This is a genomic window from Mucilaginibacter lacusdianchii (assembly GCF_009770985.1).
Lineage (GTDB): Bacteria > Bacteroidota > Bacteroidia > Sphingobacteriales > Sphingobacteriaceae > Mucilaginibacter > Mucilaginibacter lacusdianchii.
In genome coordinates this window covers 979,719-1,037,389 of sequence record NZ_WSRW01000001.1, presented here as the reverse complement: position 1 = coordinate 1,037,389, position 57,671 = coordinate 979,719, and the positions used below count along the sequence as shown (strand labels likewise).

Sequence of the window (57,671 nt, the reverse complement as noted above, 5' to 3'; positions counted from 1 at the left end):
GTAACTAAAACTGTTAATTTGAGCAGTACCATTCAGGGTGCCATCAGGCTTTATTTCGGCGTTTACAAATACCGCTTGTCTAACAGGTTTCGGGTTGTCCAAAAACACCATAGCATGCTGTTTGCTTTCCTTATCTACCCAAAATCCGTGTGAGTATAAAAGATTTTCGGGCGTTTCGCGGTACGAATTGTATTTATCGCTGGCATCCAATACATAATTTTGGGTGCTATCTATAGGTATGAATACTACCGCCCGGTTAAACTGTGTTAAGTTGGTATAGGCCGGATTTATCCTTCCGTTTGACCGGGTGCTTACTACCATTGGATAAGCCTTAACGCCAGATTGTGCCAGCAAGCGGTATAAAATCAGGTTTATTTCGGTTGAATTACCAATCTTTTTATCCCAAGCCTTGGCTGTTCCATCCATGGTATACCACCGGTCGGTACCATCCCATTTCATAGCATTTTTTACTTCCGAAAAAATGTAGCCAATTTTTGCATCGTCAGATTTTAACGATTTTGCTTTGCTGATAATTGCCTCCTCGTTAACAAGCTTACGTTTAAACTGCAAACCAAAATCTTCGTCTTCCAGTAAGTTAGTAGTTACCTTGTCCCAGCTTTCAGAATATTGCTGCGTAAATCCAAACGTGGGCTTGATGGATTCCAGCTGCATATGAATGCTTTGTACGTTATCCCAAAACGATCTCATGTAAGGTTCGCTATTCAACGACGAAACATTGGCCATGGCAAATGTTTTATGATCTTCGCTAAATGAAGAACCTTGAATGGCACGGTTTTCTGAACTGGTGGTGTTTTTTTGGAAAGCCTGATACACCCGTGGTTGCAGGCGATAATAAAAGAATTCGGGTATTGAGGTATTAAACTCGCTGTAGCGTACAGGTATTTCACTCTGAAAATACCAATCAGGAATGCCATAGGTGGCTTGATTTACCTTTCGGTAAGAAAATTCAATGACTGATCCGGGTTTAACGTTAGGAAATGAGAATACCATTGCCATTTTGGATTTGTCCACATTCTCGGTAAAGATCTGTTTTCTGTCCACTTTAGTAATTTCAACCTTTCCGTCATTAAGGTTAATAGTTTCAGCCTGTAGGCCGTTAACGTACTCAGCCCGGTTACCGCCATAATAGGGGATGCGTATATCCGCCTGTTTTTTACCGCTTTCATTAAAAATTTTGATACGCTTGTGTACTTCTATAGTAACATTAAACTTATCGTCAAAGTACACATCGCCTTTTTCAAAAAGTACCATGGCATTGGCATCTTTTTCAAAAGCACATTCTTTAAGTTCCAGGTCGGCTTTGTCGATTTTTCCGAAGGCTTGAACGGCTTTTGGTGCCGGTGCCGGAGTTTGTGCTATAGTAGCACTAATAGTAGTAAACAGCAGTACCAGTATAGTACAAGTTCTGATCATGTGAATAAGGTTTTGTTAATAGTATCCGAAAATAGCAACAAGGAAGTTATAAATGAAATTTGCAATAACTTTTTAATGGTATTAATCGGCTGGAATATAAAAGTTTAACCTATAGGAAAGTGGTTATTTGTTTATGGTTATTGAAGGCTATTGAACGGTATTGTGGCCAGATAAAAACAATAGTATTTTTTGATTGCTATTTACTAATGTATTTAGCAAATTTGCTATATGGCATTTGAGGCGAATCAGGATTATTACAGAGGACGGGGAGCGCAGGTAAATACGCACAATAAATTTCTGAAAAACAGATATGTAGCGCAACACATTGAAGCGCTGGACGAGCCTATGCTGCAAAATGGCAAAACCCAGATATTTGAAGAAACGCCCCGGCAAATTGTCAGTAAAAGCAATAGTCCGGATTTAAGCCACATGCATTCCATTAACCCATATCAGGGATGCGAGCATGGTTGTATTTATTGTTACGCACGTAATAGCCACGAGTATTACGGCTTTAGTGCCGGGCTTGATTTTGAGCGTAAAATCATTGTAAAGCGTAACGCGCCCGAGTTACTGGAAGAATATTTTAATAAACGCAAGTATAAGCCGTTGCCTATTGTATTGTCTGGCAACACTGATTGCTACCAACCCATCGAGCGCGAACTGGAAATTACACGACGCATGCTTAAGCTGTTTTTGCAGTACCGGCATCCGGTAAGCATCATCACCAAGAATAACCTGGTGCTGCGTGATATGGATATTCTGGAAGAACTGGCCAAGCTGAACCTGATACACGTCAACATATCTATCACATCATTAGACGAACAATTAAGGCAAAAGCTAGAACCGCGTACGGTAACGTCTATTGGCAGGTTAAATGTAATTGAAAAGCTATCGGCCAAAGGTGTTCCTGTACGGGTGATGACAGCGCCTATCATTCCAGGGTTGAACAGTAATGAGGTGCCTGCTATTATCAAGGCAGCCGCCAACCGAGGAGCGGTAGACGCCGGTTTCACCATTGTACGCCTTAATGGTAGCATCGGCGAAATATTTACCGACTGGATACACAAAACTTTTCCGGACAGGGCCGAAAAAGTACTGAACCTGATACGCGAATGCCATGGCGGTAACCTGAATGACAGTGAATTTGGTCGGCGAATGGGTGGTGAGGGCGAAGTATCTGAATCAATACAGCAATTGTACCGCGTAGCCTGCAACAAATTTTTAGCCGGCCGGGTAATGCCCGATTATGATTTATCGCTGTTTACACCTAAAGCGGGTAAGCAAACTGCCTTGTTTTAGTTAATTGTAACTGTTGTTTATATTGGTTTAACTGTTTAAATTTAAATTACTTAACCTAAATAAATATGACCTTTACAAATGCAATCAACTGGTTTGAAATTCCAACCACTGACATTAACCGTGCACAAAAATTTTATGAGGCTATTTTTGATATGAAAATGACGCCGGTAGAGATGGGTGACTTTAAAATGCGTGTGTTTCCGCTTACCGACCCCATGACTGGTGTTGGCGGTGCGTTGGCCCAGCAGCCCGACTTTGTCCCCTCTGCCAATGGCGGTACATTGTTGTATTTAAATGGAAATCCTGATGTGCAGCAGATTTTAGACAAAGTTGAAGCCGCTGGTGGCAAAATTGCTTTACCTAAAACCGAAATCTCGCCCGATTATGGTTACATGGGTGCGTTCATAGATACCGAAGGTAACCGCGTAGGGGTGCATTCCTTTCCCGAAAAATATTTGTAGTACAGCTTACCATACTTAATAACATACGAAAGCCACAACATGCCTGATCTGTATCTTAACACATCGGCATGTTGTGGCTTTTTTATTAGCTCTGTAAAAGGTTTTTACTCTTCTTTTCTTAAAGCCGCTTTAATTTTCTCAGCCGTAGCTTCCATCTGCTCTGCTGGAAAACTAAGTTTAGGACGGGAAAAGTTCAAATCGTCTACCGCGTTCATCGGGATAAGATGAATGTGAGCATGAGGCACTTCCAGTCCAATTACGGCTACGCCTACTTTTTTACAAGGGATGGCTTCTTTTATGGCTGTGGCCACAATTTTTGCAAACAGCTGTAAGCCGGTATAAAGCTCGTCATCTAAATCAAAAATATAATCTACCTCATTTTTAGGTATAACCAGTACGTGGCCCTCTGCCAACGGACTGATATCTAAGAATGCCAGATAATCAATACTCTCGGCTACTTTGTAAGCGGATATTTCGCCTGATATGATTTTTGAAAATATAGTTGCCATAGGGTAAGAAGTGGTTGATTGATGAGTGGTTGAATAGTTAATTAGTTGAACAGTGAGTAATTTAAAATGTTCTTAAAACTCTAATACTCACCATTCAACAACTTAATTATTTATTTACCGGGAAATCTCTAAAATCTCAAATTCTATTTTACCGGCAGGTACTGTAATTTCGGCTTTTTCGCCTACTTTTTTGCCTAGTAAACCTTTAGCTATAGGTGAGCTTACCGATATCTTGCCCGATTTTAAATCGGCTTCACTTTCTGACACCAGCTGGTAAGTCATGGTGGTACCGTTTTTTACGTTTTTGATTTTTACCTTCGATAATGCCAGTACTTTAGACGTGTCAATTTTTGATTCGTCTAGTAAACGGGCGTTAGCCAGTGTTTCTTCCAGTTTGGCAATCTTAGTTTCGTGATGACCCTGCGCTTCTTTAGCCGCATCATATTCGGCATTTTCAGATAAGTCGCCTTTATCGCGTGCTTCGGCAATAGCTTTGGCTATGTTAGCACGTCCGGTGGTTTTTAACTGTTGTAATTCTTCTTTAAGTTTTTCTAAACCGTCTTTGGTATAGTATGAAACCTCTGCCATATAAGCACAATTTTAAATAGATATTTTTAACTAAGGGCTATCAAAAAAAACCGCCCTTTCCATTTTGGTTAGAAAGGACGCGATAGCTACTAAAAACAAACAAGACTATGTGAGCACGCGCCGCATAGTCTTGTTATGGATATAGAACGAAGATAAGGAGATTAAATTTTATAATCCAAATTTTTTATTTTCTCGGCCATTACCTCACTTATCTTCCGGTACGATTCAAAAGTCCACCCGGCCACATGTGGTGTAAGCAGTATCTTGCCCGATTGACGTAATTCGTCAAACCACGGCTGCTCGCCCAAAGCCGGGAACTTTTCGGTTTCCAATACGTCTAAACCAGCGCCCAGTATTTTGCCTTGTTTAATAGCGTTGAGCACTGCCTGAGTTTGCACTATTTTACCACGGGCAGTATTCAATAAAAAGATAGGCTTTTTGAAGTGGAACAGATATTCGTCATTGACTAAGTCTTTCGTTTCTGTTGTTAGCGGAATGTGCAGGCTTAACACATCACTGTGTTTTACAATTTCTTCCATACTAACCTCACGGGCATATTCGTCTCTAAAGCCGGTTTTATATTTGTCGTACGCTATAACGTTCACCTCAAAACCTTTCAGTTTCTTGGCAAAGCTTTGGCCCATGTTGCCGTAGCCAATAATACCCACGGTGCGGCCCTTTAACTCGTAGCCACGGTTAACTTCGCGCTGCCATAAATTATTGCGTACTTCTGCATCTGCCCGGTTAAAGTTGTTCATGAGCGATAGCAGCATGCCTATAGCATGTTCGCCTACGGCATCACGGTTACCTTCTGGTGCATTAAGTAGGGTGATGCCTTTTTGCTGCGCATATGCTTCGTCAATATTATCCATGCCCGCACCGGCTCGGGCAATAAAGCGCAGGTTGCTAGCGGTATCTAATACGGCTTTATCTACCTGGAATTTAGAGCGGATGACCAAGCCTTCATAATTAGGCAAGATGGTTAATGCCTCTTCCAGCTTGATGGTAGGGCGGTAGTCGCAGGTGTAACCTAATGCTTCGGTTTGTTCGATGAAGATGGGGTGAAGATCGTCGACGATAAGAAGTTTGCTGTTATCCAAGATTAAATAGTTTTATTCCAATTGTCATTGCGAGGAACGAAGCAATCTCTCAGCTGTGCATAGCAACTGATTATCCTATGCAGGTATTGCTTCGTTCCTCGTAATGACGAGAGATTAATATAATTGACGTTTGTTATTAAATATACAGAATAACTTTTTACCTATTTCCCGTAATCTTATTCGTCAACTCCACAAAATCAGCAACCGTCAATCGCTCGGCACGTAAATCCAGCATAGGCTCGTTGGCCATCGCTTCTTTGTTAATTAAAGCCGACAGGGCATTGCGCAAGGTTTTGCGTCGTTGATTAAAGCCGGCTTTTACCACTTGCCAAAATAGCTTTTCATCGCAAGGCAGTTCCTTTACCTCGTTACGGGTAAGGCGTATCACTGCCGATAGTACTTTAGGTGGTGGGTTAAATACGCCGGCTTTTACGGTAAACAGGTATTCCACTTTGTAATAAGCCTGCAAAAACACGCTCAGTATACCATATTCTTTGCTGCCGGCTTTAGCGTTGCAGCGCTCGGCAACTTCCTTCTGAAACATACCTACCGACTCTACTACCTGCTGGCGGTTGTCCAGTATCTTGAAAAGTATTTGCGATGATATATTGTACGGAAAGTTACCAATCACGGCCATCGGACCATCAAAAGTTTTAGCAAAATCGAGTTCCAAAAAGTCGGCGTTCATTAAGCGATTTCCCAATTGCGGGTATTTTTTCTGTAAAAACAAGTACGACTCGGTATCAATATCAATCAGGTAAGTTTGGTAGTCGGTTTTCTGTAACAAAAAGTCGGACAAAATACCCATGCCCGGACCAACCTCCAACACCTGTGTGTACTGATGCTGCGCCGGACGCAGGCTTTCTACAATTTTAGAAGCAATGTTTTTATCGGTTAAAAAATGCTGACCGAGGTGCTTCTTTGCTCTTACCAATGACATTATTTATGCAAATATTTAGCAAATTACGTCATATTTGCGCTGGGTTAGTAAACATTACTGCCAAAAAAACTTTTTATTTGCATGAATTGAACCAATCCAAAAGTTAGTTTACCATAGGTAAACATTGGCAAATGGGATGGTGTAAGCATAAAGAAAAATGAGCGAGAAGCTAAAAATAGGTATCAGCGTTGGCGATGTAAATGGTATTGGCTTAGAAGTAATTATCAAAACACTGGCCGATAGCCGCATTTTTGATTACTGCACGCCTATTGTGTACGGGCATACCAAAGTGGCGTCGTTTCACCGTCGTACCGTACATGTGCACGATCTGAATTTTAACGTAATCACCAGTCCGGCACAGGCTCACCATAAGCGGGCCAATATCATTAACTGCTGGGAAGAAGACGTTAAAATCGAGATGGGCGTATCTAACGAAATTGGTGGCAAATATGCATTCGTGTCATTAGAGCGTGCCACCAATGATTTGCTGGCCGGCGAAATTGATGCGCTGGTAACTGCACCTATTAATAAAGATAACATCCAGAACGAAAACTTTAATTTTCCGGGCCATACCGAGTATTTGCAGCAGCGCGACGGGGCATCTGAGGTACTGATGTTTTTGGTAAGCGATACTTTGCGCGTAGGCGTAGTAACCGGTCATATTCCAATTGCACGGGTAGCCGAAAGTATTTCTGTTGAAAAGATATTGGCTAAACTAAGGCTGATGGATGCCAGTTTGCGTAACGATTTTTGGATACGTAAACCTAAAATTGCTGTGCTTGGGCTTAACCCGCACGCCGGCGATAACGGTTTAATTGGCTCTGAAGAAAAGGACGTCATCATTCCGGCTATTGAAGAGGCGCGTGCGAATGATATACTGGCTTTAGGGCCATATGCGGCCGATGGCTTTTTTGCCAATGGCGCTTATCAGCAGTTTGATGCCGTGCTGGCTATGTATCATGATCAGGGCTTAATCCCGTTTAAGCAAATTTCGTTCGAGTCGGGCGTAAATTATACTGCCGGATTAAGCTTTGTGCGTACTTCGCCCGATCATGGAACGGCCTATGATATTGCCGGTAAAAATAAAGCATCCGAAACCTCTTTCCGCGAAGCGTTGTTTGAGGCTATACATATTGTGAAGCACCGCCGGGAAACAGCAGTGCTGAACGAAAATCCGCTGGCGTTTGCCAAATTAAGCCGCGACAGGGATTAAATATAACATATCCGTTACCCAAGTGGTAACAATGTTTCCGTTTTGCAGCCGTTACCAATTAAGTAATAGTTGCAGAAATTAGTACTTCTACCGAAATATAATGAGTAATCCATTCAACCGGGTACGATCTATTGATGCGTTCCGCGCGGTTACTATGTTCCTGATGATTTTTGTAAATGATCTGGACGGTATCCCCGGCGTACCAACCTGGCTCAAACATGCCGGCGAAAATGCCGACGCACTGGGTCTGGCTGATGTAATATTCCCGGCTTTTTTATTTATAGTAGGGCTTTCTATTCCCTTTGCGTTTCATAACAGGCAAAAAAAAGGCGGCAAAGTACCATACCGTATTGCCAGCCGTTCGCTGGCACTTATTCTTATCGGTTTTTTCCATGCCAATATGGAAACTTACGATGACATTAACACCGTTTTACCCCAGCCCGTTTGGGAAAGTTTAGTCACCATCGCTTTTTTCTTTATCTTTCTGGATTACCGCGATGTAAAATCTTTTAAACGGATACTATTGCGAGGATTCGGTGCTATCTTGTTAGTGAGCATGTCTTTGCTTTACAGAAGCAGTGATCCGGCGCATTCGTCATGGCTGCATTTTAGCTGGTGGGGGATATTAGGTCTAATAGGATGGTCGTACTTGATGTGTGCGCTTATTTACTATTACAGCAAAGGTATTTTATGGATACAGGCCGCTGCCTGGGTAATATTTGTACTTATCAATCTCGACTTCCATTTTGGCTGGCTTAGCTTTTTGAATAGCTGGCAAAGCTATATATGGCTGGCCGGCAACGGCGCTATGCAGGCTTTTACCATGGCAGGCGTTATGGTATCAGTAATGTACATGCGCTTGGTTGAAAATAAAGAGCTGAAACTGCTTTGGCCGGGCATGTTTTTGCTGGCCGTTATCTTGTTTAACCTTGGTTTTATTGTTCGTTACGTAAGCGGCGGCATTTCTAAGGCGCATGATACACCTTCGTGGGTGTTGTTATGTACGGGCATCAGCTTACTGGTATATGCCATATTTTTGTTTGTGGTAGATGTGAAAGGCAAATACAACTGGTTTAAAATCATAGAACCGGCCGGTACCAATACCTTTACCTGTTACCTTATACCGTTTATATTTTATCCCATATATCAGATGACGGATTTGGGTTATCCCGAATATCTGAGCCAGGGCATAGGTGGCCTAATCAAGTGCATTATCTTTTCATTAGGCATGATATGGTTGGCCCGGCTGCTCGAAAAAATCAATATCCGGTTAAAAATATAGCTTACAGAAGTGCAATTTTCTTATTTGAAAAAACACTTTAGCATTACATAATAAATTCCTACATTTGCGGGCTAATTATCGCTCATTGAAATCGTTAAGAACATATTCGATACCTTATACAGGGCTGAAGCTGGGAAAGCACCAGTTTGAGTATGTCGTAGACAGTGCATTTTTCAGCGAGTTTGAATATTCGCTGGTGAAGAAAGCGAATTTACAATGTCAGGTGGAGTTGGATAAGCAGGAAACCATGCTGATCTTAAACTTTCACATCAGCGGTACGGTTGATTTAACTTGCGACCGTTGTTTGGCAGAGTATCCGCAGCAGTTAGACATACGTGAACAGCAAATTGCCAAGTTCAGTGATGAAGAGGTAAGCGAAGACGAAGAAATTATAACCCTCAACAAAAATGATAACGAAATCAGTGTTGCTGGGTTGATATATGAATATGTAACCGTTGCCGTGCCGTTTATTGCAACCTGCGGCAGCGAGGGGAATACCCCATATTGTGATAAAGATATGCTTGACCGTTTAAACAAACTGTCGGGTGGTGATGAACAAGAAAAGAGTACAGACCCGCGTTGGGATGCGCTCAAAAAATTTAAATGATATAATAATAAGAAGTTATGCCAAATCCAAAACGTAAGTTCTCTAAATCAAGAACTGCAAAACGCAGAACGCACTATAAGGCTGAAGCCCCATCATTAACCACTTGCCCTACTACTGGTGCAGTGCATTTGCCACACCGTGCTTATACTGTTGATGGTAACCTGTACTACAACGGTAAAATGTTAATCGAGAACACTGCTACAGCCTAAGCCTAATTTTCTGCAATGAAGATTGGCTTGGATATTATGGGCGGTGATTATGCTCCCAAAGCAGCCGTTTTAGGAGCAATCGAAGCTTATAAGGCTTTACCCGAAGAGCAAAAGCTGGTGCTTATCGGCGATAAGGAGATAGCTGTAAGTATTCTTCAGGAAAATAATGTCAGCCCCGATTATTTCGAGTTTGTGCATACAACCGAAGTAATTGGTATGGCCGAGCATCCTACTAAAGCCATTGCGCAAAAGCCGGGCTCTAGCATAGGTGTGGGCTTTAAGCTGCTTAAAGAAGGGTACATTCAGGCATTTTCATCGGCTGGTAACACAGGCGCTATGCTGGTGGGTTCCATGTTCAGCGTAAAAACTATTCCGGGCGTTATACGCCCTGCTATGACAGCAATTGTACCCAAACTGAAAGGCGGTTTGGGTATTTTGTTGGATGTAGGTGCCAATGCCGATTGCAAGCCTGATGTGCTTTTGCAATTTGGTATTCTGGGCAGTTTATTCGGGCAGCATATTTATAATATGCAAAACCCGCGTGTAGGCCTGATGAATATTGGCGAAGAGGAGGAAAAAGGTAATATGCTGAGTTTGGCCACCTACCCTTTAATGAAAGATACGGCATTATTTAACTTTGTTGGCAACGTGGAAGGGCGCGACTTATTTGGCGAAAGTGCTGATATATTTGTATGCGATGGTTTTACGGGTAACATTGTGCTAAAGCTGGCCGAATCTTTTTATATGATTACCCGCAAAAAGGGGTTGAAAGATGAATTTTTTGACCGCTTTAATTATGAACCGCATGGTGGCAGTCCCATTCTGGGTGTAAACGCGCCGGTGGTGGTGGGGCACGGCATCTCCAGTCCCGAAGCCATTAAAAATATGGTACTTTTATCCCGCAATATGGTTGAAAGTGACCTGGTCAATAAAATCAAACAAGCTTTCGTATAAATAATTTGACAATGCATAAAATACATGCTGCAATTACCGCTGTACATGGCTATGTGCCCGATTACGTGCTCACTAACCATGAGCTGGAATCGCTGGTGGATACGAACGACGAGTGGATTACTAGCCGCACCGGTATAAAGGAGCGCCGTATACTAAAAGGCGAAGGCTTGGCTACGTCAGATTTGGCTGTGCCTGCTGTAAATACTTTGCTGCAAAAGCGGGGTATCGGCGCCGAAGAAATTGACTTAATTATTTTCTGTACCACCACGCCCGATATGCCTTTCCCGGCAACAGCTAATATTTTAGCTGATAAAATTGGCGCTAAAAACGCGTGGGGGTATGATTTGCAGGCAGCTTGCTCGGGCTTTGTTTTTGGCTTGGCAACAGGCGCATCATTTATTGAAAGCGGCAGATACAAAAAAGTGCTGGTAGTTGGTGGCGATAAAATGTCATCTATTATTGACTATCATGATCGTGCTACTTGTATAATTTTTGGTGACGGCTGCGGTGCTGCTTTGCTTGAACCAACTGCCGAAGAAGGTTACGGCATCATTGATTCTGTGCTTAAAAGTGATGGTTCAGGTCGGGAGTTTTTGCACATGAAAGCCGGTGGTTCATTAAGACCGGCAACACACGAGTCTGTTTCTGCACGTGAGCATTTTGCTTACCAAGAAGGCAAAACCGTGTTTAAGTTTGCCGTAACCAATATGGCCGATGTTGCTGCCGAAATTATGGAGCGCAACAGCCTGGTTGCCGATGACATTGCTTGGTTGGTGCCTCATCAAGCCAACAAACGCATTATTGATGCCACGGCCAGCCGTATGGGTATCAGTGATGATAAAGTTGTCATTAACATTGAGCGCTATGGTAATACTACCAACGGTACTATACCGCTATGCCTGTGGGAGTGGGAAAGTAAATTCAAAAAAGGAGACAATATTGTTTTAGCCGCTTTTGGCGGTGGCTTTACCTGGGGCTCGATGTATATCAAGTGGGCTTACTAATTTGGCAACATTTATTGTTTAATTGTTATAACTTAGTTCTTTAAAACACATTTATCCAACCAATATCACCTAATATGGATATCAAACAAATTCAGGATTTGATTCGCTTCGTTTCTAAATCAGGTGTAAACGAAGTTTCGATTGAACAGAACGATTTTAAAATTACCATAAAAACCAATCAGGCGCCAACTTACGTTAACGCTACTATTCCGGGTCAGCAAGTTGCTGCTCCTATAGCTGCCGCGCCTGCTCCTGTGGTTGCGGTTGAACATACAGCGGCTCCTACCGAAGCTCCTGCTGCGGCTGATGTTTCTAAATATGTAACTATCAAATCGCCGATGATTGGTACTTTCTATCGTTCATCATCTCCTGACAAACCTTCATTTGCAAATGTTGGTGACGAAATTAAAGCAGGCAGTGTACTGTGTATCATCGAAGCGATGAAACTGTTTAACGAAATCGAGTCTGAAGTATCTGGCCGTATCGTTAAAGTTCTGGTAGAGAATTCTTCTCCGGTTGAGTACGACCAGCCCCTGTTTTTAGTTGAACCTATGTAATTGTTAAGTTGATTGGTTGTTGGTTGATTAGTGAGTAGTTATTTGCTTAATCATCCACTTAACTTAATCAACTACTTAACTAACACAAAAACATGTTTAAAAAAATACTCATAGCTAACCGTGGTGAAATTGCCCTGCGGATTATCCGCACTTGTAAGGAGATGGGCATCAAAACCGTAGCTGTATATTCAACTGCCGACCGTGATAGTTTGCATGTGCGCTTTGCCGACGAAGCCGTATGTATTGGTCCGCCGGCCAGCCGCGACTCTTATTTAAATATACCGAACATCATATCAGCCGCCGAAGTAACCAATGCCGATGCAATCCATCCTGGCTACGGTTTCTTGTCTGAAAATGCCAAGTTTTCGGCTATTTGTGCCGAATATGGTATTAAGTTTATTGGTGCAACATCCGATCAGATCAACGCCATGGGTGATAAAGCTTCGGCCAAAGCAACCATGAAAAAAGCAGGCGTGCCTACTATTCCGGGTTCTGAAGGTTTGCTTACCGACGTGAAAGAAGGTATACAGGTGGCCGGTAAAATTGGCTATCCTATTATCTTAAAAGCTACTGCCGGTGGTGGTGGCCGTGGTATGCGTATTGTTTGGAACGATTTGGAATTTGAACCAGCCTGGGATTCGGCCCGTGCTGAAGCCGGTGCTGCCTTCGGTAACGATGGTATTTACCTGGAAAAATATGTGGAAGATCCACGCCACATCGAAATTCAGGTAGTGGGCGACCAGTATGGCAAAGTTTGCCATTTGAGCGAGCGCGATTGCTCTATCCAGCGTCGTCACCAAAAACTGGTTGAAGAATCGCCATCACCTTTTATTACCGAAAAATTACGTCGTAAAATGGGCGAGGCTGCCATTAAAGGTGCCAAAGCCGTAAATTACGAAGGTGCCGGTACTATTGAGTTTTTGGTAGACAAGCACCAGAACTTCTACTTTATGGAGATGAATACCCGTATCCAGGTAGAACATCCGGTAACCGAAGAAGTAATCAACGTAGATTTAATTAAAGAACAGATTAAAGTGGCTGCCGGTACACCTATATCAGGCAAAAACTACGAGCCTACTATGTGTGCTATTGAGTGCCGTATCAACGCTGAAGATCCGTTTAACAACTTCCGCCCGTCACCAGGCAAAATTACCAACTTCCACTCACCGGGTGGTCATGGGGTAAGGGTTGATACGCACGTATACAGCGGCTATGTTATTCCGCCAAACTACGATTCGATGATTGCTAAGCTAATTTGCGTGGCACAAACCCGCGAAGAAGCTTTGAATACTATGGAGCGTGCCTTAAGTGAATTTGTGATTGAAGGTATTAAAACCACCATTCCGTTCCACCTGCAGCTATTAAAAGATCCTAACTTTAGGGCTGGTAACTTTACCACCAAGTTTATGGAAAGCTTTGAAATTGTAGCGTAAGCGTAAAAAATTACAATCAGTATAAAATTAAAACCAAATACCATTCGTATGTTATACAGAATGGTATTTTTGTTTGCAATACATGAGCGAGAATAAAATAGTAAAAGCTATAAAAGAAAAGAGTAAAGACCTCGAAGTAGAGATGTCTTTTTTTGACCATATAGAGGTTTTAAGATGGCATTTGATACGATCGTCTATCGCCATTATCATATTTTCATGCGTGGCCTATTATTACTATGATTATATTTTCGATCATGTAATTATGGGGCCAACCCACACCAGTTTTTGGACTTACAGCACTATGTGCAAGTTGGGTGAGTATTTTCACCGTTCGGGTTGGTGTATAGACAGTTTGAATGTTAAGCTCATGAACAATGAGTTGGCTGGTCAGTTTACCTTGCAGCTTAATTCATCACTGCTATTGGGCCTTACATTAGGCATTCCTTATTTGCTATTTGAACTATGGCGTTTTATTAAACCTGCACTGCACGAGAACGAAAGGAAAGCAGCAAGCGGTTTTGTTGTATACGCCAGTGGATTATTCATTTTAGGTGTTTTGTTTGGCTATTTCATTATTACGCCGTTATCCATGCGTTTTTTAGTTGGCTTTCAGGTAAGTGCATCTATAGAAAACTTATATACTGTTGATAATTACCTGGCATCTGTAGCTACGTTAACATTGGCTACCGGTATTGTATTTCAGTTGCCTATAATAATTTACATTCTGGCCAGCTTAGGGATTCTAACAGCGTCGTTTATGCGTAATACGCGGCGCTATGCCATTGTAGCTATACTGGTTATTGCAGCTGTGGTTACTCCTACACCAGATGCTATTACTATGTCGGTAGTGGCCATTCCGCTTTTTGTATTATATGAAGTTGGTATTATGGTTGCTGCCCGCATTGACAAAAGAAAGCTTAAAAAGCATGACGAGCTAATGCGAACTAAATCTTAATTTTTAAACTATTTATCCATGATCAACACAGAAATTAAAATCGCTATTGGTTCAGACCATGCCGGTTTCAGTTATAAACAAGCCTTGTTAGAATGGTTGCCTAATGCTACCATTAAAGATTTCGGTACCTATTCAACCGACTCTACTGATTATCCTGACTTTGCCCATCCTGTAGCATCAGCTGTTGAAAGTGGCGAGTTTGATTTTGGCATTTTGGTTTGTGGTAGCGCTAATGGTGTAGCCATTACGGCCAACAAGCATCAAGGTATTCGTGCCGCTATTTGCTGGCAGCAGGAACTGGCCAGTTTAGCTCGCCAGCATAACAACGCTAACATCGTTTGTATTCCCGAACGGTTTATTTCGCTGGATGAAGCTAAAGCTATTGTAGAAACTTTTCTGACAACAGATTTTGAAGGTGGCCGCCACGCCAATCGTGTAAACAAAATGTCTTGCTGATAACCTGGCAAAGCGCACATATTTGTTACTTATAGATTTGCAGCTTATTGCGTAAGTTGCCCCTGATTAGATAATTGCTAAGCAATAGAATGAAAAAAATGTTTTTTTGCAGTGCTGCCCTTGTAGCAGCACTGGGGGCCTGTGCCCAAAAAAATGCTACCGCCGTTAAGTACGCGCAGTACATTAGTGTTCAAGATGCCAAAAAGCAACTTACCATTATTGCCTCCGATGCTATGGAAGGCCGCGAAACTGGTAAACCCGGCGCAGACAGAGCTGCCAAATACCTGGCTGGTGAATACAAAAAGTTAGGTTTATTGCCCGCTAACAAAGGTTCTTTCTTTTTAGATGTGCCATTAACTGTTACAGCTTTCAACTTTAAATCGTTAGCCATTAACGGCAAAGCATTAACTTACGGAACCGATTACTCTACTGCAGGTGGTGCCGGAACGCAAAACATCAAAACCAATGAAGTTGTATTTGTGGGTTACGGAACCGAAGAAGAGGTAGCTGCTGCTGATTTAACCGGTAAAACCGTATTGATTATTGGTGAGACAAAACCAGGTACTGCCACTGATGCTAATCAGCAACGCAGGGGTGTGAATACTATAGCTGTGCGTCGTAAAAATCCGGCGTTGATTTTAGTGGTAGCTCCGGTAAGACCGGGCATGGCCGGCAAAACCAGCGAACGTACTAGTTTAAGAAAAGATGCCACACAAGGTGGAAGCAACGCCCAAGGTGCTGCTAATGCAGCGGGCAGAGCTATAGCCATTACCATTAGCCCTGCTACTGCCAATGATTTGGTTAAAGCATCCGGTAAAACTTATGATGATTTAAAAGCGGCTGCTACACAAGCAACCGTTGCCGCGCAAACCTTTAAAGCAGATGTATCAGCCGATTATGAAACGGTTGTTAACGATGCCAAAGCGGTTGATATTGTAGCTTACATGCCGGGTTCGGATCCCAAGTTGAAAGATGAAGTGGTAGTATTCTCGGCCCATTATGACCATATTGGTATGCTGCCCGAAGGTACACCAGGCGACCGTATCAACAACGGTGCTGATGATGACGGCTCTGGTACTACCGGTATACTGGAAATTGCCCGCGCATTCAGCGCTGCCAAAAAAGCAGGTAAAGGCCCGCGTCGCACGCTGTTGTTTTTGGGTAACGTAGGCGAAGAAAAAGGCTTGCTGGGTTCTGAGTACTACTCTGAGCATCCGGTATTCCCGCTCGAAAAAACAGTTGCCGATTTAAATATTGACATGATTGGTCGTCGTGACCCTGCGCACGAAGGTAAGCCTGATTACTGTTACTTGATTGGTTCAGACAAATTGAGCACCACGTTGCACAAAATCAGCGAAAATGCCAATAGCACTTATACCAAACTGGCCATAGATTATAAATACAATGATCCTAAAGATCCGGAGCGTATTTATTATCGTTCAGATCATTACAATTTTGCTAAGCACAATATTCCAATTGTATTTTACTTCGACGGCGTGCACGCCGATTATCACCGTGTAAGTGATGAAGTTGATAAAATTGATTTTCCGTTATTAGTAAAACGCGCTCAACTAACATTCTATACCGGTTGGGAATTAGCTAACCGCGTTGAGCGCCCATCTGTGGATGTAAGCAACGATATGCCTAATAGCCGTTAGTGGTCAAATAAAACCTATTTAAAAGCGTTATCCTAAATCAGGATAGCGCTTTTTTTGTTAAGAGAGCTCCTGTTGGTTTGAATTTGGTAACGAACTGTTAACACTGAACCGTCAACTAAAGAAAAAACATTAATTTCGCCTTTATGGGAAGCACTGCCGAGAAGTTTATTGCAGATTCAGAAGAGAAAGCGTTTGACCAGGACCATCGCCGTATTATTAATTTTAATATGGGACGATATCATGCGTCGGCTGCTAAGGGGATTGATCGGCTAACTAACCTGGAAACTGCCAAACGCAAAGCTCATGTGATTAAGTGGCGCGTGATGGAAAATCTGGATAAGTTTTTACCTGAGTTTGAAGCTAACTTTCAGCGCCGTGGTGGCAAGGTGATATGGGCGAATGATGTAGAAGAAGCGCAGCAGGAAATTTTAAGTATCATTCATCGTGCCGGTGCAAGGCGTGTAGTGAAATCTAAAACAATGGCTACCGAAGAAATTCATTTAAATGAGTTTTTGGAGCAAAACAATATTGAATCATTAGAAACCGATTTAGGCGAATATATTGTACAGCTGCTGGGGCAAAAGCCGTATCATATTGTTACGCCGGCTATGCACCTCTCTAAAGAGGACATTGCCAGGCTGTTTAACCAAAAATTCGGCACGCCTATAGACGCTACACCAGAACAGCTTACTCAAAAAGCCCGTGAATTGTTGCGTGATAAGTATCTGCAAGCTGATGTAGGTATTACCGGTGCCAACTTTTTAATTGCTGATACCGGCAGTATAGCCATGAGTGAAAACGAAGGCAATGCGCGCTTGTGTACCACGTTCCCTAAAATACATATTGCCATAGTAGGCATCGAAAAATTAATACCGTCCATTACCGATCTGGATTTATTCTGGCCGTTGTTGTCAACGCATGGTACCGGGCAAAATTTAACAGTATACAATACTATTTTAAGTGGTCCGCGGCAAATGGACGAAGCCGATGGACCGGAAGAAATGTATGTGATTTTGCTGGATAACGGCCGTACCAATCTGCTGGCTAAAAAAGACCAGCGGCAAGGCTTGTATTGCATCCGTTGCGGAGCCTGCCTTAATGCTTGTCCGATATACCAAAACGTAGGCGGCTATACTTATAACACTACATACAGTGGCCCCATCGGTTCCGTTATTACACCGCATATGAAGGGTATGGAAGAGTTTAAGCATTTAAGCTATGCTTCAACCCTTTGCGGGCGATGTACCGAAGTGTGCCCGGTAAAAATAGATTTGCACAAAATGCTGCTGATTAACCGCCGGGATGCAGTTAAAGAAGACTTAAGTACCCCAAAAGAAAAATGGGGTTGGGCTGCCTGGAAAAAAGCCATGCTGAGCCGCAAGTTAACCGACTTTTTTGGTGGCAAGATGAAGAACTTTATCCTTAAGATGTTCTTTAAAAAAGCATGGGGTAAGTTTCGTGAAATGCCTGTAGTGGCCGAAAAATCATTTGCGCAACGCTGGGCCGAAGAGCAAAATCGTAAAGAAGACTAACAACATGCGTAAAGTTATATTAAACCTGGCAATGAGCTTGGACGGATTTATTGAAGATGCTAATGGTGCCTATGATTGGTGCTTCAACGACCAGGATTACGGCATGACAGACTTTTTTAGCAACACCGATACTATTTTTATTGGCCGTAAAAGTTTTGAGCTGATTACCGGTATGGAGGATATATACTTTCCGGCAATTCAGAAAATTTATGTATTTTCAGATACCCTGCCACCTTCCAGTCACCCCAAAGTTAAAGTGGTTAACCAAGCTAGTTGGGAAAAGGAGGTAAACAGCATCCTTCAAACTGATGGGCCCGATATTTGGCTGTTTGGCGGGGCAAGCCTGGTTAGTTCGTTTTTGGAAAAACGATTGCTTAACGAATTACTGCTGTCTGTTCACCCTATTATTTTAGGTGCAGGTAAGCCGCTGTTTCAGAATATAAAAAGCCGGGTTGACTTGGCGCTTTTAGATACACAAACTTACAATACCGGTTTAGTTCAGCTTCGGTATACCCTTAAGCCGGTATTTGACTTCAGCTTGATCAATACAGACTATACCCACTCCGGCATGGAGAGTGACGATATTAGCATTTAAATTTCTTTAAAAGAAAAATTCAATGCTATATATTCAAGGCTTTCTTTTATTAAGAAAGCCTTGAATATATTTTTGTTAATCTTAATTGCTTACTTCCTTTAATAGTATTATTGTATAGCAGATAATGTTAAGTTCATAATAAAAATGTTACTTATCCGGCAATAAAAAAGGGTTTTTAGACGTATTCTTTATTGTTGTATTAGCTGTAGTTTTGCAAAATGTTAATTAATCATACTGCTTTATTATAAAAGTAGTATTGTCAAGCATTTTTTCGGCACTAACCAATTGAGTTCACTGAGTTATTCTGATACATTTATGACCAGCGTTACAGATGGAGGGAAGTCTTCTGTTAATGATATTAACCAAAAGTTAAAGTCTGGCTCACCTGCGTCTTATCCATTTGTGGATTTGATCCGCTTCATTTCAATGATGGGTATTGTGTGGGCACATGTTGACATGTTTAGCACAAAGAATCATACATTCAATAGTTTGCTTCTTAGTAATACTTACGAATTATCCTTCATCTTTTATAAGCAAGTATTTAAATTTTCTGTACTATGTTTTTTTATGATTTCTGGTTTTTTGCTGAGCGACAGGTTGCAAGCTGTCAATTCATATAGCTATATTAAAAGGAGATTTGATACTACTTTTAAGCCTTATGTACTGGCTCTAATCATTTTTCTTGGACTATTGATGATTAGAAAGTATGTTTTTCATCATAGCGTAACTCCAGATAATACTAATTTAAGTATAATCAAATTTTGCTTTTTTGATACGCTATTTTGGTACTTACCCAATTACTTTATATGTCTTGCAATACTACTGGTATTTAAAAAGTATATAAGTTCAATTTTTTTGGGTATAGGATTGTTGGGAATTACGCTTGTATATACAGCCTTAAACGTTTATACTGTTGCGTATGCGGCTCCACATGCAACTGCCTTATTAGGGTATGTGTTTTATTTATGGCTTGGGGCTTTTATAAAAGAGCAAAATATAGTTGAAAAGATCTGGCGAGTAAAACCAATAATATTATTTGCTGTTGCATTCGTTCTGTACATTTGCTCAACTGCCGAAGCTTACTGGCTGTATATAGAGAAATATTCCTTCCAGCAATATTTTCATATTCTGCGCATATTCAATCAACTTTACTCTGTTGCCGTTTTTGTTTTCCTAATAGGGGTTTGCCGCTCCAAAATTAACTTTGGTTTTTTTAATCCACGTAAAGAAACTTTTGGTATCTATTTGTATCATGGATTTTTTATCTACTTTTTTGTTCCAAAAGCTTTGGAAATGATTAAGCGCTATCTCAACGTCGAAATTTATAGTTATGATACAACTATTCGCCTGTTGATAATTACTTTTTATTGGGCATTATGCTATTTCGGAACAACATTGCTGGTAAAAGTATTGCAGAAGTTTAAGCTTATGTATCTATAACTTGATTATTTTAAAGTCAAATATATTATGTTGTTGAAAATGTTTGATAAACGACTCATAAATTAATCTATGTCCTCTGTCATTTAGGTGTATGCCGTCTCCCGCCGAGTACATGTCTAAAATGCTATAAGTCGGACTGGATAATTGGCTTAAATAACTGTTTACGTGACCTTTAAATGTTGACGCTAATTTGTCATCCAATGTTTTTAATCTAAAACGCTGATCTGAGCCGGAAAAGTTACGTGGTTGTGTGCCTGTTAATATATAATCTATTTTTTGCGCATCAATTATCGCGGTAATCGTTTTGAAATTATTTATAATTTCTTCATCAGAGTAGTTGCTTGCAATATCGTTTGTTGGCAAATTGATAAGGATCATCGACGGATGGTATCTGAGCGCTTCAGTAATATTTCTATCAGTAATTACCTGAGGCTTACCGCTGGGCGTAATAAAAGTTGTGGGCATAACTTGGTAAGTTGTGAAGCCACCATAAGCTAAATTCACTACTTTGAATTTTTTGTTATCAGTTAAAAAGCGGTTTTGTAATCGGTTTACCCAGCTCGAGTCTGGCTTGCTGGTACCAAAACCTGCAGCGGTAGATGACCCTAATACTACAATTACTTTGGTTGAGGTATCTACCGGTGTTTTTACAGTATCAACATTTTGATTTTGTACAGCTTTCGGAATAGTTATACTTTCTTTTACGGTTTCCTGTTTCTCTTTTTTACAGCCCGACACCACAGCGGTAGTAACAAACAATAATATGTATCCCAGTTTTTTGTAGAAAATTCCCATAGTATTAATTAGGTACTGTACCATGAATTTTTATGATACAGTTGTTAGCATATTTACAAATCAGGTACCACAAAAAATGGCAAAAATTTGAGACCGGCCACAAAGCAGACTAAAAATAATATTTAAGTATAAACTTTATAATAAATGCGTTAATTATATGAAAATCTTTCATTTTTATCTTTATACGCATTTATCATAAAAGTGATATGATTCTTTAAAAATTAATATAAGCGTTAAAAAATTTAATTTAAATGTTGGTCGTTGGGAAGGTTGTTTAAATAATAGGAAAAGATTTGCTTGATGTGTGAAATTTTTTCTACAGTTTGGGGCGATTTCAGTGTGTTGGGAATAATAGTTAAGTTTACAGCATGCATCCTCCGGCTACTCGCAAACAAATCCGTCCGTTACAGCTTGTCGCTATTATATTTTTTACTGTGTCAGGCGGGCCATATGGCTTGGAACCTTTACTTACTTATGCGGGGCAGCACGGTGCGATGTTGGTGTTGCTTATTACGCCTTTATTATGGGATGTGCCCGCCATACTTACCGTACTTGAATTGAATAGTATGCGGCCGGTTACCGGTGGTTACTATCAGTGGGTAAAACATGGCCTGGGTAAACGTTTGGGCTTTTACGAAGGTTGGTGGACCTGGCTTTACACCTTTGTTGATCTGGCCATTTATCCGGTATTGTTTGTAGAGTACGCTTCCTTCTTTTTTCCCGGTTTGCAGGGCTATAAAATACCGGTGTGCCTGGTTATCATCTGGGCATCGGCCGCATTAAATATATTAGGTATTATGCAAGTTGGCAGAGCATCTATGTTATTAAGCATAGTGGTGCTAGTGCCACTGCTTATTTTGTTTGTAGTGGCTGCGTGGCATCATCAGGGAAGTTTTAGTTTACCATCACCGGGGTTGCATGGTGTTAGTTTTCCATCGTTGGGGATGGCGCTATATACGGTTATGTGGAACTGCCTGGGCTGGGATAACGTAACCACATATGCACAAGAGGTAGAAAAGCCGGTGCGTTCATATTTAATTTCAGTATCTGTGGCTTTTTTGCTGGTAATGGTAGTGTATGCACTCGCCATCATCACTGCTCAACATTCAGGCATTAATGCGGATACTTTTAACAACGAAGGTTTTCCGGCCTTGGGCTTGCGTGTGGCGGGCTACTGGTTGGGAGCAATGCTGGCAGCGGGTGGAATGGCTAGTACGCTGGGTATTTATGCCGCTGTACTGCTATCCGTTTCGCGAGTACCCCAAGTAATGGCAGATGATAAGTTGTTGCCCAGTGGATTAAACCGTTTGCATCCGCGCTTTAATACACCTTATGTGTCTATCCTTATTTGTTCAATAGTGGTAAGTTTAATGGTGTTGTGGTCGTTTGCCGAATTGCTGATTATTGATGTAACCGTATATGGTGCCGGGTTATCATTAGAGTATGCTACCCTGATTAAATTAAGACTTAAAGAACCTGACACATTGCGCCCATTTAAAATACCGCTTAATGTAGCTGGTCTTTGTTTGCTTTTATTACTGCCCTTAACGGTATATGCTGTTGCCTTGGCGGGTGCCATGATATCAGAAGGGCAGGGAATTAAGCCGGCATTATTTGCCATTTGCGCATTAGCCACCGCCGAGCTGGCCTGGCGACTTGTAGTATGGCGCAAAACTCATATAACCGTTCCGGATTAGAGAATAGAAAGTTTTAGCTTTGCGACATGAAAAAAGTTGCACTTTTAAATGTATTTCTTTTTTGTGTTGGCATTTTCTGTATTAAAAGCTCATTCGCCCAAAAAGCAAATAAAGATGGTAATAACACGTTAAGCAATAATACTTACGAGTTCAGTGTAATGATGCGCGATAGTTCTATTAAAACTTTTAAATCAAAAATTTATACTAACGTTGAACTGCATCGAACATATCTGATCTATCAGAACGATTCGCTATCTAAAACTGACCCATCGCGTGAGCAAAAAATATATCCCGAGCAAACACTGGAAGCAAACCGGGTTGACGGATCTTATGGTACTATAGTAGGTGTGCCAACAGATAGTTGTTGGCTGTTTAGAGTAATACGCGGCAAAATAAACGCATATGCGAAACTGCCCGAAAAAAAGAGTTTAAAAGCAGAATCGATATGTGCATTTCAATCTGGTAAAACCGCTATCTTAAAATTAACGGCTACCGAGCTGGGGCGTTTTGTGATGGATGATGAAGAAGCTTATACAGCATTAAAAAAGAAAAACTATTTGGCTGCTATTCAGGCTTATAATAAGAATATTCCACAGTAGGGTAATGGATATCAACAAATGTTAACAAATAGTTAAAACTTGTGCTGTGCCTGTGATGTTAAACTCTTACACATTAAGAAATCTACATTATGGCAACTGCTAAATCAAAAAAACCGGAAAATACCGAAAATGTTGAAGAATCAGCATTAATGGAATTATTTGTTGATGAATTAAAAGATATATACTGGGCTGAAAAGCATCTGTCAAAAGCTTTGGTAAAATTAGCTAAAGCGGCAACATCAGATGAATTGCGCAGCGCATTAGAAACGCATAAAGAAGAAACCGACAACCAGGTAGCCCGTTTAGAACAGGTTTTCGAAATTGTTGGCGAAAAAGCTTCTGCTAAAAAATGTGATGCGATGGAAGGCTTGATCTCAGAATCAGAAAGCATTGTAGAAGATACAGAAGATGGCAGCATCACCCGTGATGCCGGTATCATTTCAGCTGCTCAGAAATCAGAGCATTACGAAATTGCTTCATACGGTACCTTACGTACATTAGCAAACACTTTAGGCTTTGCTGAAGCAGCCCAGTTATTGGACGAAACTTTGGCTGAAGAGAAAAAAACAGATGAACTGTTAACTCAATTAGCCGAAAGCACCATTAACGTAAACGCTAAAAGCGAAAAAGCATAATTTAGCAATAAGCTAAATTTATTAGTAAAAACTCCGGCTATTTAAGCCGGAGTTTTTGTTTTTTGTTTAATTTTGCACCTACAGATGAGTGCAGGGTTGAAATTTACACTACAGGGCGAAGAGCTTCTTTTACTGTCCGAAAAAGCTATTTACTGGCCTAAGCATAAAGCCTTAATTGCGGCTGATGTGCACTTGGGCAAAGTGGGCCACTTTCGTAAATCGGGTTTTGCGGTGCCGGCCCAGTTGGCTAATGAAGACTTGGTTTGCCTTGCCCGTATTATTGAGCAGCACCATCCCGAAAAAATATGGTTCCTGGGCGATTTATTTCATAGCGACATGAACGCCGACTGGGATGCCTTTGCTGCCTGGCGCAATCGTTATGCCTATATCCAAATGCAGCTGGTTATCGGAAATCACGACATTATTGATGAGGTGCATTATCACCAGCTAAATATCTCTACCCATAACGAATTGCAGGTTGGTCCATTTTTAATGTTGCACCATCCGCAAACCCCTGTTCAATTGCAACAGCACAACAGCTATGTATTTTGCGGTCACATTCATCCCGGTGTAACCCTGGTTGGTCGCGGCCGTCAGTCTGTAACACTGCCCTGCTTTACATTTGGCGCGCGGCAGGCTATATTGCCATCATTTGGTAAATTTACCGGGCAGGTAAACCTGCGGCATGAGCGTACGGATAAAGTGTTTGGGGTGTTGAAGGATAAGGTGATTGCGGTGTAAGCACACAGATCGATCATTATGTGAGTTCAATATCACGTTTATTAACAGACATTAATATGTCTTCCCAGCAGTTTTCAATGGAAAGTACCATACTTTTACCAAGAATTGTGGATATGTCTTGCATGTATTTAACAAGGGCCAGATGGTCGTCAAGTGATGTAAATTCCGAAGGCAAAATGTCGTTTTCAATCTCATTTTCGGAAAAGAAGTAGGTACATACTGTTGTTTTTCCTACTGTAACTACGGCATTACATGAAAAGTCGGGAGGTGCAGCTCTCCATAGCTCTTGAATAACATTGAATTGTATTTCTGTTTGACTGCAATCCTTTCTACTATCAAAAAATTCAACTGTGTAATTTTCGTTTACATACTGAACCCACTTTTTCCAATCGCTTTCATTTGTATTTAAAATGTATATATCTCTAAAAGATCCGTCTTCAAAATACAATTGTTTTTTAAGTTTACTCCACTCCATAACCAACCTCTATCAGTGCTTCTTTACATAACTATCCATCTCAAACAATAACCGGTTAAAATCAACATTGCGTTCAATGATGTGCCAGTTTTCGTCTACTAAGTAATAGGTGGGTATTTTGGTGATCATCCAGTTTTGGGCATTGGGCGAGTCGTCACCTTTCAGGTCGGCAAACTGCGGCCAATTCATGTGGTCGTCGGTAACGGCTTTGGTCCACCAGTCGCGTTTGCTATCTAACGATACACTGATGATGCCAAACTGGCGGCCGCTTTTATCTTTTTGCAGGGTATTAATCATGTCCTGATGGCACAGGCGGCTTACCTGATTGGCAGCGCGCCAAAAATCAATGATATAGCCTTTTTTAGATTTATCGAGCGTTGCTTTATTAAATGGTTTGCCATCGGGCGTGTTCCCAGCAATAGCAGGCGCCTCGGCACCGGGTACCAGTTTAAGTATACGGGTTAGCTTGGCACCAATTTCTTTACCCTCGTCGGTATTACGGGCAGCGGCACCTAGCTTTTGGTAAATGTTGTTATAAGTAACCGGGTCAGATTCAATATCCAGCTTACCCATTAAATGCGGCGCGGCTATACTTTGCGGGTTCTTTTCCACAAAGGTTTTAAACGCAATAATCTTGGTTTTGTCTTCAGCTTCTTGCGCGGCGTTCACTTTATTAATTAGAGCAATGTATTCGGTTTTGCTTAAAGCCATTGAACGTTTGTCGTTCAACTTGGCTTCGGCTTTCAGGCGTTGCTCATGTGTCCCGGCGTTGGTTTGCTCGTAAATTTCATAATATGATGACAGCTCTTTCTGAATAGCCGATGGCGAAGTGATTTTTGGATATTGAGAAAGTTTATCGGCATTAGCCTCAATCGTGTACTCGCCCGATTCCAGATAAACTTCAAAGTTGTTCTCATCTTTGCTGCCGTTTTTGTTGATAGACAATGTGCCGTAACCGGGGTTATCCAGTTGTGCATCTACTTTGAAAGTGCCGTTGCTGATGTTTTCGGCAGCGATGGTTGAGTCGGCAGCATCTTTCAAAAAATAAGTAGCATCGTTCAGGCCGGCAACTTTGCCGTTAACAGTAATGTGTGATGGTTTAGCGCAGCCAACGGCTAATAAAGCAGCGGCAAATAGGAGAGAATATTGTTTCATAAATTAGCGAAAAGGCTTAACGGCTAAGATATATTTTTCTGGTTATATAACCATTTGCATGCAATCGATTTTAGAATGTTTCTAAATAGACAATTCCGTGACTATAACTGAAAACTAGTGGTAGGTTTTGGGTTATATTAAATATTTTTGCCTGATTTTAAATAAATTTATAATGAGTGAATTAAAACAAACCTTTAACTCATCGCTGGGAAAAAAGCTGATCATGGCTTTAACAGGCTTGTTTCTGTGTGTCTTTCTAATTGTACACTTAGGTGGTAATCTATTGCTGTTTAGCAATGACAACGGTTACAGTTTTAACATGTACGCCAACTTCCTGACGCACTTCCCGCCGATTGAAGTAATTGCCTACATTTTGTATCTGTGTATTATTGTGCATGCTATCTACGCCTACATCTTAACCACCAACAACCGTCATGCGCGCCCGGTTGATTATGCCGTGCACACCCAATCGCCAGTATCTTTCTCATCCAAAAACATGGGTCTGTTGGGTTCCATTTTGCTGGTGTTTATTGTTATTCACATGGGCGATTTCTGGTACAAGTACAAATTTACCCATGACGTAGGTTACAAAGAGTACCGTACTAACCTACTGACTAATGAAACAACCGTAGCCGATTTTACGCCGCCTACTCATGATTTTGAGCATTCGCAATCATATGATGGCAACACTGAAATTGTTCGTGTTAAAGATTTACATACCCGTATAGCCAATAGCTTTAGCATCTGGTGGTACGTGTTAATCTATGTAATATCAATGGTGGCTTTATCGTTCCACTTAAAGCATGGTTTCCAAAGCGCTTTCCATACTTTTGGTTGGGTACACCGCAAATACAAGCCTATCTATGAATTTATAGGTACTTGGCTGTTTGCCGTTATTATTCCGCTTGGTTTTGCCGCCATGCCGATTGTTTATTTTTTTCAGAGTTTAAATAAGTAATTGATTGGTTAAGTAGTTGAGTAGTGAAATTCTCGTTCACCTAATCAACCGCTCAACATAATATAGATAGAAAATGATTTTAGATGCTAAAATTCCGCAAGGCCCATTAGCCGAAAAATGGAGCAAGCATAAATTCAATTTAAAGCTGGTTAACCCTGCCAATAAACGTAAATACAACATTATTGTAGTAGGTACGGGTTTGGCTGGTGCATCGGCAGCAGCGTCATTGGCTGAGTTGGGTTATAATGTAACCGCTTTCTGTTTCCAGGATAGCGCCCGTCGTGCACACTCAATTGCTGCACAAGGTGGTATCAATGCTGCCAAAAACTATCGTAATGATGGTGACAGTGTTTATCGTTTATTTTACGACACTATTAAAGGTGGTGACTACCGTGCCCGCGAAGGCAACGTTTACCGTCTGGCCGAGGTTTCGGTAAATATTATTGACCAGTGCGTGGCACAAGGTGTTCCTTTTGCCCGCGAGTACGGCGGCTTGCTGGATAACCGTTCATTCGGTGGTGCGCAGGTGTCACGTACGTTCTACGCCCGTGGTCAAACAGGACAACAATTATTGCTGGGTGCATTTTCGGCATTGAATCGCCAAATCCACGAAGGTAAAGTAAAACTGTACACGCGTACAGAAATGCTGGATGTGGTAGTGGTTGACGGCCAAGCCAAAGGTATTGTAACCCGTAACTTAAAAACTGGCGAAATTGAAACCCATGCTGGTCACGCAGTATTATTGTGTACCGGTGGTTATAGCAACGTGTTCTATTTGTCAACCAATGCAGCAGGTTCTAACGTAACGGCTGCTTGGCGTGCACACAAACGCGGGGCTTTATTCGCTAACCCTTGCTATACGCAAATTCACCCAACCTGTATCCCGGTAACCGGCACGCACCAGTCTAAGCTTACGTTGATGTCTGAATCATTGCGTAACGATGGTAGGGTGTGGGCACCTAAAACAGTTGAAATTGCCAAAAAAGTACGCAGTGGCGAACTGAAAATAGAAAACGTTAAAGAAGAAGATCGCGATTACTTCCTGGAACGTAAATATCCATCATTCGGCAACCTGGTTCCGCGCGACGTGGCTTCACGTAACGCTAAGGAAATGGTTGACGAAGGCCGTGGTGTGGGCGGTTCAGGTATCGCTGTATTCCTTGATTTCCGTGATGCTATTGAGCGCCTGGGCGAAGATGCTGTAAAAGCTAAATATGGCAACTTGTTTGATATGTATTATCAGATTACTGATGAAAATCCATATAAACAGCCAATGCGTATTTATCCTGCAGTACACTATACCATGGGTGGCCTTTGGGTTGATTATAACCTGAGCACTAACGTACCTGGTTTATATGCTCTAGGCGAGGCTAACTTCTCCGATCACGGAGCTAACCGCTTAGGTGCATCTGCACTGATGCAAGGTTTAGCCGACGGTTACTTTGTAATACCTTACACTCTGGGTGATTACCTGGCTACTATCGGACCAAAACCGGTTGATACCAACCACCCTGCGTTTGCACAAACTAAAAAAGAGGTTGAGCAGCATGTGGCTAAGTTGCTGGCGCTAAAAGGCACTAAAACAACTACGGAGTATCACCGTGAATTAGGTCATATTATGTGGGAATATTGCGGTATGGCCCGTACAGAAGAAGGTTTGAAAAAAGCCCGTGTGATGATTCAGGAGCTGAAAGAAGATTTCTGGAAAAACGCCATCGTAGTAGGTAAAAACGACGAAATCAACAACGCACTGGAAAAAGCAGGTCGTGTGGCCGATTTTATTGAACTGGGTGCCTTAATGGTAGAAGATGCTTTAATGCGTCGCGAATCATGTGGTGGTCACTTCAGATTAGAGTCGCAAACCGAAGAAGGTGAGGCCCTGCGTAATGATGATGAGTTTGCCTTTGTTGCAGCTTGGGAGTTTAAAGGTGAAAACCAACCCGAAGAACTGCACAAAGAAGAACTGGTATACGAAAATGTTAAGTTAACACAAAGAAGCTATAAATAATAGAAGCAAGAACCAGGAGCCCAGAATCAAGACTTACAATTAAAGCGACGATTTTTTGGTTCTTGTTTCTTGGCTCTTGACTCTAATTTTATAAATATGAGTAACGCAAACGGAACAATGAATTTGACGCTGAAAGTTTGGCGTCAACCAAATGCACAAACTCCTGGTAAGTTTGAAACTTACAAGGCCGAAAACATATCTCCGGATATGTCTTTCCTGGAGATGCTGGATGTAGTGAATGAGAGCATTATTCATGCGAAGCAAGATCCTATCCATTTTGATCATGATTGCCGCGAAGGTATTTGCGGTATGTGCTCATTATATATCAACGGCCGTCCGCACGGGCCTAAGCGTGCAATCACCACTTGCCAGCTGCACATGCGTAGCTTTAGCGATGGTGAAACGATTACCATTGAGCCTTGGAGAGCCAAAGCGTTCCCGGTAATTAAAGACTTGGCTACCGACCGTTCAGCTTTTGACCGTATCCAGCAAGCTGGTGGTTACGTTTCGGTAAATACCGGTGGTGTACCCGATGCTAACGAAATTCCAATTCCGAAAGTAATTGCCGACGAGGCTTTCAACTCTGCTACCTGTATCCAGTGTGGTGCTTGTGTGGCAGCTTGTAAAAATGCTTCGGCTATGTTGTTTACTTCGGCTAAAATTACGCAGTTGGCGTTGTTGCCGCAAGGTCAGCCAGAGCGTTACCGCCGTGTACAAAGCATGGTAGCACAAATGGACGCCGAAGGTTTTGGTAACTGTACCAATACCGGTGCCTGTGAGGCCGAATGTCCTAAGGAAATTACGTTAACCAACATTGCCCGCATGAACTTCGATTTCTTTAGCGCGAAACTGTTCCGCGAAGAAGAAGTACATGCCGAGAATCATGGCGGTTAATTTATAAAAAGTATATCTTTCAAAAGGCTTAAGATGGAAATCTTAAGCCTTTTGTGCTTAAAATGCGTTATAAGGACTGATATAGTAGTGGTTTTTGAACACATATTTGTTTTTTGTTGTTTGAAATTTAGTGTGTCTCTAAAAACTGATAAAATAACTTAATCTATTTCTAATTTATTTATCAAATTACCCTAGATTGCTGAAGTTAACACGTTAAATCGATTGCCGAACTTTTAATTTATGTATCAATCAGCTCATTTTAATCAATATAATGCCATAAGCGGGGTTTGGGACGAAATGTATGACGCTAACGCAAACATTCGCGACCATTACCGTAAGGTTATCGACTATCTAGCCAAAGAATCGCCCGACGATTTAAATAAAAAAGAAGATTTGGCCCGCCGCCTGTTCATGAGTCAAGGTATTACCTTTACCGTTTACAACAGTGGCGAGGGTATTGAAAAAATATTCCCGTTTGATATTATTCCGCGCATTATTACCGGTGATGAATGGGCATTTGTAGAAAAAGGCATTAAGCAGCGGCTCACTGCTCTAAATCTTTTTTTGAAAGACGTTTACCACAATCAATTCATCATTAAAGATGGGGTAGTACCCATTGATGTGATTTATTCCTGTCCGCATTTTTTGCGCGAGATGTATAAATTGGATGTGCCGTACGACATTTACGTACATATTGCCGGGATTGACTTGATTCGTGATGAACAAGGTACCTTTTATGTATTGGAAGATAATCTTCGCACCCCATCTGGCGTAAGTTATATGCTTGAGAACCGTGAGATTACCAAACGCTTGTTTCCGGATTTGTTGCCCACCTGTAATGTGCGGAGTGTAACCGAATATCCAACCATCCTTTACAAAAACCTGCAATCGTTATCGCCAAGGCAAAACAGTAATCCAACTATTGTACTGCTTAGTCCGGGTATATACAATTCGGCTTACTTTGAGCATACTACGCTGGCTCGTTTGATGGGGGTAGAACTGGTTGAAGGACGTGATTTGGTAGTGCATAATCACAAAGTGTTTATGAAAACGACCACGGGCCTGCAACAGGTAGACGTAATATACCGTAGGGTAGACGACGACTTTTTAGATCCATTGGTATTCAATCCATCCAGTATTTTGGGTGTAGCCGGTATTATGAGTGCTTATCGTAAAGGTAACGTGGCCATTGTGAATGCCATTGGCAACGGCGTGGCCGATGATAAGGCTATATACAGCTACGTACCCGATATGATCAAGTATTACCTGAACGAAGAGCCCATCCTTAAAAACGTACCCACTCACCAGCTGCGCCACCCTGATGAACTGGCATATGTGTTTCAAAACATCAACAAAATGGTGGTTAAAAAAACCAACGAAAGTGGTGGGTATGGTATGCTGATGGGCCATGCGGCCAGCGAACAGGAGATTGAAGATTATAAAAAAGAAATACTGAAAGACCCACGCAATTTTATTGCACAGCCTACCATCAGTCTGTCGGCAGCACCTTGCTATATACAAGGCACCTTACAGCCACGTCGGATTGATTTACGGCCCTACGCACTATGTGGGCCTGACGGTATTGAAATTGTACCCGGCGGTTTAACCCGCGTAGCCCTTAAAGAAGGTTCGCTGGTAGTTAACAGTTCGCAAGGGGGGGGTAGTAAAGATACTTGGGTTTTAGCGTAATTTATATTTATCATAGATGTTAAGTAGAGTAGCAGCAAGCTTTTATTGGTTAAGCAGATATATTGAACGGAGCGATGGTATTTTACGCATGCTCAAAATTAACTACGCTTCGTCGCAAGATGCCGTGCGTGAATTTACCTGGGAGCCGGTAATTCGTATTTATTCGGGGGCCGACCAGAATTTAATGAACCGGCTAAAGAACGATAGCAGGGCGGTATTAACTTATATGGTAACGGATAAAACTAACCCCAATTCCATTATGAATATGATTACGCTGGCGCGCGAAAATGCCCGTAGCGTGCAGGAACATATCACCCGCGATTTATGGCAGTGCCTGAATGATTACTATCATACTGTTAAAGATCCTGATATTGAGCAAAAGCTACAAAAAGACGACCCTATCAGTACGCTGGATGTATTAACCAAACAGATTATGTTATACTATGGTACGGCCGAGGTAACCATGGAACGTGGCGAGGGGCGTAGTTTTATGAATATTGGCAAGCACCTGGAAAGGGCTATACAAGCTATTGATATTATAGATATCAAGTTTGGCTCCATCAGCGGCAACCCCGATTTGCTAACCAATACCACCTACTGGAAACATCTGCTATTATCATTAGGTGGTTACGAGCTCTACCTGAAAACTTACCGTGCCGGGCTGGAAGCACAAAATGTAATGGAGCTGGTGATATTGAATAGTGACTTTCCGCGTTCAGTGATTTACTCGGTAAATAATATCCAGGTGTTTTTTGAGCGATTGCGCAACAACAGTAACCGCGAAGATTACCGGGAGATTTCTTTTCAGATAGGCCGATTGCAAAGTTATATCAAATATAGTTCGGTGGCCAGCATACAAGAAACCGGTTTGCACCAGTTTTTAACGCAAATTAAACGGGAGCTGTATGGTATTGGTACTGCTTTGAACGAGCATTACTTTGCCAATTCGTAAATATAAAACAGGTTGTTAGCAAATAATATTGAATAAACATGCCAGAGTTCAAAATACAACACGTTACCCGATATACTTACGATAGTCTTGTGCGTGACAGTGCCAACCAGATAACACTGTTTCCTATAGTGGATATCTATCAGGATGTGTTAAAACACGATTTGCATATTACCGGTAATCCGCTGGTAGATACACATATTGATTATTATGGAAATGAGGTTGGTAACTTTACCTATGTAGAACGGCACAAAGAACTGGTAATTAGTTCGGAAGTGCTGGTCAATACGCATCATAAGCCATTGCCTACGGATGAAGCGCCGGCCGAACAGCAATGGCAGGCTTTGGCGGCCTTGCAATACATTGTGCCTTATATCGACTTTTTAAAACAAGAATACTTTGAAGGTATAGATGAACTACGCACCATTGTAGAAGCCGAACGGCAAAGCGGCGACACACCTTACCAAACCGCACTGCAATTTTGCGAATATGTGTACAAGAACTTTGAGTACATCAAGGGCGTAACTACCGTTGAAACTAAGCTGGATGAGATATGGAAGTTAAAGGCTGGCGTATGTCAGGACTTTGCTCACATTTTAATGGAAATGCTGCGCCTGCTGGGTATACCTGCACGTTACGTAAGCGGATACATTTGCCCTAACCGAGGCGGTATGCGTGGCGATGGTGCTACTCATGCCTGGGCCGAAGCCTATATACCCGATTACGGCTGGCTGGGCATTGACCCTACCAATAATTGTATTGCTAATGAAACCCACGTGCGCCTGGCTGTAGGGCGTAATTTCTCAGACTGTTCGCCGGTAAAAGGGATTTACAAAGGTCTTTCGGGGCACAAGTTGGAGGTGGGTGTGGCAGTAGAATATAAAGATGGCAAAACAACCGGTAAGCCTGAAAAGATAAGTCCGGCTTTTCCGGCAAGCGGAAGTCTTGCGGCAACATTTACGCAAAACAGTTATCAGCAGTATAAGCAAAATTTGCTGGAACAACAGCAAGCGGCCCAGCAACAGTAGACCAGGTTAAAAGCCTTACCCAAAAGAGGGCTTTTGATGGGCATAGCTATTAAACAAAAATGTCATCTCGACGAAGAAGAAATCTTTTAAAGGCGATAGGTAAACCTAACAGTTTTAAAAGATCTCTCACTACGTTCGAGATGACATTTTTATTTTAAGCCCTCCTTTCGAGGAACTGGGGTGTTATTTAATACCGCCACCGGCGCCACCGCCTATATCATCCGGGTTGCCGTTGTCTGGCTGATCCTGATTTTTGCGCTGACGTTTTTGTTCAGCACTTGCACGGTTGCTGCCAAAGCGGTAAGCTAAAGTGAATTGTACTACACGGGTGCTCCAGCGACGAGTTGAAAACTGGCTAAAGTTTCCTTCTGCATCGGCTGTTTCTGATTTGAAACGACGGGTGTTGAAAATATCACGTGAGTTAACGCTGAAATTCAGCATTTTGGTAATATCATAACGGATACCGCCATCTACGCCATACATGGCTTTCATGGAGCCTTGTGCAATCACTTGCGGACCCTGATACTCGCCACGCAGCTGTATACCCAGCTTACTTACCGGTTTGTAATTTACCGTTAAGTTGCCATTATAAGAGTAACCAGATGTAGTACGGATTCCTTTACTTAAGTCGCCTTTTAAGTAACGGTAATAAGCATTAAAGTTACCGGTAAAATCTAGCTTTTGAGTGGCATTCAGCTTGGCAATTAACTCATAACCAGCATTGCTGGTGCTGTTCAAGTTCTCAAAACGTACCAAAGTAATGGTGTTAGAGCCTTCATATTGGGTGCGCACCTGCTGTATATTATTGTTGGTTAAACGGTAATATAATGATGAGGTTAAGGTCAGTGCCTTCCAATAGTTAATGTAACTCAGCTCAAAAGAGTGGGTATCTTCAGGTAACAAGTTTGGATTACCTTGTTGATAGTTTTGACGATCGCTGCGGTCCAAGAAAGGCGAAATCTGCCTATCGCGCGGGCGGCTAACCCGGCGGGTATAGCTTAATTGCAGGGTTTGGTTTTCGGTTAGTTTATCACTTACAAATACACTTGGATACACCCTAAAATAGTCTTGTTTATATTTTAAATTATTATTTACAAAACCATCCAATCCAAAAGTTTCTGTCTCCGTACGGATGCGGGCTTCCTCGGCTCTTAAACCAATTTGCACACCTATTTTACCAAACTGCTGCTGATAGTTGGTGTAAGCAGCGTGTACCTGTTCATCGTAAAAGAAATTACGGCTTTGGTCGGGCGAAAATATAAAATTGTTTATCTGACCGTTCAGCGCTGTGTCAACACCGTAATTGTTGTCATTACGGTTAAAAGTGCTGCGGTAACCCATTTCTAACTTACTGTCCTTATTCAGCGGCAAAGTGTAATCCAACTGCAGGTTTAAATTGCGTTGTTTGCTTCGGGTATCATTGTTTTGCAAAAACGGGCTAAAACTATCTGGTGAAAAGTACTGGGTGTAGGTACGCAACGAATCATAATTGTTGTTGTGCGAGGTGGAGTAGCCAATATTGGCTGTTAGCTCCTGCTGCGGCTTTTTATATTTTTTGCTGAAGTCTAAGTTATAGTCAATATTATTACCGTCGCCAGTGCCCGCATTATCTTGCCTAAGCTGCCGGCGTAAAGCCTGGTTTATATTGCGCTGATTGCTTAAGCTATTTTGCATACGGTCAATATCGCGCAGGTTAATGTTATTAGATAAGCTTAAAGTAGTTTTATCGGCAATGTTAAAGTCGATACCGGTGCGTATGTTATGCGATTTTATATTGAACTCCTGTGAGCCAATTTGATCCTGATATGCAATATCATCGGCAGATGAAATCTTGTTGGTACGGGTAAAGTTATTTTCGCCAATACGTTTACCCTGGCGGTAGCTGTAATTGGTATAAACGTTAAACTTTTTATGCTGATAATTTAAATTCAAAGATCCGTTATAAGTGCTTTGCGTACCAGCTGTAGCCGATGCTGATCCGTTAAAACCAACTTGTGCGTTTCGTTTCAACACGATGTTGATAATACCCGACTGGCCTTCGGCATCGTATTTAGATGATGGATTGGTAATCACCTCAATGTTTTCAATAGAACTTGCCGGAATAGATTGCAGAATGTCGCTTACATTACCGCCCGATATGGCCGAAGGCTTACCATTGATGAGTACACGTACATTATTAGAACCGCGCAGGTTTACGTTACCTTCCACGTCTACCTGTACAGAAGGTACATTGCTCAGTAAATCGGTTGCCGAGCCGCCCTGGCTTACCAGGCTTTGGTCAACACTGAATATTTTTTTATCGGTACTTAACTGTATCTGGCTTTTTTGGCTGGTTACCACAACCTCTTTTAATAAACTGTTTTTAGAGGCACGCATGCGGATGGTGCCCAATTGCAATGCACGACGTGCATCATTGATGCGAATACTGTCTTTGATATAAGTTAAGTATCCTACAAAGCTGATGCGCAGCAGGTAATAACCATCATTAATGCCGGTAAGCTTAAAGTTGCCATCCAAGTCGGTTTGCATGCCTTTAACAGGCTTGCTGTCGGCCTTGTTTACCAAACTTACAGTGGCAAAATCGAGCGGTTTATTGGTAGCCGCATCCATTAATCGGCCCGATATAGTGCCATTGCCGGTTTGGGCAGCAGCGGTTATGGTAGTAAAAAGAAATAAAGCAAATAAAATTCTGGTAATTGTCCGAAAGTTCATCCTGCAAAAATCAGTCTTTTAAATTTACGAGCCAGCAAAAAGCGTGTAACTTTATTGATAGTGTACACGCTTTAACAGGTAAATTTTTTATTACGATGATACCAGGAGAACGCCTGAAGGTCAAGCTTTTTTAACCACTTTTATCAGCTCTTCAATTTTAGGCGGTTTTTCGTAGGTTTTTACCAGTTTGCCTTTAGCATCGTAAATAGCAATGTATGGCGTAGTTTTTACCTTGTAATATTGTTGCACCTTGTAAGTATAGCCTTCGGTACCGATGGTAATGTTAGGATAGCGGGATATGCCGAAATCGCGATAAAAAGCCTTGATCATGGGATAAGAAGTGAACGTAATCATCACAATCTGCACATTGGCCAGTTCTTTCATTTTGGGCTGCATCTCGTACATCATGTGCTGGCAGTGGCTGCAATCCGGCGAAAAATAAATCAGCATCACCGGCTTGTTCTTTTTAAGCTGGGCTGGGGTTACATATACACTATCTGTGTTCAGAATGCGGTAAGGTGCCAGCTTTTGTATTTGAGGATTACTCTTTTCATCCGATTGGGCGTTTTGTGCCTGCGTGCACCCGGTTATGGTAACTAGGGCAAATAAAATAAATAACAGTTTTTTCATCTTTCTCAATTGTTGTCCTCGGCCTGTAGTATTTCAATCTGCCAGGCAATCTGCTCTTCCGTTACAGGATATAACGCACCGGTAGTCAAAGTCTGATACACCGCTTCAAATAAATCCATATAGCTGGCTTTGTGTGCCGGTACTTTTTCAATTTGTTTTTGATTATTGCTGTCGATAGTTATCAACTGGCCCTCGCTGCCTTCGGGTTCTACACCATAACTAACATCAGTAGGCAGCATGCCTGCATCTAACTGCGCTTCCTGCACATCACAACGGTCTTTAATATAACTACCGGTGGTGCCATGTATTACAAAGCCGGGCTGAGGTTGTGCAACCATCAAACTCGCGGTGAGGAAAACTTTAAGCTGGTGCGGATACGATAACTGAATATTAAAATAATCGTTCACAACCGAGCCATGACGGTGTATGCCCGTTACCTTGTGCCAGCTTAATGGTGGTCCAAATAAGGCAATGGCCTGGTCAATCACATGCGGGCCCAAATCATAAACCAAACCGCTGGTTGGTATCTCGGCGTCTTCTTTAAAAGGCTTGGCATTAAGTGCAAGTCTGTACCGGTCGTATCGTAAATGCACTTCAACAAGTTTGCCTAGCTTACCGCTTTCAATTACTTCTTTCAACGATAAAAAGCCACTGTCCCAACGGCGGTTCTGGTATACAAATATCCGGCGGTTTACCTGTTTAGCCAGGGCAAACAGTTCCAATACCTGTGGCAGGGTAGCTGTGGCTGGTTTTTCAACCAGTACATGTTTACCTGCCAGCAGCGCTTGCTTAGTTTGTTCGTAATGTAGGTGGCTGGGTGTGTTTACCACAATTAAATTAATCTCATCATCATTTAGTATTTCGCCTATACTGTTATAGCTTAAAACTTCAGGATATTGCTGAGCCATCTTTTTTTGGTTGCGCTCCACAACGGCTTTCAGTTTAAAGCCTGGATGGGTAGTTAAAAATGGTGCATGAAAAAGACGCCCCGACATACCGTAGGCTAACAATCCGGTTACTATTGGTGATGACATAATGCAAGTATAATCGTTATACTGTTAAAAAGCCAGAAACATTCATTTTAGACTCAATGATGTCGTGATGAATGTTTCTGAAGTATAAGTATGGTAAGTGTAGTTATAAATTAAATAGATTTTACTGAACAGGGCATTCCCAGCCATCGGCCATACCAATAGGCGAACCATCGGGCATTGGCAGCATTGGCACAGGCTGAAACTTGTCTGGATTGCCCTCAAATTGTTTTATTTGTGATAAAGCAAATAGCATATTGGCTTTAGTGAGCGGTTGTGCCGAATTTTGTGCTGTTTGCAACCAGCTTTTCAATTCACCTACTTTAAGCAATACAATGCTGCGTACATTTTCGGGGGCTTGGTTAGTAGCGCCTAAAGCCAATAGCTGAACGAGTGTCTGGTTGTTTACCATGCGCTGCAATTCGCCTTTATAACCGGTTTGTTGTGGGGCTTTCCATGTTTGTTCTATCAGCTTATCCAACACGGCAATCAGTCCGGGTTGCGCGGCATCACGGGCCTGATACTCAACCAGCCGGGCTGCTCGTTGTGGCTGCAGCATAAATGAAAGCGTTGTACTGGTTGCCGACTCCGCCGCGCTAATAGGGTCAAAAGTTAAACCTGTGCGCGATTTAAACAGTTCGCGTGTACGGGGATAGCCTACCGGCCTTGGCGGAATTTTAGCAATCAGTTTTTCAGGTAATGCCAGGGCATCAGGAGTAATAGTGTTCATCAATGCATCAAATGCTTTCCATTGGTCTGTAGGGGAAACCATTCGGGTAACCGGCTGGCCATCATTTTTAATGGCATAAGTATAATATAAACCGCCCAATGCCTTTGAAGCCGCCTCAATTTGATACCGGTGCAACAGGTACATGGGCACCAATACTTCTTCTATAGTGGCCATTGGCGCATCTTCGCGGATGCTTTTTTCTGAAAAATTGTCTATGATATGTCTTCGAATACCCATCAGTCGGTTTAGTTCATCAGTTGCATCACTGCCGCTATCCCATAGATGCGCTTTGGGGTGGGCGCTGCCGGCAGGGCGTGAGTCGGCGTCGGCGATAAAGACATAGCCTTGCTTCAAAGTTTCATTCAGTGTGTTTTTTAAGGCTTTGCTTTCGTCAGTACCTTTTACAAAATCGGTATAGCCATAAATAATGGCACGCTTGTCCCACCCACCAATTTCGGCAGTATAAGCGTCTGATAAGTCGATGGAGCCATCGGCTTTCAGGCTAATGGTTGGCGGCGGGTAATCCATCACCGATGAGCGGTTGCGGGTGCTGGCGGCGTAGTTGTGGTATAAACCTAAGGTATGCCCAACCTCATGAGCGGCTAACTGATGCAAACGGGCTAGAGCCAGTTTCATCATTTTATCGCTAACGGGTTTACCATCTTCATATGGCTGAACCAAGCCTTCCGCAATTAAAAAGTCCTGCCGGTCGCGTAATGAACCTAATGACACTTGGCCTTTAATAATTTCGCCCGTGCGCGGATCGGTAATAGACGAACCGTACGACCAGCCCCGGCTGGATCTGTGTACCCACTGAATAATGTTATACCGTACATCCATCGGGTCGGCATCTTCGGGCAGCAGTTTTACCTGGAAGGCGTTTTTATACCCGGCAGCTTCAAAAGCCTGGTTCCACCAGGCAGCACCTTCCATCAGCGCCGTGCGCACCGGTTCAGGAGCACCGCGGTCCACATAGTAAACTATGGGTTTTACAGCCTCGCTCATTGCCGAACCAGGGTTTTTCTTCTGCAGGCGATGCCGATTGATGAAGCGTTTAACGATAGGTTGATCAATCGGCGTAGCAAAGTCCATAAAGTCGGTGCTAAAGAAACCTGCACGCGGATCGAAAACACGTGGATGATAATTATCGTCGGGCAACTTGATGAATGAATGATGCATGCGCACGGTTACAAAGTTGGCATCAGGCGTTACTGTGGCAATTTCGCGTCCGGTGCTATTAGTGGTGGCTAATGTTACAATCGCCTCCATTTCGGTATTATCCGGAAAATTTTTGGTATTGGCCATATAAAGGGCCGAGCGGTTTTCATCAGCCTTATATACACCCTGACTGGCCGCTGCCAGTTTAGGGGCAATTTGGTGTGCATCACGTAATAAAAATGGTGTAATATCTATCAGCAGTCGACCATTGGCTTGAGCATCTGCTTTAAATCCCCATATTACCGATTGAGCAAACGCCTCGTTAACCGATTTGCGCTCATCAGGGTTGCTGCTTACAGCACGGTAACGGTAATTAGATTCAACCAGCAGTACTTTAGGGCCGCTTTTAATAAACTTAACAATTTTGGTATCGCCAATTTGCCCTCGATCTAATCCCAAATCATTTGACCCAACGCCTGCAGGTAATGTGTTTACATATAAAAATTCCTGATTCAGCTTATCTACCTCTAAAAATAGCCTACCTGTCCGGTCGTTCCAAAACATATTAAAATAGCCATTCATTTTGCTGAGGTGTGATGAACGGGCGGTAGTGTCTTCGGTAACCGGCTTTTGTGCATAGAGGTGCAGATGGCTAACCGTAAGCCAAAAAGCGAATAAGTAAACTTTTTTAATCATGCTACATGCGTTTAGTTTGCCTAAAATATCACTTTCTGTTTAGCTTGAGTAAACCGTCGCGTAACAAAAATGGGACATGCCGGTAAGCATGCCCCATTTTTATAATTTATACAATCAACTATTATTTCATACCATCTTGAATGGCTTTGATAGATTGTTGGTGCATTTTAAGCACAGGTAAAGTTTTGATGGCAAACGATTTTAAATCTGCGTCTTTGCAATCATTTGATGCAGTTTCAAATAAGCTTACGTCTTTGTCATGGTCTTTAACCATGGCGTCTACATAACCTTTGTCAAATTCAGTACCTGATTTTTTGCTCAGATCATCCATTACTTTTTGCTGATCGGCACCTACGGTAGTTGGCAATGTAATGTTTTTGGTTTTAGCCAAAGCCATCAGTTCTTCGTTTGCTTTGCTGTGATCTTTAATCATCATAGCAGCATACTCTTTTACTTTAGCGTTAGTAGCTTTTGTTTCGGCCAATTTAGCCAGCTCTACTTCGGCCATACCGCCGTTTGCAGCCTCAACGGCAAATTGTGCGTCTTTACTGTCTACAGCAATACCGCCGGTAGCAGATGCAACTGTTGAAGTGTCTTTGGTTTCATTAGCACTATCGGCAACAGCTTTGCTATCGTTGCTGGTGCTGCCACTGTTACAAGCCTGAAACGACAGTGCAGCAGAGGCGATCATCAGTCCGGAAAATAATTTTTTCATGATAAATGTCTTTTATGATTTAGAAATTATAACAAAACCAAGCCCATACAGTTTTCGATTACGTAATTATCTTGCATTTTAGCTGCCGACATTGTGCTAAACTTAAACGTTTTACTATTTTTGGGCACCAATACGAATTGATATGAATTTTCCGGCCGAATTGAAATACACCAAAGATCACGAGTGGATCAGAGTTGAAGGTAACGAAGCCTTTATAGGCATTACCGAGTTTGCACAGCGTGAGCTGGGCGATATTGTTTATATTGATATTACCACCGTTGGTCAGGAGATCAGCAAAGAAGAGGTTTTTGGCACTGTAGAGGCTGTTAAAACCGTTTCGGATTTATTTATGCCGATTGCAGCTACTGTACTGGAAGTTAATCCGGCACTGGATAGCCAGCCCGAATTAGTAAATACCGACCCTTACGGTGACGGCTGGATGGTAAAAGTAGGTTTGGCAGACGTTGCCGACGTAGAAGGCTTATTATCGGCCGAAGATTACCAGGCTTTAATTGGCGCTTAATTGATGAAATCATTTTTCAAATATCAAAAGCTCACCTTAGGGTGGGCTTTATTTGTTTTGGTGATTTGCGATATGCAAATGGGCGAGGTAGCACATTCGCCCAGGTTCTTTCCAGGCTTTGACAAACTGGTGCACTGTGGGCTGTTTTTTGTGTTTACTGTACTATTTGGCACCGGATTAATGCGTCAGCATGGAACTTTCAGCTACGCACATGCGTTTAAGGCTATATTGATAGCCATAGCCTTTGGCGGCCTGATAGAGATACTGCAACTGTATATCTTTACCTGGCGCAGCGGCGAGTGGGATGACTTGTTTGCTGACTCGGTAGGCATAGGCATGGCGGCCTTCAGTATGTTGATGACAGTTTTTGCAAATCGAAATGAAAAAGTTTAAGTTTTTAGTGTTGGTGGGTTTAAGTGTAGGTCTTTCTTCATGCGGGATTTTTAAAAAAGATTGCCATTGTCCGCATTTTGGTGAAATTTCAAACAGTTCTGTGATGGTGCGCAACGTTTGTTAAGATACTTTCCAACATGGAATTATCATCATGAGGTAATCATCACAAAGTGTAGTAAAGTAAACATACTTCTTATTTGGATTTGTTTTAAATAAGGTTTAAGTTTGCTGTCTGATATGAAGAAGCTCTCTCAACTTGAAGTAGGTAAAAAAGCAATTATCAAAGAGTTTACCGATTTGGAAATGTCGGTTAAACTGATGGAAATGGGTTGCCTGCCTGGCGAAGAAATCCGGGTAGAGCGTGTTGCCCCGCTGGGCGATCCTATTGCTATCAATGTATCGGGCTACATGCTTAGCCTGCGCAAGCAAGAGGCTTCTACCATTATTTTACAGTAAGTTGAACGTTGAAGGCAGAGATTAGAGTTGCGTTAGTAGGAAATCCCAACACCGGTAAATCAACATTATTTAATCTTTTAACCGGGTTAAACCAAAAAATAGGAAACTTTCCGGGTGTTACGGTCGATAAAAAGACCGGGTACTGCAATTTACCCGATGGTAGGCGTGCGCAAGTCATCGACCTGCCGGGTACCTATAGCCTTTATCCTAAAAGCCGCGACGAATCTATCGTTTTATCGGTACTGGCCGACCGCGCCAACGAATTGAACCCTGACCTTATTGTTATTATCCTTGACGCTTCTAACCTAAAGCGCAACCTGCTATTATATACCCAAGTTGCCGATTTAAAAATTCCTGTTTTGGTTGCCCTAAATATGATGGATGTTGCCAAAAAGGAAGGCATCGATATTGATGTAAACGGCTTGTCTAAAAAGTTGGGTGTTCCGGTTATACCTATTTCAGCCCGCCGTAATGAAGGTATCGAAGATCTAAAAATACAAATATCATACGCCAACCAGTTTGCCTTGCAGGAAGATACTATCGATGTCAAATCATTGGCACCGCAATTGATTGATACCATAGGCGAAGAGATGCAGGTGGATAATCCGTATTACGCCCTGCAACTGGCTCATCAGCACGAAACGTTAAGGTTTTTGTCGCCCGATGAAAGTAACCGCATAGAAGAGCTTGAGCAGCAATATAGTTTTCACTCGCAGAAAGCACAGGCTACGGAAACCATTGCGCGCTACAATTACATTAATGATTTGCTGTACGATACTGTCAGCAAAAAAGAAACAGCACATAAAGAAACCACCAGTAACCGGATAGATAAGGTGTTAACCCACCGGGTATTTGGCTTTGTAATATTCTTTGCCATTTTGCTGTTTATGTTCCAGGCCATTTTTTCGTGGTCGGAATACCCAATGGCTTTAATTGAGCAATTGTTCATCTGGGCGCAGAAAGGCGTGCATACACTGATGCCGGCCGGTCCGCTTACCGATTTGCTGGCCGATGGTGTAGTTGCCGGGTTGAGTGGCGTGCTAGTATTTATTCCGCAGATTGCTATCCTGTTTGCTTTTATTTCTATCCTGGAAGACACCGGCTATATGGCCCGCGTTACGTTTATGATGGATAAGCTGATGCGTAAGGTAGGCTTGAACGGTAAATCGGTAGTGCCGCTGATTGGCGGTTTTGCCTGTGCGGTTCCCTCTATTATGAGTACCCGTACCATCGAAAACTGGAAAGACCGCATGATCACCATTATGGTAACGCCATTGGTAACCTGCTCAGCCCGCTTACCGGTTTATACCTTACTGATCGCATTGGTTGTACCTAACCGTAATGTATGGTGGATATTTAACTTGCAAGGTTTGGCCTTAACCGGTATGTATGTGCTCAGTTTGGTATCAGCCATTGTGGTAGCCTGGGTAATGAAATACATTTTAAAAGCACGCGAGCGTGGCTATTTTATCATGGAGTTGCCGGTATACCGTATGCCAAGGTGGAACAATGTGTTTTTAACGATGTTCGATAGGGCTAAGACCTTTGTATTGCAAGCCGGGAAGGTAATTATTGCCGTATCTATCATTTTGTGGGTACTTGCCTCATACGGGCCGGGAAATCACTTTGACGAGATCGAGAAAAAATATAGCCAGCCGCAATATGGTCAAAAAATGAAGCCAAGCGAACTGGAACATGCTAAGGCTTCTGAAAAGCTGGAAAGTTCTTATGCAGGTTACTTAGGTCATGCTATAGAACCGGCAATCCGCCCGTTGGGTTTTGACTGGAAAATTGGAATTGCCCTCATCACTTCATTTGCTGCCCGAGAAGTATTTGTGGGTACAATGGCTACCATTTACAGCGTAGATGGTAATGCTGATGAGATACAATCGGTAAAAGAAAAAATGGGCAGCGCTCGCAATACCGAAACGGGGCAGCCGGTGTTTACTTTTGCCGTAGCTGCTTCGCTTATGATGTTTTATGCGTTTGCTATGCAATGTGCCAGTACCGTAGCGGTAGTTTACCGCGAAACCAAGAACTGGCGCTGGCCTGCTGCCCAGTTTGTATATATGACTCTGCTGGCTTATGCAGCCAGCTTTATTACCTACCAACTGCTGAAATAGCACTCTACCACCTATATTTGTGCTGAGGTTTTTGTGGATAAAGTAAAAGTTTTAGAAAAGTACCTACCCCCAGAAGCGGCCCCTTTAATAAGCCGCTGGATAGATCATTTTAAGTGCGAGTTTAAAATATCGCGTAGCCGTAACAGTAAGTTTGGTGACTATCGTCCGCCTTATGCCGGTAAAGGGCATCGAATTTCCGTAAATCATAATTTAAATCCTTACGCGTTTTTGGTAACCACCGTGCACGAGTTTGCGCATCTGTATACCTGGAACCAGCATCAGCACAAAGTAAAGCCGCATGGCACCGAGTGGAAAGGCAACTTTAAAAAAATGATGCAGCCTTTTTTCGAAAAAAGTGTGTTTCCGCCCGATATCACCTATGCCATAACCGCTTATCTGAATAACCCTGCCGCTTCCAGTTGTTCTGACCTGAACTTATACCGTTCCCTCCGTAAGTATGATGCGGTTAAAGAATCAGTCACTACGGTTGAAACGTTGCCTGCCAAAGCCGTATTTAAGCTTAAAGACGGCCGTGTGTTCCGCAAAGAAGAACAATTGCGTAAACGTTTTAAATGTATTGAGGTAAGTACGAGAAGGGTTTATTTATTTAGCCCAGTTGCGGAAGTGGAGCTGGTAGAGAGTTTATAAATAGCACTTTTGTTTTGTTGCAGTTTTGTCGTGCTTTTACTTGCTTTAGCGTTTCATTAGGCTAGAGATGTTCTTTAACCACGGCCTGTGGAAGTTCCTTTTTCTTTTACCGCAAAAGAAAAAGGAACCAAAAAGAAAGCTCTCGGCCGCACCTTCTTTCTACTCAAGATAGTGCTTGTACTTTGTGCAGTAGCTGCCGAAAGAAGCTGAATGCCGATTCTTTTTGTCTAAGTTGTTTTGTCAGTGCCTTGTGTTATAGGATAAAAAAGCGCAAAGGCCCGCTGTTGCGCCCGGGCCAGCGATGGCATTGTGGGCGGAGAGGTGATCGCAACAGCTAGGCTTTTATTCACTTTGTTGTTTTGCTTTTTAGTGGTGTTCATGAGATCGCTGCGCTAAGTTTTGGTTCTTTTGTAGCTATGACAAAAGAACTAGCCCCTGCGGCAATGAGCAGACTAGCTGAAGTAAAGAAACACTAAAGGATGTTAAACTTAAAGCACAAACCAACACTAGCATATCTTCAAAAACACTACAACTCTTCCATTTCAATACCTTCCCAATTCTGCTTTTTATAATAATGCAGCATCAACCAGTAAATACCCATAGCCGGAATAATCAGTATCCAAATCAGCAGCTCCCAACGCGATAACAGGTAGTGCCCTAAACCAACGATGCCGATGAAGCCGGCAATCAGCATGGAGGTGACAAAGCGGCCACCCGATTGCTTTACCAGCACAGGTTTGGAAAAAGGTAAACCTTTCATTAAAAATAAAGCGGTGAGCAATCCATAAATCAGGCCCATAAATGTGGCCAAAATAACATCATTAATCACAGCCGGACCCCATATCACAATACTTACAATGCCCAGCACAATGCAGTAAGGCAGATAGTACAACGTAGATACCGCCTTATACATACCCGACAAAATTTTACCCGGATGCGTAATAGGCAGAGCATAGTATACCCACGAGGCTTTGAACTTTTCGGTATACGATATGTTTTGTAAAATAGAGGAGATGACAAAGGTGCTTAGGTAGATAAGCAAAATATATTTTCCGCTATGTTGCAGGCCTTCATATTTGTCGCTTAAGTTGCTGCCTTTGCTGTTAAAAGCAAAGTATACAAAATAAATAGGCACATAGGCAAAGGCGGGATATACTTTAATTTTAAACTCGCGGATGCGGGCGGCTAGTTTCCAGGTAATGCGGAAGCCTGCATTTTCAACAGGGTCGGGCGCTATGAGATTGGCAATGCGGTTTACCAAATTAAAACGAGGTTTCTCCTGCACAACAGTGGTAGTAGGAGCCGCACTGGCATCAGATGTAGCCACTACCGCCAGCTTGCGGTTAAAGCCGGGTGCCAGTACTTTAGCCACAAACCACAAACCTGCCACAGGTGCTAAAACGCCGGCGATGGCTAACAAGCTGGTGATGATATTGGATCTGCCCGGATGAATAAGCACTTCATTTAAGGCAGCTATCCAGATAGGCGGCAGGGCATATGCCCAAGGGTGTTGCAACAAGTCGAAGTTTTCAATTTGTGCCATGTTTATTAAACGGGGCAGCAAGTAGTATACTGCAAAAATCAGGATGGAAAAACCAATCTGAAAATAGCTGATAATGTCTTTAAACTTGCGAGGCGATACTGTTTTAAGCAATATCAAATAAACGATGTTTACCAATAAAATACTCAAAAACGTCGCTTCTATCATCTGCACCAAAAACAAAGGCACTGCGGCCCAGCTATCAGCAAAGCCCACGAGTACGATACCGGCTGCACCTTGTGCCAAGGCTAATTTAGATACATAAATACCAATGTGTAAAATGCGGGATACGGTAAGTGTGCGGTCGTTTACTGGTCGGGGGAGTATGATATATTGGTCGCGCACATCCAGTAGTACCGTAGTAAAATCGGTAATCATGGTGATGGCCAGCATTATCATAAATATGCTGAAATAAATGGTTTGTGGTACCAGTGGCAGTTTAAAAGCAAACAGTGTAAAACTCATAAACAAACCCATTAAGCCAACCACCAGATAGGTGCCCCATGAACTGGCTGTTTTGCCAGTAGGGGCTTTTTTGGTGGCACGTTTGGTATGCGCAAACAGGTTAACCGGACGCCGGTTATCAATCAACAATTTTAATTTTAAGATTTCATGAAGCTGGTAAGTGTCCACGCCGCTTCGTTGCAGCAGAGGGTTAAAAGACCCTATCAATCGTAAAAATAATTTATTCATGGCAGGGCTTAGTCAAATGCGTTTAAAATAGCATCTGTTTCTTGTGTCGATTCATCACGACCGGTCAGTTTGGCAAATACCTGCTCCAGTGTATCCGCATGGTTTTGCTTCAGCGATTCAAAGGTGCCATCGGCTATGATTTCTCCTTTGTTGATCAGCAGAATACGATCGGACACCTTTTCTACCACATCCATCATGTGTGAGCAATAAAATATGGTTTTACCTTCTTGCGATAAACGGGTAATTAATTCCTTTACCAAAATTACTGCATTAGCGTCCAAACCCGAAAGCGGCTCATCCAGAATGATAATTTGTGGGTTATGAATAATGCCTGATATCAGCAACACCTTTTGCCGCATCCCCTTCGAGAATGTGTCCATCCGGTTATCAGCCACAGCTTCCAGTCCAAATCCGGCCAGCATTTTACGGGCCCTGCTTTGCAGTTGGGCTTCGTCCATGTTGTACAGCTTGCCAATAAAATCCAGGTATTCCATTGGTGTCAGCACATCATATAATTCCGCATTCTCAGGTACGTAACCAATCAGTTTCTTTATTTCCTGTGGGTTTTGTTGCATGCTGATGCCGTTGACCAGTACCTCGCCGTTAAACTCGGGTATCAGGCCGGTCAGAATTTTTACCGTGGTAGATTTTCCGGCACCATTCGGACCAATGTAGCCAATAACCTGTCCGGGATAAATATCCAGCGACAAATGTTTTAAAACCAGTTTGGGGCCATATGATTTGGAAAGATTACGGATTTGAATCAAAGGGGCATCGTTCATGACGGTTGTCTTATTAATGCTGAAATATACAAAATGTATACAGGTAAGTTAATATTTAATTTATGATTAAGATAAGCAAGTGGGATGATTGTTACAAACAGCATTTGCAATTCTAAATGGTTGGTTATAACAAGCAGTAACGCATTTAATTAAGTTGTGCAGTGGCGATAAAAGCGTTTATTAGCAATACTTTTAACGTTTGGAAGTTTATTAAATGTCAAGACATATGTAGTGTGCTACTACTTGCCTACAGTAAAGTGGTTGTAACACAGATTTTCCGTAACTTTGCATACCTTACTTTAAATATGTTATCTAAAAAAACTAAATATGCTATCAAGGCTTTGGTAGTTCTGGGAAAAAATGCAAATAATCCGCCTATGCAAATTTCAAAAATTGCGGAAGAGGAGCGTATACCCAAAAAGTTTTTGGAACAGATACTATTGGACTTACGCAATGCAGGTTATTTGTACAGCAAAAAAGGTGCAGGTGGCGGCTATAGCTTAAGCAAAGACCCTAAAGATATTATGCTGGTAAATATTATGCGTATTACCGATGGCCCCATAGCTATGGTACCTTGCGCCAGTCTGAACTTTTACCGCAAATGCGACGAGTGTCATCAAGAAACTACCTGCGGCATACGCGATGTATTTGTACAAGTGCGTGATGCTACGCTTAAAATACTTACCGAAACCAGCATAGCCGATATCATAGCCCGCGAAAGCAACCTGATTTTTAATCTTTAAAAAATGCTTTGGTAAACGCAGCGTCTTTTTTAGAAACAAATACTACTATTTCTGTATAGTATGTATATATTTGGATTGAGAAAATGAACGCGGTTATGCCTGCCAGGATGGTTGATGTGTTTCTTCCAGCGGTTTAGCATAACTAATGATGGTTAAATAAATTTAAAAAAGCCTCAGCAGCGTACTGCCAGAGGCTTTTTGCAAAGTATACAATGCAAAACAGTAAACACCCCAGCATAACATTAGTAGGCGCAGGTCCCGGCGATGCAGAACTGATTACCATTAAAGGTATGAAGGCTTTGCAAACAGCCGATGTGGTATTGTATGATGCCTTAGTGAGTGAAGAGTTGCTGGATTTGGTGCCTGCACATGCCGTTAAAGTGTATGTAGGCAAGCGTTCCGGCGATCATTCGGCATCGCAGCAGGCTATTAATCAACTGATGGTGGACTATGCGCTCAATTATGGCCATGTGGTTCGCTTGAAGGGTGGAGATCCGTTTGTATTTGGTCGCGGGTATGAAGAATTGGAGCATGCGGCATCTTACAACATTCCAGCACAGGTCATTCCGGGCATATCCAGTTCTATTTCGGTTCCGGGTTTACAGCAAATTCCGGTAACCCACCGGGGTATGAGCGAAAGCTTTTGGGTGGTAACTGGTACTACAGCTGATGGCCGTATATCCGACGATTTACGGGAAGCCACACATAGCAATGCTACCGTGGTGGTGTTGATGGGACTTCATAAGATAAAAGAGATTACCGAGTTGTTTAAAGCCGCCGGTAAGCACCGTTTACCGGCAGCCGTTATTCAAAGCGGATCAACACAAAATGAAAAAGTTGTGGTAGGCGTAGTTGATACGTTGCCAGAACTGGTTAAGCAGCATGAGGTTAAAGCACCAGCTTTGATGATATTTGGTCAGGTCGTATCGCTGCATCCGCAGTTTCAATCTGTAAACGAAGTTTATGATAGCATCTCGTAAAGGCAATAATATTGTACTTGGTAACACCACATCACCGGCTGCCATAACAGTACCGGGCAAAGCTGTATCAACTCATAAGCGTAATTTTAAATGGTTAATATGGGCTGCGCTGATGCTATTACTGGTTTTAGGTACAACTGCCCTATGGTACAACGAGCCCGATTTCAGAAATTACGTTGAACATGTGCCGAATGAGTTCTACTATTTTTTGGGTGCGGGCTTTGTATTTGCCATGATAGATGGCGCTGTAGGCATGTCATATGGTGTAACATCTACGACGTTTTCGTTAAGCATGGGCATACCACCGGCTTCGGCTAGTATGGGTGTGCACTTGTCCGAAATATTCAGTTGCGGCATTGCCGGTTGGATGCATTACCGCATGGGCAACATCAACTGGAAATTGTTTAAGCTGTTGTTGCTACCAGGCATTGTTGGTGCCGTAACGGGTGCATACATCCTGTCATCACTTGAGCATTACAGTATGTACACTAAACCCATAGTATCTGTTTACACGCTGATATTGGGCATCGTAATTTTTAGAAAAGCATTCAGTGCCAAAGTCATAAAATCGGCCGATAAAATTAAGCGTATATCCTTGCTGGGTTTAGGCGGCGGTTTTATTGATGCCGTTGGTGGAGGTGGCTGGGGTTCTATTGTGCTGTCATCGTTAATTGCGGGTGGTCGCCATCCACGGTTTTCTTTAGGTACGGTTAAAATTTCACGGTTTTTTGTGGCTATTATGGGGTCGCTTACCTTTATGAGCATGCTTAACAGTGCCCATTGGTACGCTATCATTGGGCTAATTATCGGCAGTGCCTTGGCTTCGCCCATTGCGGCTCGTATATCCAATAAAATCTCTACCAAAATTATCATGACATCGGTAGGCATTATTGTGATACTGGTGAGCCTTAAAAGTATTTACAGTTTTGTAGATAAAGTTTTTTAGAATGAACAGTAAAGTAATTAACGATATACAACCCGAGATTACCGGTATGGCACCGGGCAGCGCGTTGGCCTGGCTGGCTAATAAGTTTCCCGATCAGGTGGTTTTCTCTACCAGTTTTGGCTGGGAAGATCAGGTGATTACCCACATGATTTTTAGCCAGAAACTGCCTATCAAAGTATTTACCTTAGAAACCGGCCGTATTTTTCCGGAAACGTATTATGTTTGGAACCGTACTATGGAAATGTACGGTCAGCCTGTTTATGCTTACTATCCAAAAACCGAACTGGTGCAGGAAATGGTGAGCAAAAAAGGGCCAAGCAGCTTTTATGAGTCGGTTGAAAACCGGAAGGAGTGCTGCGGCATTCGTAAAATTGAACCGTTAAAGCGTGCGTTGGCAGGTAATACCGTTTGGATTACCGGTATTCGTGCCGAACAATCGGCCAATCGCCAGTATATGGATAATATAGAATGGGATGAAGGTAACCAGATTATCAAGTATCATCCTATTTATAGCTGGTCGCTTGATGAAGTGAAGAATTATATCAAAACAAACAATATACCTTACAATCCTTTACACGATAAAGGTTTTCCAAGCATTGGGTGTGCACCGTGTACCCGTGCCGTACAGCCCGGCGAAGATTTTAGAGCCGGCCGCTGGTGGTGGGAAGACCAATCGAAAAAGGAGTGTGGTTTACATAGTGTTCAAGAGATTATAACAGAAAAATGAGTAAACATCAGCTAGATTACCTGGATGAGCTGGAGGCGGAAGCCATACATATTTTGCGTGAAGTAGCCGGGCAGTTTGAACGGCCTGCGCTTTTGTTTTCGGGTGGTAAAGATTCTATTACCCTGGTGCGTTTGGCTGAAAAGGCTTTTCGTCCGGGTAAATTCCCGTTTCCATTAGTGCATATTGACACCGGGCATAACTTTCCGGAAACGATACAATACCGCGACGAGATGATTGCCCGCCTGGGCGAAAAGCTGATTGTAGGCCATGTGCAGGATTCTATTGACCAAGGTAAAGTAGTAGAGCAGAAAGGCAAGAATGCCAGTCGTAATGCGCTGCAAACAGTTACTTTGCTGGATACCATTGCCCATTATGAGTTTGACGCTTGTATAGGCGGTGCCCGTCGCGATGAGGAAAAAGCCCGCGCCAAAGAGCGTATCTTTTCGGTACGTGATGAATTTGGCCAGTGGGACCCTAAACGTCAGCGCCCTGAGTTATGGAATATCTATAACGGTAAAATTCACAAAGGCGAAAACGTACGGGTATTCCCCATCAGTAACTGGACCGAGCTGGATGTTTGGAACTATATCCGCCGCGAAAACATTGCCCTGCCCTCTATCTACTTCGCACACCAGCGTGATGTCATTACCCGCAATGGCCAGTTGATGGCTGCCGCCGAGTTCCTGAATATGGACGAGGAGGATGTGGTAGAACGCCGTACCGTACGTTTCCGTACCGTGGGCGATATGACCTGTACAGCTGCTGTAGCATCCGAGGCATTTTTGATTGATGATATTATAGACGAGATTAGTACCTCCAAAATAAGCGAACGTGGTGCCCGTATGGACGATAAAGTATCCGAGGCTGCTATGGAAGACCGCAAGAAAGGAGGCTATTTTTAATATGGAAATTTTAAAGTTTATTACCGCCGGTAGTGTTGACGATGGCAAGAGTACCCTCATTGGCCGCCTGTTATACGATAGCGAATCTATTCTGGCTGATCAGCTGGAAGCATTGCAACGCTCAAATCGCAAAAACGATGATGGCACCATCGACTTGGCTATCCTGACTGACGGTTTGAAAGCCGAACGCGAGCAGGGTATAACTATAGACGTTGCCTATAAATATTTCCAGACCGATAAACGCAAGTTTATCATTGCCGATGCGCCGGGACATATTCAGTATACCCGCAACATGGTTACCGGAGCGTCTAACTCTAATCTGGCCATTATTTTAATTGACGCCCGTAAGGGTGTGATTGAGCAAACTATACGTCACTCGTTTTTAGTATCGCTGTTGGGATTGCCACAGGTAGTGGTTTGCGTTAACAAAATGGATATGGTAGGTTACAATGAAGCTACCTTTAACCAGATTGTTGCCGATTACCAAGCTTTAGCTGCAAAGGTAAATTTAACTAATGTAACTTTTATCCCAGTAAGCGCCCTGAAAGGTGATAACATTGTAAACCGTTCGGAAAATATGGGTTGGTACAGTGGCAAAAGTTTGCTGGATCATTTAGAAACGGTAGAACTTACGGTTGATGATACCGCCTCACATGCCCGTATGCCTGTACAATGGGTGGTACGCCCGCAAACCGAAGAACTGCACGATTACCGTGGCTATGCAGGTAAAGTGGTCAGCGGCAGCTTTAAAGTGAACGATCAGATAACGGTGTTACCATCGGGCTTTAGCTCAACCGTTACTAAAATTGAATTATTAGATAAAGAATTTGAGGAAGCAACTGCGGGTATGTCGGTAACTGTACACCTGCAGGATGATATTGATATCAGTCGGGGTGATGTACTGGTGAGCAGCAAAGGACAACCGCAGGTATCACAGCTAGTAGAAGCCGATTTATGCTGGATGGATACCCGCGCGCTGGATACCTCGCATACCTACTTTATACAGCACAACAGCAAGTTAACCCGCTGCCGCATTCAGGAAGTGTTGTATAAATTTAATATCAATACGCTCGAAAAAACTTACGACGAAGATTTTAAACTGAACGATATCGGATGCATCATCATCAAAACGGCAGATCCACTGGCTTTTGACCTTTATCAAAACAATAAAGCCAACGGAGGTGCTATCTTAATTGACAGTCGTACTAATGTTACGGTAGGGGCATTGATGTTCCGCGCTATTGCTGATTAATATTATAGCGTTATAATAAGCTTATTTAAATAGCGGAGGTTTTAAACCTGCCGCTATTTTTGTTGGTAGATATTTGTAAATAATGCAAATTGTAAACAATTACCTGTTTATTTTCCTTTAAATCTGTATATGATTCCCTTACTTACCTCAGCACAGATACACGAGGTTGATGCTCATGCCATAGCACATGAGCCTATCACTTCAATTGATTTAATGGAACGGGCTTCTAAAGCTTTTGTGAGCTGGTTTATTAATCATTTTCCAGACAAAAGGCAGGCCATATCAGTGTATTGCGGCACAGGAAATAATGGGGGAGACGGCTTGGCTATAGCGCGCATTTTAAACGGGCATGGCTATGGCCAGTTGAATGTGAAAGTAGCCCGTTTCTCAAATAAAGCAACTGACGATTTTAACACTAACTTTCAACTCCTGCAACAAACTGAAGTTCCGTTGTTGGAAATCAACAAAGACGAAAGCTTTCCGCCCGAAGATAGCAGCATATTGATTGATGCCTTATTGGGCAGCGGCCTTAATAAACCTTTAAGTGGTGATTACGAAAAATTGGTAAAGCATTTGAATATGCTCAACAAAACGGTAGTGGCTGTTGATGTACCAACCGGACTATTAACCGAAGGCGATGTAGATAAAGAGGCAACCGTATTAAGGGCTGATTTGGTAATTACCTTTCAGCAACCGAAGCTTAACTTTTTACTGCCCGAATCGGGTGCGTTTATAAATTGTTGGGAGGTAGTAAATATCGGATTGAATGAGGGTTATATACAGTCGCTCAGCTCGCCTTACCAGTTTGTTGAAGAAAAGGATATTAAAGCTATTTTAAAGCCCCGGCATAAATTCAGTAACAAAGGTACATTTGGCCATGCGCTAATGGTAGCTGGCCAAGCGCAAACCATGGGAGCCGCACTGTTGTGCTCATCAGCTTGTGTATATGCAGGTGCCGGGTTAACAACAGCTTGTATACCTGAAGCTGGTTTAACGGCCTTAAACAGCTATCAAGCAGAGGTAATGGCTATCGTTCGTCAAGGCAATGATTTACCTGATATAGACTATGAAAAGTTCAGCGCTATAGGTATAGGCCCCGGTTTAGGTAAAGACGAAAATGCTTTGGCTTTATTAACTGATATTTTGGTAAATTATAATAAGCCGCTGGTACTGGATGCGGATGCACTGAACTTATTATCTCAGCATCATGAGTTAGTGAGACAACTGCCAGCAGGCAGTATTATTACACCGCACATGAAAGAGTTCGACCGCTTGTTTGGCGATCATACCAATTGGTGGCAACGTTTGCAAACCTTGCAGCAAAAAGCTAAAGAACTGAACATTTATATTGTGCTGAAGAATGATTATACTATTACAGGTACACCCGATGGTAAATTGTATTTTAATTCAACAAGTAATGCCGCTATGGCCACCGGCGGTATGGGCGATGTGCTGACCGGCATTATCACGTCATTATTATCACAAAAGTATTCGCCGGTTGAAGCTTGTTTGGCAGGTATTTATATACACGGCAAGGCGGGTGACGAATTGGCTTTACCTAACCGCCTGCATGTAGTGTTGCCGGGTCAGGTGGCAGCTAAGTTACCTGCTACAATGGCTAAGCTTACTGCATAAAAAAACGGTTGCAAGTATCCGAACAACCGTTTTTTATATTAACTGACCTTATAAAGAACACTAATACTTGTTAATTATCATTAAGATGCAGTTTTGGTGAAAACGTTACAATTATTTAATGGTCTTGTGAAATTTATAAAAAGTATATGCTAATGGATAAAAGTATGTATCAGATACTGGCAAATAGCTGGAATGGGTTAACTAATGGCAATGGTCACATCAACTCAGCATTTCGTAATATAACTATCTCGCATATTGCAGATGAATATGTCAACGCTTACACTGTAGTGCTCAGAAAAATAGGTTTTAACGAGCAACAACTTGTGTTTTTCACTGATTACCGTTCGCCAAAGGTTAGTCAAATAAGTAGTCATAATCGTTTAACTGTTTGCGGTTATAATCCGGCTACCCAAATACAGCTCATTTTCAAAGGCGTGGCTACCATTCATTACCGAGATGAAGTAGCACAGCATAATTGGAAAGTTGAGGGCTACAAAGGGCAGAAGTCCTATTTAGCAAAACCGGCACCTTCAACAGCTATTGAACAGCCAGACGACGGCCTGTCATATTTAGCAAGCCCACAAAGTAATGGTGATACACCAGACGGTTATGAAAATTTTGCGGTAGTAGTTATTGATGTAAAACAAATGGAATATCTAAAACTAAGCCCTACAGGTAACCGGCGGGCACAGTTTACCTTACAGCCTAGCGGCGCTTGGCAAGGCACTTGGCTTATCCCTTAAAATTACAGTGATGCAATAACCAGCGGTGGAGTGGTAGGTTTGGCACTGCCGCCTTTGGGCTCTAAAGTAACCGCAAAGGCTTGTGCCTGCTCGGCTGGTTTCATTTCCATCATATCGGCAGAGTCGGCTTTAGTTGCATCAATCATGCCTAAGTCAACTGGCTTGCCATTGGCAATAGCCCAAAGCTGATATTGGTGGTTTTTATCAGTAGCCGGTAATGCAGCACTGGTCATATCTACCATTACCTTTTTGCGTTTAGGGCTCCAGGCTACGGTTAAACTGTTGGATGACGTATTACCTTTAAGCTTAATAAACTGAAAAGACGGATCGCGGAAAACAGATATTTCCTGATCCATATATTTTACCTGCTTACTAAATTTTTGATTTTGCAATTGGTAGGTTACCAGTTGTTGATTAGCGCTTTGTAAACGTTTTGAAACGATAGCTAAAGCACCGCCGCACAAGCATAGCAGCAGCAAACTGGCCGCAAAAGCATATTTATAAAAAACACTGGTAGTAGGAGTAGCCTGCCCAGTTATAGAATGTACTGGCGTTTCTGGCTGGCCATAATGGCCTTTGGTAAAATTACGGTCATCGCCTAAATTAGTCATTAGGCTGTTCAGTACCCGGTTGCGAAGATCATCACCTGTTTCAATATCGTGTACATCGGCATATAACTGGGCGGCTTGTTCTATATCCTGTAGTTCTGCTTTTACCTCCGGATATTTTAAAGCCATAGCCTCCACATCTGCTCTTTCTTCTGCGCTTAAATCGCCCAGAACATAAAGCTCCAACACCCCTGATTCAATATATGCCTTAATATCTTCCACGCTCAATTAAAATGTTTCCTTAACTGCAATATGGCTGTACGTAAACGGGTTTTGATAGTGCCTAAAGGTATTCCCAGTTCTTCTGCTGCTTCGGTATGGGTATAGCCTTTAAAATATATTAAATCCAATATTGATTTTTGCTCGGGTCTAAGCGTTTCAACCAAATCTTTTACGCCCAGCAACTCAGGTTTGTAAACAGTACTGTTATGCAGGTCAATATAACCTACGTTATTT

The 57,671-nt window shown here is 42.4% G+C and carries 57 protein-coding genes (2 of these 57 cut by a window edge); 39 read left to right on the top strand and 18 right to left on the bottom strand.

Annotated features, from left to right (window positions below):
- On the bottom strand, positions 1-1,434 hold the 5' portion of the coding sequence (locus GPM24_RS04710; RefSeq protein WP_158825571.1) for a DUF3857 domain-containing protein. 540 nt of this gene lie to the left of the window's left edge; only the first 1,434 of its 1,974 coding nucleotides appear in the window; its start codon is at positions 1,432-1,434; its stop codon lies off the left edge, out of view.
- A 228-nt stretch (positions 1,435-1,662) separates the two neighbouring features.
- Between GPM24_RS04710 and GPM24_RS04705 the strand changes: the two genes are divergently transcribed.
- Complete coding sequence (locus GPM24_RS04705) at positions 1,663-2,733, top strand: PA0069 family radical SAM protein (protein ID WP_158825570.1); 1,071 nt, start codon at positions 1,663-1,665, stop codon at positions 2,731-2,733.
- Positions 2,734-2,798: 65 nt separating this feature from the next.
- The gene (locus GPM24_RS04700; RefSeq protein ID WP_158825569.1) at positions 2,799-3,194 is read left to right on the top strand and encodes a VOC family protein; all 396 of its coding nucleotides are present in this window, start codon (positions 2,799-2,801) and stop codon (positions 3,192-3,194) included.
- Positions 3,195-3,298: 104 nt separating this feature from the next.
- Here GPM24_RS04700 and GPM24_RS04695 read toward each other — a convergent pair whose 3' ends face one another.
- From GPM24_RS04695 to rsmA, 4 genes are all read right to left on the bottom strand, one after another.
- Positions 3,299-3,703, bottom strand: a complete 405-nt coding sequence (locus GPM24_RS04695) for an HIT family protein (RefSeq protein ID WP_158825568.1) — start codon at positions 3,701-3,703, stop codon at positions 3,299-3,301.
- A gap of 114 nt (positions 3,704-3,817) precedes the next feature.
- On the bottom strand, positions 3,818-4,291 hold the full coding sequence (gene greA, locus GPM24_RS04690; protein WP_158825567.1) for a transcription elongation factor GreA: 474 nt from the start codon (positions 4,289-4,291) through the stop codon (positions 3,818-3,820).
- Positions 4,292-4,452: 161 nt separating this feature from the next.
- A complete protein-coding gene (locus tag GPM24_RS04685) occupies positions 4,453-5,391 on the bottom strand; it encodes a 2-hydroxyacid dehydrogenase (protein WP_158825566.1) in 939 nt (312 codons plus the stop codon).
- A 157-nt stretch (positions 5,392-5,548) separates the two neighbouring features.
- A complete protein-coding gene (rsmA, locus tag GPM24_RS04680; RefSeq protein WP_158825565.1) occupies positions 5,549-6,331 on the bottom strand; it encodes a 16S rRNA (adenine(1518)-N(6)/adenine(1519)-N(6))-dimethyltransferase RsmA in 783 nt (260 codons plus the stop codon).
- 157 nt (positions 6,332-6,488) lie between these two features.
- Here rsmA and pdxA point away from each other — a divergent pair, with 157 nt between their 5' ends.
- The 14 genes from pdxA to GPM24_RS04610 all read left to right on the top strand — a co-directional run bounded on the left by pdxA (position 6,489) and on the right by GPM24_RS04610 (position 20,226).
- Positions 6,489-7,544 carry a 4-hydroxythreonine-4-phosphate dehydrogenase PdxA gene (pdxA, locus tag GPM24_RS04675; RefSeq protein ID WP_158825564.1) on the top strand — a complete coding sequence of 352 codons (1,056 nt, stop codon included), beginning with the start codon at positions 6,489-6,491 and terminating at the stop codon, positions 7,542-7,544.
- A gap of 100 nt (positions 7,545-7,644) precedes the next feature.
- On the top strand, positions 7,645-8,826 hold the full coding sequence (locus GPM24_RS04670) for a heparan-alpha-glucosaminide N-acetyltransferase domain-containing protein (protein WP_158825563.1): 1,182 nt from the start codon (positions 7,645-7,647) through the stop codon (positions 8,824-8,826).
- Between the two features lie 85 nt (positions 8,827-8,911).
- On the top strand, positions 8,912-9,433 hold the full coding sequence (locus tag GPM24_RS04665; protein ID WP_158825562.1) for a YceD family protein: 522 nt from the start codon (positions 8,912-8,914) through the stop codon (positions 9,431-9,433).
- 17 nt (positions 9,434-9,450) lie between these two features.
- On the top strand, positions 9,451-9,642 hold the full coding sequence (gene rpmF / locus GPM24_RS04660) for a 50S ribosomal protein L32 (RefSeq protein WP_158825561.1): 192 nt from the start codon (positions 9,451-9,453) through the stop codon (positions 9,640-9,642).
- A gap of 15 nt (positions 9,643-9,657) precedes the next feature.
- Positions 9,658-10,596 (top strand): phosphate acyltransferase PlsX, encoded by a 939-nt coding sequence (gene plsX, locus GPM24_RS04655; RefSeq protein ID WP_158825560.1) that lies wholly within the window; start codon positions 9,658-9,660, stop codon positions 10,594-10,596.
- A gap of 11 nt (positions 10,597-10,607) precedes the next feature.
- A complete protein-coding gene (locus GPM24_RS04650) occupies positions 10,608-11,600 on the top strand; it encodes a beta-ketoacyl-ACP synthase III (RefSeq protein ID WP_158825559.1) in 993 nt (330 codons plus the stop codon).
- A 74-nt stretch (positions 11,601-11,674) separates the two neighbouring features.
- On the top strand, positions 11,675-12,157 hold the full coding sequence (gene accB / locus GPM24_RS04645; RefSeq protein ID WP_158825558.1) for an acetyl-CoA carboxylase biotin carboxyl carrier protein: 483 nt from the start codon (positions 11,675-11,677) through the stop codon (positions 12,155-12,157).
- A 92-nt stretch (positions 12,158-12,249) separates the two neighbouring features.
- The gene (gene accC, locus GPM24_RS04640; protein ID WP_158825557.1) at positions 12,250-13,590 is read left to right on the top strand and encodes an acetyl-CoA carboxylase biotin carboxylase subunit; all 1,341 of its coding nucleotides are present in this window, start codon (positions 12,250-12,252) and stop codon (positions 13,588-13,590) included.
- Positions 13,591-13,672: 82 nt separating this feature from the next.
- Positions 13,673-14,545, top strand: coding sequence for a twin-arginine translocase subunit TatC (gene tatC, locus GPM24_RS04635; protein ID WP_199269686.1), 873 nt, complete (start codon positions 13,673-13,675; stop codon positions 14,543-14,545).
- Between the two features lie 18 nt (positions 14,546-14,563).
- Entirely contained in the window at positions 14,564-15,001 is a 438-nt protein-coding gene (gene rpiB / locus GPM24_RS04630; protein ID WP_158825555.1) for a ribose 5-phosphate isomerase B, read from the top strand.
- Between the two features lie 89 nt (positions 15,002-15,090).
- On the top strand, positions 15,091-16,659 hold the full coding sequence (locus tag GPM24_RS04625; RefSeq protein ID WP_158825554.1) for a M28 family peptidase: 1,569 nt from the start codon (positions 15,091-15,093) through the stop codon (positions 16,657-16,659).
- A gap of 143 nt (positions 16,660-16,802) precedes the next feature.
- Entirely contained in the window at positions 16,803-18,191 is a 1,389-nt protein-coding gene (locus GPM24_RS04620; protein WP_158825553.1) for a LutB/LldF family L-lactate oxidation iron-sulfur protein, read from the top strand.
- A 4-nt stretch (positions 18,192-18,195) separates the two neighbouring features.
- Positions 18,196-18,786: a dihydrofolate reductase family protein gene (locus tag GPM24_RS04615; protein ID WP_158825552.1), complete on the top strand. Its 591-nt coding sequence runs from the start codon at positions 18,196-18,198 to the stop codon at positions 18,784-18,786.
- 315 nt (positions 18,787-19,101) lie between these two features.
- Positions 19,102-20,226 (top strand): acyltransferase family protein, encoded by a 1,125-nt coding sequence (locus tag GPM24_RS04610; RefSeq protein WP_158825551.1) that lies wholly within the window; start codon positions 19,102-19,104, stop codon positions 20,224-20,226.
- On the opposite strand, the gene GPM24_RS04605 is transcribed toward GPM24_RS04610, so the two are convergent.
- The gene (locus GPM24_RS04605; RefSeq protein WP_158825550.1) at positions 20,221-21,021 is read right to left on the bottom strand and encodes an SGNH/GDSL hydrolase family protein; all 801 of its coding nucleotides are present in this window, start codon (positions 21,019-21,021) and stop codon (positions 20,221-20,223) included. The genes GPM24_RS04610 and GPM24_RS04605 overlap by 6 nt on opposite strands.
- A gap of 368 nt (positions 21,022-21,389) precedes the next feature.
- Between GPM24_RS04605 and GPM24_RS04600 the strand changes: the two genes are divergently transcribed.
- The 4 genes from GPM24_RS04600 (at position 21,390) to pdeM (ending at position 24,693) form a co-directional block, all read left to right on the top strand.
- Complete coding sequence (locus GPM24_RS04600; protein WP_255459106.1) at positions 21,390-22,718, top strand: APC family permease; 1,329 nt, start codon at positions 21,390-21,392, stop codon at positions 22,716-22,718.
- A gap of 26 nt (positions 22,719-22,744) precedes the next feature.
- Positions 22,745-23,317, top strand: a complete 573-nt coding sequence (locus GPM24_RS04595) for a hypothetical protein (RefSeq protein WP_158825548.1) — start codon at positions 22,745-22,747, stop codon at positions 23,315-23,317.
- 89 nt (positions 23,318-23,406) lie between these two features.
- A complete protein-coding gene (locus tag GPM24_RS04590; RefSeq protein WP_158825547.1) occupies positions 23,407-23,952 on the top strand; it encodes a YciE/YciF ferroxidase family protein in 546 nt (181 codons plus the stop codon).
- An 84-nt stretch (positions 23,953-24,036) separates the two neighbouring features.
- Positions 24,037-24,693, top strand: a complete 657-nt coding sequence (pdeM, locus tag GPM24_RS04585) for a ligase-associated DNA damage response endonuclease PdeM (protein WP_158825546.1) — start codon at positions 24,037-24,039, stop codon at positions 24,691-24,693.
- 16 nt (positions 24,694-24,709) lie between these two features.
- Here pdeM and GPM24_RS04580 read toward each other — a convergent pair whose 3' ends face one another.
- A complete protein-coding gene (locus tag GPM24_RS04580) occupies positions 24,710-25,168 on the bottom strand; it encodes a hypothetical protein (RefSeq protein ID WP_158825545.1) in 459 nt (152 codons plus the stop codon).
- A 12-nt stretch (positions 25,169-25,180) separates the two neighbouring features.
- Positions 25,181-26,323 carry a DUF4369 domain-containing protein gene (locus GPM24_RS04575; protein WP_158825544.1) on the bottom strand — a complete coding sequence of 381 codons (1,143 nt, stop codon included), beginning with the start codon at positions 26,321-26,323 and terminating at the stop codon, positions 25,181-25,183.
- Positions 26,324-26,495: 172 nt separating this feature from the next.
- Here GPM24_RS04575 and GPM24_RS04570 point away from each other — a divergent pair, with 172 nt between their 5' ends.
- The 6 genes from GPM24_RS04570 to GPM24_RS04545 all read left to right on the top strand — a co-directional run bounded on the left by GPM24_RS04570 (position 26,496) and on the right by GPM24_RS04545 (position 33,849).
- The gene (locus GPM24_RS04570) at positions 26,496-27,281 is read left to right on the top strand and encodes a succinate dehydrogenase cytochrome b subunit (RefSeq protein WP_158825543.1); all 786 of its coding nucleotides are present in this window, start codon (positions 26,496-26,498) and stop codon (positions 27,279-27,281) included.
- A gap of 73 nt (positions 27,282-27,354) precedes the next feature.
- Entirely contained in the window at positions 27,355-29,289 is a 1,935-nt protein-coding gene (locus GPM24_RS04565) for a fumarate reductase/succinate dehydrogenase flavoprotein subunit (RefSeq protein ID WP_158825542.1), read from the top strand.
- 96 nt (positions 29,290-29,385) lie between these two features.
- Positions 29,386-30,183, top strand: a complete 798-nt coding sequence (locus tag GPM24_RS04560) for a succinate dehydrogenase/fumarate reductase iron-sulfur subunit (protein ID WP_233268734.1) — start codon at positions 29,386-29,388, stop codon at positions 30,181-30,183.
- A gap of 240 nt (positions 30,184-30,423) precedes the next feature.
- Positions 30,424-31,872, top strand: a complete 1,449-nt coding sequence (locus tag GPM24_RS04555) for a circularly permuted type 2 ATP-grasp protein (protein WP_158825541.1) — start codon at positions 30,424-30,426, stop codon at positions 31,870-31,872.
- A gap of 16 nt (positions 31,873-31,888) precedes the next feature.
- On the top strand, positions 31,889-32,824 hold the full coding sequence (locus GPM24_RS04550; RefSeq protein ID WP_158825540.1) for an alpha-E domain-containing protein: 936 nt from the start codon (positions 31,889-31,891) through the stop codon (positions 32,822-32,824).
- Between the two features lie 38 nt (positions 32,825-32,862).
- Entirely contained in the window at positions 32,863-33,849 is a 987-nt protein-coding gene (locus tag GPM24_RS04545; RefSeq protein WP_158825539.1) for a transglutaminase family protein, read from the top strand.
- 183 nt (positions 33,850-34,032) lie between these two features.
- On the opposite strand, the gene GPM24_RS04540 is transcribed toward GPM24_RS04545, so the two are convergent.
- The 5 genes from GPM24_RS04540 to GPM24_RS04520 form a co-directional block, all read right to left on the bottom strand.
- On the bottom strand, positions 34,033-36,561 hold the full coding sequence (locus GPM24_RS04540) for a TonB-dependent receptor (protein ID WP_158825538.1): 2,529 nt from the start codon (positions 36,559-36,561) through the stop codon (positions 34,033-34,035).
- Between the two features lie 120 nt (positions 36,562-36,681).
- Positions 36,682-37,191, bottom strand: coding sequence for a TlpA family protein disulfide reductase (locus GPM24_RS04535; RefSeq protein ID WP_158825537.1), 510 nt, complete (start codon positions 37,189-37,191; stop codon positions 36,682-36,684).
- A 5-nt stretch (positions 37,192-37,196) separates the two neighbouring features.
- Entirely contained in the window at positions 37,197-38,225 is a 1,029-nt protein-coding gene (locus GPM24_RS04530; protein ID WP_158825536.1) for a Gfo/Idh/MocA family protein, read from the bottom strand.
- Positions 38,226-38,346: 121 nt separating this feature from the next.
- Positions 38,347-40,806, bottom strand: a complete 2,460-nt coding sequence (locus tag GPM24_RS04525) for a zinc-dependent metalloprotease (RefSeq protein ID WP_199269685.1) — start codon at positions 40,804-40,806, stop codon at positions 38,347-38,349.
- Positions 40,807-40,927: 121 nt separating this feature from the next.
- Positions 40,928-41,521 carry a DUF4142 domain-containing protein gene (locus tag GPM24_RS04520; protein ID WP_158825535.1) on the bottom strand — a complete coding sequence of 198 codons (594 nt, stop codon included), beginning with the start codon at positions 41,519-41,521 and terminating at the stop codon, positions 40,928-40,930.
- Positions 41,522-41,663: 142 nt separating this feature from the next.
- On the opposite strand from GPM24_RS04520, the gene gcvH reads away from it, so the two are divergent.
- From gcvH to GPM24_RS04495, 5 genes are all read left to right on the top strand, one after another.
- Positions 41,664-42,044, top strand: coding sequence for a glycine cleavage system protein GcvH (gene gcvH / locus GPM24_RS04515; protein WP_158825534.1), 381 nt, complete (start codon positions 41,664-41,666; stop codon positions 42,042-42,044).
- A 3-nt stretch (positions 42,045-42,047) separates the two neighbouring features.
- Positions 42,048-42,437 carry a VanZ family protein gene (locus tag GPM24_RS04510; RefSeq protein ID WP_158825533.1) on the top strand — a complete coding sequence of 130 codons (390 nt, stop codon included), beginning with the start codon at positions 42,048-42,050 and terminating at the stop codon, positions 42,435-42,437.
- A gap of 237 nt (positions 42,438-42,674) precedes the next feature.
- Entirely contained in the window at positions 42,675-42,893 is a 219-nt protein-coding gene (locus GPM24_RS04505) for a FeoA family protein (protein WP_158825532.1), read from the top strand.
- Between the two features lie 8 nt (positions 42,894-42,901).
- Positions 42,902-45,016 (top strand): ferrous iron transport protein B, encoded by a 2,115-nt coding sequence (feoB, locus tag GPM24_RS04500; protein WP_158825531.1) that lies wholly within the window; start codon positions 42,902-42,904, stop codon positions 45,014-45,016.
- Positions 45,017-45,049: 33 nt separating this feature from the next.
- Positions 45,050-45,664 carry a SprT-like domain-containing protein gene (locus GPM24_RS04495; RefSeq protein ID WP_199269684.1) on the top strand — a complete coding sequence of 205 codons (615 nt, stop codon included), beginning with the start codon at positions 45,050-45,052 and terminating at the stop codon, positions 45,662-45,664.
- A 227-nt stretch (positions 45,665-45,891) separates the two neighbouring features.
- Here the strand turns inward: GPM24_RS04495 and GPM24_RS04490 are convergent, their stop codons facing one another.
- From GPM24_RS04490 to GPM24_RS04480, 3 genes are all read right to left on the bottom strand, one after another.
- The gene (locus GPM24_RS04490; protein WP_158825530.1) at positions 45,892-46,044 is read right to left on the bottom strand and encodes a hypothetical protein; all 153 of its coding nucleotides are present in this window, start codon (positions 46,042-46,044) and stop codon (positions 45,892-45,894) included.
- Between the two features lie 146 nt (positions 46,045-46,190).
- A complete protein-coding gene (locus GPM24_RS04485) occupies positions 46,191-47,897 on the bottom strand; it encodes a hypothetical protein (RefSeq protein WP_158825529.1) in 1,707 nt (568 codons plus the stop codon).
- Positions 47,898-47,905: 8 nt separating this feature from the next.
- Positions 47,906-48,679 (bottom strand): ABC transporter ATP-binding protein, encoded by a 774-nt coding sequence (locus GPM24_RS04480; protein ID WP_158825528.1) that lies wholly within the window; start codon positions 48,677-48,679, stop codon positions 47,906-47,908.
- Positions 48,680-48,984: 305 nt separating this feature from the next.
- Here GPM24_RS04480 and GPM24_RS04475 point away from each other — a divergent pair, with 305 nt between their 5' ends.
- The 8 genes from GPM24_RS04475 (at position 48,985) to GPM24_RS04440 (ending at position 56,607) form a co-directional block, all read left to right on the top strand.
- The gene (locus GPM24_RS04475) at positions 48,985-49,422 is read left to right on the top strand and encodes an RrF2 family transcriptional regulator (RefSeq protein WP_158825527.1); all 438 of its coding nucleotides are present in this window, start codon (positions 48,985-48,987) and stop codon (positions 49,420-49,422) included.
- Positions 49,423-49,634: 212 nt separating this feature from the next.
- Positions 49,635-50,402, top strand: a complete 768-nt coding sequence (gene cobA, locus GPM24_RS04470; RefSeq protein WP_158825526.1) for a uroporphyrinogen-III C-methyltransferase — start codon at positions 49,635-49,637, stop codon at positions 50,400-50,402.
- On the top strand, positions 50,386-51,348 hold the full coding sequence (locus tag GPM24_RS04465; RefSeq protein WP_158825525.1) for a sulfite exporter TauE/SafE family protein: 963 nt from the start codon (positions 50,386-50,388) through the stop codon (positions 51,346-51,348). The genes cobA and GPM24_RS04465 overlap by 17 nt, the downstream gene beginning before the upstream one ends.
- A 1-nt stretch (position 51,349) precedes the next feature.
- Positions 51,350-52,075, top strand: a complete 726-nt coding sequence (locus GPM24_RS04460; RefSeq protein ID WP_158825524.1) for a phosphoadenylyl-sulfate reductase — start codon at positions 51,350-51,352, stop codon at positions 52,073-52,075.
- Complete coding sequence (gene cysD / locus GPM24_RS04455; protein WP_158825523.1) at positions 52,072-52,977, top strand: sulfate adenylyltransferase subunit CysD; 906 nt, start codon at positions 52,072-52,074, stop codon at positions 52,975-52,977. Before GPM24_RS04460 ends, cysD begins: the two co-directional genes overlap by 4 nt.
- A 1-nt stretch (position 52,978) precedes the next feature.
- The gene (locus tag GPM24_RS04450) at positions 52,979-54,229 is read left to right on the top strand and encodes a sulfate adenylyltransferase subunit 1 (protein WP_158825522.1); all 1,251 of its coding nucleotides are present in this window, start codon (positions 52,979-52,981) and stop codon (positions 54,227-54,229) included.
- A gap of 129 nt (positions 54,230-54,358) precedes the next feature.
- Complete coding sequence (locus GPM24_RS04445) at positions 54,359-55,864, top strand: NAD(P)H-hydrate dehydratase (RefSeq protein ID WP_158825521.1); 1,506 nt, start codon at positions 54,359-54,361, stop codon at positions 55,862-55,864.
- A gap of 152 nt (positions 55,865-56,016) precedes the next feature.
- Positions 56,017-56,607 (top strand): pyridoxamine 5'-phosphate oxidase family protein, encoded by a 591-nt coding sequence (locus GPM24_RS04440; protein ID WP_158825520.1) that lies wholly within the window; start codon positions 56,017-56,019, stop codon positions 56,605-56,607.
- 2 nt (positions 56,608-56,609) lie between these two features.
- Here GPM24_RS04440 and GPM24_RS04435 read toward each other — a convergent pair whose 3' ends face one another.
- Both GPM24_RS04435 and GPM24_RS04430 read right to left on the bottom strand, forming a co-directional pair.
- Positions 56,610-57,437, bottom strand: coding sequence for an anti-sigma factor (locus GPM24_RS04435; protein ID WP_158825519.1), 828 nt, complete (start codon positions 57,435-57,437; stop codon positions 56,610-56,612).
- Positions 57,438-57,439: 2 nt separating this feature from the next.
- Positions 57,440-57,671, bottom strand: the 3' end of a protein-coding gene (locus tag GPM24_RS04430; protein ID WP_158825518.1) for an RNA polymerase sigma factor. The gene runs 320 nt beyond the window's last position; the window shows 232 of its 552 coding nt (coding positions 321-552); its start codon lies beyond the right edge, outside the window; it ends in the stop codon at positions 57,440-57,442.

What these genes read in the sequence shown, in the direction of transcription:
- GPM24_RS04450 (WP_158825522.1), top strand. Translation starts at nt 52,979, where the DNA reads ATGGAAATTTTAAAGTTTATTACCGCCGGTAGTGTTGACGATGGCAAG.
- GPM24_RS04485 (WP_158825529.1), bottom strand. Translation starts at nt 47,897, where the DNA reads ATGAATAAATTATTTTTACGATTGATAGGGTCTTTTAACCCTCTGCTG.
- rpiB (WP_158825555.1), top strand. Translation starts at nt 14,564, where the DNA reads ATGATCAACACAGAAATTAAAATCGCTATTGGTTCAGACCATGCCGGT.
- tatC (WP_199269686.1), top strand. Translation starts at nt 13,673, where the DNA reads ATGAGCGAGAATAAAATAGTAAAAGCTATAAAAGAAAAGAGTAAAGAC.
- GPM24_RS04480 (WP_158825528.1), bottom strand. Translation starts at nt 48,679, where the DNA reads ATGAACGATGCCCCTTTGATTCAAATCCGTAATCTTTCCAAATCATAT.
- GPM24_RS04705 (WP_158825570.1), top strand. Translation starts at nt 1,663, where the DNA reads ATGGCATTTGAGGCGAATCAGGATTATTACAGAGGACGGGGAGCGCAG.
- GPM24_RS04605 (WP_158825550.1), bottom strand. Translation starts at nt 21,021, where the DNA reads ATGGGAATTTTCTACAAAAAACTGGGATACATATTATTGTTTGTTACT.
- GPM24_RS04580 (WP_158825545.1), bottom strand. Translation starts at nt 25,168, where the DNA reads ATGGAGTGGAGTAAACTTAAAAAACAATTGTATTTTGAAGACGGATCT.
- GPM24_RS04540 (WP_158825538.1), bottom strand. Translation starts at nt 36,561, where the DNA reads ATGAACTTTCGGACAATTACCAGAATTTTATTTGCTTTATTTCTTTTT.
- GPM24_RS04610 (WP_158825551.1), top strand. Translation starts at nt 19,102, where the DNA reads ATGACCAGCGTTACAGATGGAGGGAAGTCTTCTGTTAATGATATTAAC.
- cobA (WP_158825526.1), top strand. Translation starts at nt 49,635, where the DNA reads ATGCAAAACAGTAAACACCCCAGCATAACATTAGTAGGCGCAGGTCCC.
- GPM24_RS04650 (WP_158825559.1), top strand. Translation starts at nt 10,608, where the DNA reads ATGCATAAAATACATGCTGCAATTACCGCTGTACATGGCTATGTGCCC.
- GPM24_RS04475 (WP_158825527.1), top strand. Translation starts at nt 48,985, where the DNA reads ATGTTATCTAAAAAAACTAAATATGCTATCAAGGCTTTGGTAGTTCTG.
- GPM24_RS04565 (WP_158825542.1), top strand. Translation starts at nt 27,355, where the DNA reads ATGATTTTAGATGCTAAAATTCCGCAAGGCCCATTAGCCGAAAAATGG.
- GPM24_RS04550 (WP_158825540.1), top strand. Translation starts at nt 31,889, where the DNA reads ATGTTAAGTAGAGTAGCAGCAAGCTTTTATTGGTTAAGCAGATATATT.
- rpmF (WP_158825561.1), top strand. Translation starts at nt 9,451, where the DNA reads ATGCCAAATCCAAAACGTAAGTTCTCTAAATCAAGAACTGCAAAACGC.
- GPM24_RS04670 (WP_158825563.1), top strand. Translation starts at nt 7,645, where the DNA reads ATGAGTAATCCATTCAACCGGGTACGATCTATTGATGCGTTCCGCGCG.
- GPM24_RS04545 (WP_158825539.1), top strand. Translation starts at nt 32,863, where the DNA reads ATGCCAGAGTTCAAAATACAACACGTTACCCGATATACTTACGATAGT.
- GPM24_RS04490 (WP_158825530.1), bottom strand. Translation starts at nt 46,044, where the DNA reads ATGAACACCACTAAAAAGCAAAACAACAAAGTGAATAAAAGCCTAGCT.
- cysD (WP_158825523.1), top strand. Translation starts at nt 52,072, where the DNA reads ATGAGTAAACATCAGCTAGATTACCTGGATGAGCTGGAGGCGGAAGCC.
- GPM24_RS04510 (WP_158825533.1), top strand. Translation starts at nt 42,048, where the DNA reads ATGAAATCATTTTTCAAATATCAAAAGCTCACCTTAGGGTGGGCTTTA.
- GPM24_RS04590 (WP_158825547.1), top strand. Translation starts at nt 23,407, where the DNA reads ATGGCAACTGCTAAATCAAAAAAACCGGAAAATACCGAAAATGTTGAA.
- greA (WP_158825567.1), bottom strand. Translation starts at nt 4,291, where the DNA reads ATGGCAGAGGTTTCATACTATACCAAAGACGGTTTAGAAAAACTTAAA.
- GPM24_RS04535 (WP_158825537.1), bottom strand. Translation starts at nt 37,191, where the DNA reads ATGAAAAAACTGTTATTTATTTTATTTGCCCTAGTTACCATAACCGGG.
- pdxA (WP_158825564.1), top strand. Translation starts at nt 6,489, where the DNA reads ATGAGCGAGAAGCTAAAAATAGGTATCAGCGTTGGCGATGTAAATGGT.
- GPM24_RS04700 (WP_158825569.1), top strand. Translation starts at nt 2,799, where the DNA reads ATGACCTTTACAAATGCAATCAACTGGTTTGAAATTCCAACCACTGAC.
- gcvH (WP_158825534.1), top strand. Translation starts at nt 41,664, where the DNA reads ATGAATTTTCCGGCCGAATTGAAATACACCAAAGATCACGAGTGGATC.
- GPM24_RS04695 (WP_158825568.1), bottom strand. Translation starts at nt 3,703, where the DNA reads ATGGCAACTATATTTTCAAAAATCATATCAGGCGAAATATCCGCTTAC.
- GPM24_RS04555 (WP_158825541.1), top strand. Translation starts at nt 30,424, where the DNA reads ATGTATCAATCAGCTCATTTTAATCAATATAATGCCATAAGCGGGGTT.
- GPM24_RS04520 (WP_158825535.1), bottom strand. Translation starts at nt 41,521, where the DNA reads ATGAAAAAATTATTTTCCGGACTGATGATCGCCTCTGCTGCACTGTCG.
- plsX (WP_158825560.1), top strand. Translation starts at nt 9,658, where the DNA reads ATGAAGATTGGCTTGGATATTATGGGCGGTGATTATGCTCCCAAAGCA.
- GPM24_RS04440 (WP_158825520.1), top strand. Translation starts at nt 56,017, where the DNA reads ATGGATAAAAGTATGTATCAGATACTGGCAAATAGCTGGAATGGGTTA.
- rsmA (WP_158825565.1), bottom strand. Translation starts at nt 6,331, where the DNA reads ATGTCATTGGTAAGAGCAAAGAAGCACCTCGGTCAGCATTTTTTAACC.
- GPM24_RS04445 (WP_158825521.1), top strand. Translation starts at nt 54,359, where the DNA reads ATGATTCCCTTACTTACCTCAGCACAGATACACGAGGTTGATGCTCAT.
- GPM24_RS04620 (WP_158825553.1), top strand. Translation starts at nt 16,803, where the DNA reads ATGGGAAGCACTGCCGAGAAGTTTATTGCAGATTCAGAAGAGAAAGCG.
- accB (WP_158825558.1), top strand. Translation starts at nt 11,675, where the DNA reads ATGGATATCAAACAAATTCAGGATTTGATTCGCTTCGTTTCTAAATCA.
- GPM24_RS04530 (WP_158825536.1), bottom strand. Translation starts at nt 38,225, where the DNA reads ATGTCATCACCAATAGTAACCGGATTGTTAGCCTACGGTATGTCGGGG.
- GPM24_RS04600 (WP_255459106.1), top strand. Translation starts at nt 21,390, where the DNA reads ATGCATCCTCCGGCTACTCGCAAACAAATCCGTCCGTTACAGCTTGTC.
- GPM24_RS04465 (WP_158825525.1), top strand. Translation starts at nt 50,386, where the DNA reads ATGATAGCATCTCGTAAAGGCAATAATATTGTACTTGGTAACACCACA.
- pdeM (WP_158825546.1), top strand. Translation starts at nt 24,037, where the DNA reads ATGAGTGCAGGGTTGAAATTTACACTACAGGGCGAAGAGCTTCTTTTA.
- GPM24_RS04525 (WP_199269685.1), bottom strand. Translation starts at nt 40,806, where the DNA reads ATGATTAAAAAAGTTTACTTATTCGCTTTTTGGCTTACGGTTAGCCAT.
- accC (WP_158825557.1), top strand. Translation starts at nt 12,250, where the DNA reads ATGTTTAAAAAAATACTCATAGCTAACCGTGGTGAAATTGCCCTGCGG.
- GPM24_RS04570 (WP_158825543.1), top strand. Translation starts at nt 26,496, where the DNA reads ATGAGTGAATTAAAACAAACCTTTAACTCATCGCTGGGAAAAAAGCTG.
- GPM24_RS04625 (WP_158825554.1), top strand. Translation starts at nt 15,091, where the DNA reads ATGAAAAAAATGTTTTTTTGCAGTGCTGCCCTTGTAGCAGCACTGGGG.
- GPM24_RS04505 (WP_158825532.1), top strand. Translation starts at nt 42,675, where the DNA reads ATGAAGAAGCTCTCTCAACTTGAAGTAGGTAAAAAAGCAATTATCAAA.
- GPM24_RS04460 (WP_158825524.1), top strand. Translation starts at nt 51,350, where the DNA reads ATGAACAGTAAAGTAATTAACGATATACAACCCGAGATTACCGGTATG.
- GPM24_RS04575 (WP_158825544.1), bottom strand. Translation starts at nt 26,323, where the DNA reads ATGAAACAATATTCTCTCCTATTTGCCGCTGCTTTATTAGCCGTTGGC.
- GPM24_RS04560 (WP_233268734.1), top strand. Translation starts at nt 29,386, where the DNA reads ATGAGTAACGCAAACGGAACAATGAATTTGACGCTGAAAGTTTGGCGT.
- GPM24_RS04615 (WP_158825552.1), top strand. Translation starts at nt 18,196, where the DNA reads ATGCGTAAAGTTATATTAAACCTGGCAATGAGCTTGGACGGATTTATT.
- GPM24_RS04595 (WP_158825548.1), top strand. Translation starts at nt 22,745, where the DNA reads ATGAAAAAAGTTGCACTTTTAAATGTATTTCTTTTTTGTGTTGGCATT.